At 71.3% G+C, this 57671-nt stretch carries 47 protein-coding genes (2 of these 47 running past the window's edge); 20 read left to right on the forward strand and 27 right to left on the reverse strand.

The genetic code is table 11. The features are described 5' to 3' along the window. Nucleotides 1–1133, reverse strand: partial view of an amidohydrolase gene (locus EVS81_RS13730; protein WP_130110863.1) — the 5' portion only. 505 nt of this gene lie to the left of the window's left edge; 1133 of the gene's 1638 nt are visible here — the first part of the coding sequence; its start codon is at nt 1131–1133; its stop codon lies beyond the left edge, outside the window. Between the two features lie 52 nt (nt 1134–1185). Beyond that, nucleotides 1186–3195 (reverse strand): primary-amine oxidase, encoded by a 2010-nt coding sequence (locus EVS81_RS13735; RefSeq protein ID WP_130110864.1) that lies wholly within the window; start codon nt 3193–3195, stop codon nt 1186–1188. Nucleotides 3196–3402: 207 nt separating this feature from the next. On the opposite strand from EVS81_RS13735, the gene EVS81_RS13740 reads away from it, so the two are divergent. Beyond that, nucleotides 3403–4233 (forward strand): SDR family NAD(P)-dependent oxidoreductase, encoded by an 831-nt coding sequence (locus tag EVS81_RS13740; RefSeq protein ID WP_130110865.1) that lies wholly within the window; start codon nt 3403–3405, stop codon nt 4231–4233. 115 nt (nt 4234–4348) lie between these two features. On the opposite strand, the gene EVS81_RS13745 is transcribed toward EVS81_RS13740, so the two are convergent. The 8 genes from EVS81_RS13745 to EVS81_RS13780 form a co-directional block, all read right to left on the reverse strand. Further along, complete coding sequence (locus EVS81_RS13745; protein WP_130110866.1) at nt 4349–5044, reverse strand: ABC transporter ATP-binding protein; 696 nt, start codon at nt 5042–5044, stop codon at nt 4349–4351. Beyond that, a complete protein-coding gene (locus tag EVS81_RS13750; protein ID WP_130110867.1) occupies nt 5041–6804 on the reverse strand; it encodes a branched-chain amino acid ABC transporter ATP-binding protein/permease in 1764 nt (587 codons plus the stop codon). The genes EVS81_RS13745 and EVS81_RS13750 overlap by 4 nt, the downstream gene beginning before the upstream one ends. Next, nucleotides 6791–7666: a branched-chain amino acid ABC transporter permease gene (locus tag EVS81_RS13755; RefSeq protein WP_130110868.1), complete on the reverse strand. Its 876-nt coding sequence runs from the start codon at nt 7664–7666 to the stop codon at nt 6791–6793. The genes EVS81_RS13750 and EVS81_RS13755 overlap by 14 nt, the downstream gene beginning before the upstream one ends. Nucleotides 7667–7841: 175 nt before the next feature. Next, entirely contained in the window at nt 7842–9020 is a 1179-nt protein-coding gene (locus EVS81_RS13760; RefSeq protein ID WP_130110869.1) for an ABC transporter substrate-binding protein, read from the reverse strand. 47 nt (nt 9021–9067) lie between these two features. After that, complete coding sequence (locus tag EVS81_RS13765; RefSeq protein ID WP_130110870.1) at nt 9068–9880, reverse strand: MoaF C-terminal domain-containing protein; 813 nt, start codon at nt 9878–9880, stop codon at nt 9068–9070. A 248-nt stretch (nt 9881–10128) separates the two neighbouring features. Then, nucleotides 10129–11100 carry an AraC-like ligand-binding domain-containing protein gene (locus EVS81_RS13770; protein WP_130110871.1) on the reverse strand — a complete coding sequence of 324 codons (972 nt, stop codon included), beginning with the start codon at nt 11098–11100 and terminating at the stop codon, nt 10129–10131. A 35-nt stretch (nt 11101–11135) separates the two neighbouring features. After that, nucleotides 11136–12404, reverse strand: a complete 1269-nt coding sequence (locus tag EVS81_RS13775; RefSeq protein WP_130110872.1) for an aspartate aminotransferase family protein — start codon at nt 12402–12404, stop codon at nt 11136–11138. A gap of 253 nt (nt 12405–12657) precedes the next feature. Then, on the reverse strand, nt 12658–13662 hold the full coding sequence (locus tag EVS81_RS13780) for a phosphotransferase enzyme family protein (RefSeq protein WP_130110873.1): 1005 nt from the start codon (nt 13660–13662) through the stop codon (nt 12658–12660). Between the two features lie 510 nt (nt 13663–14172). Here EVS81_RS13780 and EVS81_RS13785 point away from each other — a divergent pair. Then, a complete protein-coding gene (locus EVS81_RS13785; protein ID WP_130110874.1) occupies nt 14173–14784 on the forward strand; it encodes a TetR/AcrR family transcriptional regulator in 612 nt (203 codons plus the stop codon). A gap of 27 nt (nt 14785–14811) precedes the next feature. Here EVS81_RS13785 and EVS81_RS13790 read toward each other — a convergent pair whose 3' ends face one another. Then, on the reverse strand, nt 14812–15381 hold the full coding sequence (locus tag EVS81_RS13790; RefSeq protein ID WP_130110875.1) for a TetR/AcrR family transcriptional regulator: 570 nt from the start codon (nt 15379–15381) through the stop codon (nt 14812–14814). Between the two features lie 151 nt (nt 15382–15532). Here EVS81_RS13790 and EVS81_RS13795 point away from each other — a divergent pair, with 151 nt between their 5' ends. Both EVS81_RS13795 and EVS81_RS13800 read left to right on the forward strand, forming a co-directional pair. Next, nucleotides 15533–17260: a CocE/NonD family hydrolase gene (locus tag EVS81_RS13795; RefSeq protein WP_130110876.1), complete on the forward strand. Its 1728-nt coding sequence runs from the start codon at nt 15533–15535 to the stop codon at nt 17258–17260. Continuing rightward, nucleotides 17257–17739 carry a DUF3237 domain-containing protein gene (locus EVS81_RS13800; protein WP_240739864.1) on the forward strand — a complete coding sequence of 161 codons (483 nt, stop codon included), beginning with the start codon at nt 17257–17259 and terminating at the stop codon, nt 17737–17739. The genes EVS81_RS13795 and EVS81_RS13800 overlap by 4 nt, the downstream gene beginning before the upstream one ends. 50 nt (nt 17740–17789) lie before the next feature. Here EVS81_RS13800 and EVS81_RS13805 read toward each other — a convergent pair whose 3' ends face one another. After that, entirely contained in the window at nt 17790–18377 is a 588-nt protein-coding gene (locus EVS81_RS13805) for a TetR/AcrR family transcriptional regulator (protein WP_130110877.1), read from the reverse strand. Nucleotides 18378–18495: 118 nt separating this feature from the next. Here EVS81_RS13805 and EVS81_RS13810 point away from each other — a divergent pair, with 118 nt between their 5' ends. From EVS81_RS13810 to EVS81_RS13850, 9 genes are all read left to right on the forward strand, one after another. Continuing rightward, complete coding sequence (locus tag EVS81_RS13810; RefSeq protein WP_130110878.1) at nt 18496–20142, forward strand: ABC transporter substrate-binding protein; 1647 nt, start codon at nt 18496–18498, stop codon at nt 20140–20142. A 171-nt stretch (nt 20143–20313) separates the two neighbouring features. Beyond that, entirely contained in the window at nt 20314–21267 is a 954-nt protein-coding gene (locus EVS81_RS13815) for an ABC transporter permease (RefSeq protein WP_130110879.1), read from the forward strand. Continuing rightward, nucleotides 21264–22127: an ABC transporter permease gene (locus tag EVS81_RS13820; protein WP_130110880.1), complete on the forward strand. Its 864-nt coding sequence runs from the start codon at nt 21264–21266 to the stop codon at nt 22125–22127. Before EVS81_RS13815 ends, EVS81_RS13820 begins: the two co-directional genes overlap by 4 nt. Then, nucleotides 22124–23887, forward strand: a complete 1764-nt coding sequence (locus EVS81_RS13825; RefSeq protein WP_130110881.1) for an ABC transporter ATP-binding protein — start codon at nt 22124–22126, stop codon at nt 23885–23887. The genes EVS81_RS13820 and EVS81_RS13825 overlap by 4 nt, the downstream gene beginning before the upstream one ends. Beyond that, nucleotides 23884–24363, forward strand: a complete 480-nt coding sequence (locus EVS81_RS13830) for a DUF3237 domain-containing protein (protein ID WP_130110882.1) — start codon at nt 23884–23886, stop codon at nt 24361–24363. The genes EVS81_RS13825 and EVS81_RS13830 overlap by 4 nt, the downstream gene beginning before the upstream one ends. 122 nt (nt 24364–24485) lie before the next feature. Next, nucleotides 24486–26144 carry an amidohydrolase gene (locus EVS81_RS13835; protein WP_130110883.1) on the forward strand — a complete coding sequence of 553 codons (1659 nt, stop codon included), beginning with the start codon at nt 24486–24488 and terminating at the stop codon, nt 26142–26144. Nucleotides 26145–26190: 46 nt separating this feature from the next. Beyond that, nucleotides 26191–27858 (forward strand): amidohydrolase, encoded by a 1668-nt coding sequence (locus EVS81_RS13840; RefSeq protein ID WP_130110884.1) that lies wholly within the window; start codon nt 26191–26193, stop codon nt 27856–27858. A 117-nt stretch (nt 27859–27975) separates the two neighbouring features. Beyond that, the gene (locus EVS81_RS13845) at nt 27976–29226 is read left to right on the forward strand and encodes a flavin-dependent oxidoreductase (RefSeq protein WP_130110885.1); all 1251 of its coding nucleotides are present in this window, start codon (nt 27976–27978) and stop codon (nt 29224–29226) included. Continuing rightward, nucleotides 29223–29822, forward strand: coding sequence for a DUF3237 domain-containing protein (locus tag EVS81_RS13850; protein ID WP_130110886.1), 600 nt, complete (start codon nt 29223–29225; stop codon nt 29820–29822). Before EVS81_RS13845 ends, EVS81_RS13850 begins: the two co-directional genes overlap by 4 nt. A 359-nt stretch (nt 29823–30181) precedes the next feature. On the opposite strand, the gene EVS81_RS13855 is transcribed toward EVS81_RS13850, so the two are convergent. Together EVS81_RS13855 and EVS81_RS13860 are read right to left on the reverse strand one after the other, a co-directional pair. After that, nucleotides 30182–31963 carry a thiamine pyrophosphate-binding protein gene (locus tag EVS81_RS13855; RefSeq protein ID WP_130110887.1) on the reverse strand — a complete coding sequence of 594 codons (1782 nt, stop codon included), beginning with the start codon at nt 31961–31963 and terminating at the stop codon, nt 30182–30184. Between the two features lie 302 nt (nt 31964–32265). Continuing rightward, nucleotides 32266–33000 (reverse strand): IclR family transcriptional regulator, encoded by a 735-nt coding sequence (locus EVS81_RS13860; RefSeq protein ID WP_130110888.1) that lies wholly within the window; start codon nt 32998–33000, stop codon nt 32266–32268. A gap of 149 nt (nt 33001–33149) precedes the next feature. Here EVS81_RS13860 and EVS81_RS13865 point away from each other — a divergent pair, with 149 nt between their 5' ends. After that, nucleotides 33150–35057, forward strand: a complete 1908-nt coding sequence (locus EVS81_RS13865) for an FAD-dependent monooxygenase (RefSeq protein WP_130110889.1) — start codon at nt 33150–33152, stop codon at nt 35055–35057. A gap of 94 nt (nt 35058–35151) precedes the next feature. Here the strand turns inward: EVS81_RS13865 and EVS81_RS13870 are convergent, their stop codons facing one another. The 6 genes from EVS81_RS13870 to EVS81_RS13895 all read right to left on the reverse strand — a co-directional run bounded on the left by EVS81_RS13870 (nt 35152) and on the right by EVS81_RS13895 (nt 39667). Beyond that, on the reverse strand, nt 35152–36111 hold the full coding sequence (locus tag EVS81_RS13870; RefSeq protein WP_130110890.1) for an NAD(P)-dependent alcohol dehydrogenase: 960 nt from the start codon (nt 36109–36111) through the stop codon (nt 35152–35154). Further along, a complete protein-coding gene (locus EVS81_RS13875; protein ID WP_130110891.1) occupies nt 36108–36332 on the reverse strand; it encodes a helix-turn-helix transcriptional regulator in 225 nt (74 codons plus the stop codon). Before EVS81_RS13875 ends, EVS81_RS13870 begins: the two co-directional genes overlap by 4 nt. A gap of 1 nt (nt 36333) precedes the next feature. Next, nucleotides 36334–36918 (reverse strand): hypothetical protein, encoded by a 585-nt coding sequence (locus EVS81_RS13880; RefSeq protein WP_130110892.1) that lies wholly within the window; start codon nt 36916–36918, stop codon nt 36334–36336. Between the two features lie 231 nt (nt 36919–37149). After that, nucleotides 37150–38505, reverse strand: a complete 1356-nt coding sequence (locus EVS81_RS13885; RefSeq protein WP_130110893.1) for an NAD-dependent succinate-semialdehyde dehydrogenase — start codon at nt 38503–38505, stop codon at nt 37150–37152. Between the two features lie 156 nt (nt 38506–38661). Next, the gene (locus EVS81_RS13890) at nt 38662–39237 is read right to left on the reverse strand and encodes a DUF4395 domain-containing protein (protein ID WP_130110894.1); all 576 of its coding nucleotides are present in this window, start codon (nt 39235–39237) and stop codon (nt 38662–38664) included. Then, a complete protein-coding gene (locus tag EVS81_RS13895) occupies nt 39230–39667 on the reverse strand; it encodes a thioredoxin family protein (protein WP_165384275.1) in 438 nt (145 codons plus the stop codon). Before EVS81_RS13895 ends, EVS81_RS13890 begins: the two co-directional genes overlap by 8 nt. A 198-nt stretch (nt 39668–39865) precedes the next feature. Between EVS81_RS13895 and EVS81_RS13900 the strand changes: the two genes are divergently transcribed. The 3 genes from EVS81_RS13900 to EVS81_RS13910 all read left to right on the forward strand — a co-directional run bounded on the left by EVS81_RS13900 (nt 39866) and on the right by EVS81_RS13910 (nt 43682). Beyond that, nucleotides 39866–41386, forward strand: a complete 1521-nt coding sequence (locus EVS81_RS13900; protein WP_130110896.1) for an APC family permease — start codon at nt 39866–39868, stop codon at nt 41384–41386. A 119-nt stretch (nt 41387–41505) separates the two neighbouring features. Continuing rightward, the gene (locus EVS81_RS13905) at nt 41506–42156 is read left to right on the forward strand and encodes a putative antibiotic biosynthesis monooxygenase (protein ID WP_130110897.1); all 651 of its coding nucleotides are present in this window, start codon (nt 41506–41508) and stop codon (nt 42154–42156) included. 125 nt (nt 42157–42281) lie between these two features. Continuing rightward, nucleotides 42282–43682 carry a flavin monoamine oxidase family protein gene (locus tag EVS81_RS13910; protein ID WP_130110898.1) on the forward strand — a complete coding sequence of 467 codons (1401 nt, stop codon included), beginning with the start codon at nt 42282–42284 and terminating at the stop codon, nt 43680–43682. Here the strand turns inward: EVS81_RS13910 and EVS81_RS13915 are convergent. Both EVS81_RS13915 and EVS81_RS13920 read right to left on the reverse strand, forming a co-directional pair. Continuing rightward, complete coding sequence (locus tag EVS81_RS13915) at nt 43646–44695, reverse strand: DUF4349 domain-containing protein (RefSeq protein WP_130110899.1); 1050 nt, start codon at nt 44693–44695, stop codon at nt 43646–43648. The two genes, EVS81_RS13910 and EVS81_RS13915, sit on opposite strands and share 37 nt — an antisense overlap. 73 nt (nt 44696–44768) lie before the next feature. After that, the gene (locus tag EVS81_RS13920) at nt 44769–46010 is read right to left on the reverse strand and encodes an MFS transporter (RefSeq protein ID WP_130110900.1); all 1242 of its coding nucleotides are present in this window, start codon (nt 46008–46010) and stop codon (nt 44769–44771) included. Nucleotides 46011–46253: 243 nt separating this feature from the next. Between EVS81_RS13920 and EVS81_RS13925 the strand changes: the two genes are divergently transcribed. Beyond that, complete coding sequence (locus tag EVS81_RS13925; RefSeq protein ID WP_130110901.1) at nt 46254–46445, forward strand: hypothetical protein; 192 nt, start codon at nt 46254–46256, stop codon at nt 46443–46445. A 249-nt stretch (nt 46446–46694) separates the two neighbouring features. Here the strand turns inward: EVS81_RS13925 and EVS81_RS13930 are convergent, their stop codons facing one another. Continuing rightward, nucleotides 46695–48284, reverse strand: a complete 1590-nt coding sequence (locus EVS81_RS13930; RefSeq protein ID WP_130110902.1) for a DEAD/DEAH box helicase — start codon at nt 48282–48284, stop codon at nt 46695–46697. Between the two features lie 503 nt (nt 48285–48787). On the opposite strand from EVS81_RS13930, the gene EVS81_RS13935 reads away from it, so the two are divergent. After that, nucleotides 48788–50074, forward strand: coding sequence for an ATP-binding protein (locus EVS81_RS13935; protein ID WP_130110903.1), 1287 nt, complete (start codon nt 48788–48790; stop codon nt 50072–50074). Nucleotides 50075–50168: 94 nt separating this feature from the next. Here EVS81_RS13935 and EVS81_RS13940 read toward each other — a convergent pair whose 3' ends face one another. The 4 genes from EVS81_RS13940 to EVS81_RS13955 all read right to left on the reverse strand — a co-directional run bounded on the left by EVS81_RS13940 (nt 50169) and on the right by EVS81_RS13955 (nt 55705). Beyond that, nucleotides 50169–51533: a toxic anion resistance protein gene (locus EVS81_RS13940; protein WP_130110904.1), complete on the reverse strand. Its 1365-nt coding sequence runs from the start codon at nt 51531–51533 to the stop codon at nt 50169–50171. A gap of 103 nt (nt 51534–51636) precedes the next feature. Further along, complete coding sequence (locus EVS81_RS13945) at nt 51637–52788, reverse strand: hypothetical protein (RefSeq protein WP_130110905.1); 1152 nt, start codon at nt 52786–52788, stop codon at nt 51637–51639. Nucleotides 52789–52798: 10 nt separating this feature from the next. Further along, nucleotides 52799–53866: a hypothetical protein gene (locus tag EVS81_RS13950; RefSeq protein WP_130110906.1), complete on the reverse strand. Its 1068-nt coding sequence runs from the start codon at nt 53864–53866 to the stop codon at nt 52799–52801. Between the two features lie 9 nt (nt 53867–53875). Next, nucleotides 53876–55705, reverse strand: coding sequence for a substrate-binding and vWA domain-containing protein (locus tag EVS81_RS13955; RefSeq protein WP_240739865.1), 1830 nt, complete (start codon nt 55703–55705; stop codon nt 53876–53878). 160 nt (nt 55706–55865) lie between these two features. Between EVS81_RS13955 and EVS81_RS13960 the strand changes: the two genes are divergently transcribed. After that, on the forward strand, nt 55866–57671 hold the 5' portion of the coding sequence (locus EVS81_RS13960; RefSeq protein WP_420813232.1) for a TM0106 family RecB-like putative nuclease. It continues 2139 nt past the right edge of the window; only the first 1806 of its 3945 coding nucleotides appear in the window; it begins with the start codon at nt 55866–55868; its stop codon lies off the right edge, out of view.

Consider the following 57671-nt stretch of genomic DNA (forward strand, 5'->3'; position numbering starts at 1 on the left):
TGGCCGTGCGCCACCTGATAGCGCGTGTCCGTGTATCCCTCGTCGCGCAGCTTCTCCACGGCATTCAGCACCGCGTGCACCGAGGCGTCGCCGGTGCAGTGCACCTTCGCCGAGAGCCCGACGTCCGCCACGCGGCGGAGCCAGTCGGCGAGCTCCTCCGGGTCGAGCAGCGTCTCGCCGTGGAAGTGAGCGCCGTGCACCTCGTCGGGCAGGTACGGCTCGAGGAAGGCTCCGGTGCGGGTGGGCGGCACGCCGTCGAGGAAGATCTTCACGAAGTCGGGGCGGTGGTGCTCGGTGCGGTACGGCTCGCCGGCGAACACGAGGTCGTCGCCGATCTCGGCGTAGCCGAAGATGTCGTCGTTGATGAGCATCGACGAGACCACCCAGGCGTCCAGCTCGCCATCGGCGTCGAGCGCCCGCAGCGCCTCGAGGGTCGGCGTCGAGACGGCGGCGTCCTGGAACGCCGTGACGCCGTACGAGTTCAGGATCGCGACCCCGTGCTGCGACGACGCGCGCTGCTGCTCGGCGGTCAGCGCGCCGGCCTCGCGCTGCGCCCGTGCGACCGGGATCCCCGCCGCTTCGAGCAGCACGCCCGTCGCTCGGCCCTCGGTGTCGAGCACCACGCCCGGCTGCCCGGGCTCCACCCCCGCGATCTCCATGGCGCGACTGTTGACCCAGCGATTGTGGTGGGAGTCGTCCGAGAGCATCACCGGGCGCCCGCCCGCGGCTTCGTCGAGCTGCGCGAGCGCCTCCGCCGTGTTGACCTCGCCCAGGCGATCGCTCGCCCAGGGGCCGCCGACCACCCACGCGTCTGCCGGCAGCGCGGCGGCGTGCGCGCGCACGGCGTCGACGATACCGTCGAGGTGCGCGCCGAGCGGCACGCGCAGCTGGAAGAGCTCCTCCTCGCCCGCGATGGCGTGATGATTGTGGGCGTCGACGAGCCCGGGCATGAGGAAGGCCCCGGCGAGGTCGCGCACCCGGGTCTCGGGGCCGGCGAGCGCCCCGACCTCCGACGAGGAGCCGACGGCGACGATGCGGCCGTCCGAGACGGCGATCGCCTCGGCCCACGGCTGCGCAGGATCGACGGTGTAGACGCGGCCGCCGGTGAGGATGAGATCGGGAGAGGTGGTCAACAGTGACTCCGTTCGTAGGTGTGGGGTGTGTGCGGTGGCGGGATCCGCTCGATCAGCCGGGGGAGCAGCAGTCGGCGGATCCGGTGCCGGTCGCGCGGTCCGAGCTGCTCGCGCGGGCGTCCGCGGGCAGATCCATCGCCGGATTCTGATCGAGGAAGCCGTGCGGCTTGAACCAGAATCCCGAGTAGTCGACCGGCATGATCGGCCAGTCCTCGGTGCGCGGGATGTGCGTCGGGCCGAAGGTGTGCCAGAGCACGATGTCCTCGCCGTCGAGTGAGCGATCCTGCTGCGTCCACTCGGGCAGGCCGGCCCCCGGCGCGTGGGCGTTCGGGAAGAAGCCCGCGGGGTACAGCTCGTCGGGCGCGTACTGCGTGCCCCAGAGATGCTTGGTCGCGAAGGCCGCGCGGCCGTGCACCGTCGCCTCGGGCTGCGCGGCGAGCAGCATCTTCCCCTCCGGAATCAGCCGGTACGAGGTGGGCTTGCCCACGTAATTGGTGCGGTGGGCCGAGCGCACCTCCCAGACGCGGCTCGTGAGCCCGTCGGCGATCCGCTGCGCCTCGGCCTCGCTCGTCAGCTGGGTGTCGGACCAGGTGAACGCGTTGCCGTGGGGGTTGTCCGGGCCCGTGGGGATCCGCACCGCCTCGACCTCGTGGAGCGTGTTGTCCTCCCCGTCGATCGCCACGTCGAGGCGGGCGCAGAAGAGGTGCTGGTGGATCGGCGTGAAGATGCCCGGCGCGATCTCGGGGGCGTGCGGATTGTCGGATCCGGGGATCCCTGCGCCCGCGAACACGATTCCGGTGGCCTTCGCCTCGACCTGGATCGAGCCGTCCAGATAGAAGTACCAGAAGAAGCCGTAGTCGTAGTTGCCGATCGTCGAGAAGGTGCTCACGACCAGGCGCCGGCTGCGTCGGGTCTCGGCCCGGCCCTCGAGGTCGGTGTGCTTCCAGAGGATCCCGTAGTCCTCCTCGTGCATGCAGATGGCCTGCGGGATCTTCACCGGATTGCCGTGGTCGTCCGGCACGAAGGCGTCGAAGTAGTGGATCACGCCGAGGCAGTCGCAGCCGAGGGCGAGAGAGTTCGCGTTCTTGCCGAGCAGGTACTCGCCGGCGTCGAAGTAGCTGATCCAGTAGCGGCTCACCGAGGTGTCGCCGTAGGGCACCACCATCTCCGGGACGCTCGCGCGGGTCGCCACCGAGCGCTCCTCGTCTCCGTCGCGGAAGGCGATCTGGTTGAGCACCAGCCCCTCCTGCTGGGTGAAGCCGACGCGGAAGCTCCAGTTCTCCCAGCGCACGAGCGCGCCGTCGACGGAGAACGAGGGCCCCTCGGGCTGGGTGATCTCGATGGGCGTGAGGCTCGTGCGGGCGGGGCCCTGCGCGTCGAGCCCGTAGTTGCCGTGCTGCTCGGGCACGGGCACGTCGCCCTCGTCGTCGATGCGGATCACCCGGCGCTCGGTGAGATCCACGTGCACCACGAGCCCCTCGATCGGGTGCGCCCACGGACTGTCGTGCTCGTCGAAGCGAAGATAGGTGTGCGAGCGCACGATGCGCCTGCCCACCTCGTCCTCGCGGCCGAAGAACCCTGGTGCGAGCGGGGAGCAGAAGGCGAGCTCCATGTGCGTCTCAAGGCCCCGGCGGCGCATCGCGGCCCGCCACTCCGGCGAGGCCTTGACGATGTCGGCGGCGTCGGCGTACTCCTCGAAGAGGTACTGCGGCTGGCCGTAGGGCTCTTCCGCGTTGGGCAGCACGCGGAACGCGTCGATCTCCCCGCGGGTCACTGCGACGATCGCCTCGGAGGCGATACCCGTGCTGCGATCGAGCAGGGTCACGCGGATGCGGCGGTCCAGCGCATCGCCCGGCCGCCAGGCCGCGAGATCCGTCTTGGCGGGATCGACGGGCAGCATGCGCGGTACGCGCGTGTGCTCGGTGAGGCGTCCGGCATCGGCGAGAATGCGACGAGCCTCGGCGATCTCGTCCCCGGTGAGGGGATCGAGCGGGTGCACGGCGGCGGTGGGCGTGGTGACCCGCTTCCCGTGCGTGTGGGTGCTATCGGGCGTGTGCGACATTGGACGACCTCGAGTTCGGCTGCGCGGCAGACATCTTCCATCCTCAGTATCGCAAGTGTCGGCGCTGCGGTGTTGACTGTGGGCGAAAACCGATGCGCTGGGAGCGTAGAGGTGGTCGTGTCGCGCCCGGCTAGGGGAGAGGATGAGTGCCAGGAGGCCGGAGCGGCCGCGGCCCGGAGCATCGGGCATCGATCAGAGAGGATCCTCATGGCACCCCAGAACAGCGAGAACGAGGGACGCGTCGTCGTCATCACCGGCGGCGGCACCGGCATCGGCGCGGCGATCGCCGAGCGCTACGCGAGCGAGGGCGCGCACGTGGTCGTCGTCGGCCGCCGGCAGGGCCCGATCGCGGAGGTCGCGGCCCGCATCGGCGGCACCGCGGTCGTGGCCGACGCCTCCGACGGGGCTTCGTCGCGGGCCGCCGTGGCGCAGGTGGTCGAGAAGTTCGGGCGCCTCGATGTGCTGGTCGCGAACGCGGGCGGGCACGGGTTCTCGCCCGTCGGAGAGACGAGCGACGACGATTGGGCGTCGTCGATCACGGTCAACCTCTCGACGGCGTTCGTGATGGCGCGCGAGGCGCTCCCGGCGCTCCTCGAGACGGGGGAGCGCCACGGCGGCGCCCAGATCGTGATCGTCTCATCGCTCGCGGGGCTCTTCGCCGGGCCCTCAGTCGCCGGCTACACGGTGGGCAAGCACGCGCTCATCGGCCTCACGCGCAGCCTTGCACGCGACTACAGCCGGCGCGGGGTGCGGGTCAACGCCGTCTGCCCGGGATGGGTGCGCACGCCCATGGCCGATTCCGAGATGGACGAGTTCGCCGAGCACGCGCCCGAGATCGCCGATCGCGAGGCGGGGTACGCGGCGGTGACGCGCGATGTGCCCCTGGGGCGCCCGGCCGAGCCGGCCGAGATCGCATCGATCGTGCGGTTCCTCGGCTCGCCGCAGTCGTCGTACATGACGGGCGCCGTGCTCGTTGCCGACGGTGGTGCGCACGTCGTCGATCTGCCCACGGTCGCGTTCGAGCACGCCGGCATGTGAGGCGGCGCCCGGCCCCGCCGATCGAGCGGAGCGGAGCGGAGTCGAAATCTCCCGGCCCGGGTGGGCTGGGAGATTTCGACTTGCTCTGCTCGCTCAACCGGCGGAGCGGATCAGATCACCCGCCGAGGTAGGCCTGCCGCAGCATCGCCTCGTCGTCGCGGAGCGCGGCGGCCGGCGCCTGCGCGTGGCTGACGCGGCCGCTCGAGACGACCATCGCGTCGTTCGCGATGCCGAGGGCGAGGTGGGTGAACTGCTCCACGAGCAGCACGCCCACCCCCGACTCGGCGAACTGCTGGATCAGCGGCAGCAGCCGCATGAACACGACGGGGGCGAGCCCCAGCGACATCTCGTCGATGAGCAGGAAGCGCGGTCGCGACGCGAACGCTCGTGCCAGCACCACCATCTGCTGCTCGCCGCCCGAGAGCAGCACCGCCTGCGAGTCGATGCGCTTCTGCAGCTCGGGGAACGAGGCCAGCACCTCCTGCACCGCGGCGTCGGTCTTCGCCGTGAGCAGCAGGTTCTCGCGCACCGTCAGCGACGGGAAGATGGCCCGCCCCTGTTCGATGTGCGCGATCCCCGCGCGAGAGCGCTGCACCCGCTTCCACTTGGCGATCGATTCGCCGTCGATGGCGATATCGCCGCCCGAGTGCCCGATGACCCCGGAGATCGATTCGAGCAGGCTGGTCTTGCCCGCGCCGTTCGGCCCGACGAGCGCCAGGATCTCGCCCTGGCGCAGCGTGAGGTCGACGTCCGAGACCACGGGGCCGGCCCCGCGGCTCACGGTGACGCCGCTCAGGTGCAGTTCGCTCATTGCGTCATCTCCGCATCTCCCATGTAGGCCGCGATCACGGCCGGGTCGTCGAGAACCTCTGTGCTCGGTCCCTGGGCGAGCACTCTGCCGAAGTCGAGCACGGTGAGCTCGGTGCAGACGGAGCGTACGAGATCGAGATCGTGCTCGATCAGCACGATCGCGGTGTCGAAGCGCGACGGGATCCGGGTGAGCCGGTGCCCGAACTGCAGGTGCTCCTCGTGCGAGAGACCGGCCGCGGGCTCGTCGAGGATCAGCACGCGCGGACCCGACAGCACGGCCGCCGCGACCTCGATGAGGCGTCGCGTGCCGACATCGACGCTCGCCAGCTGAGCCTCGGGGGGCGGGCAGCCGAGGAACGCCAGCGCATCGGCGAGCTCGTCGTGGTCGAGCCGCTTGCGCGCCACGAAGCGCACGTAGGCCTCGACCGTCAGCTGCGGCGGCACCCGATCCTGCTGGAACGTGCGCCGCAGCCCCTTGCGCGCCCGGGCCACGGGGGAGAGGCGGGTGATGTCCTCACCGTCGAGCAGCACGGTTCCGGTGTGCTGCGGCAGGAAGCCGCTGACCGCGTCGACGAAGGTCGACTTGCCGGCGCCGTTCGGTCCGATGAGTCCCATGATGCTGCGCGGCTTGACCTCGAGAGACACGTCGTCGTTGGCCTTGAGCGCGCCGAACTGCACGCCGAGATCGCGCACCTCGAGCACGGGCGCCGCATCGGCGGGCACCGGCTCGGCGGCTTCCGGCACCGCGAAGACGTCGAGCACGCTCGTGCCCACGTCGTCGGGCTGAGCCTCCGCCGCTGCGGCGGCCCGCTTCCCGGCCCGTTTGCGGAACCCGCCGCGGATCGCCTCTCCGAGGTTCGACCCGCTCGTGAGCGCCTGGATGCCGAGCAGGCCGAAGATGACGAATCCCCAGTCCTGCGGCACGCCCCAGCGCTTGAGCAGCTCGGGCACGAGCACCCAGAGCACGCCGCCGAAGACGGCCATGTCGATGAGGTAGGCGCCGCTCATCACCGCGAGGATGTAGAGCGCGAGCGACATGATCGGCGTGAAGCTCGAGGCGTAGGGGATGCCCACCTGGCCGGCCAGCAGGCCGCCGGCGACGCCGCCGAGGGCGGCGCTGACCGCGAATGCGGACAGCTTCGCGGAGCGCACGCTCTGGCCGACGGCCGCCGTGCCGCGCTCGGAGAACGACACCGCCTTCCAGCTGCTCCCGACCCTGCTGCGCTGCAGCAGGAAGACCAGGTATGCGCACACGATGAGCACGATCATCGCGAAGAAGAAGTACTCCCGATCGCTCGAGAAGAGGCCGGGCCGCTCCACGGAGAGCCCCTCGGTCTGGCCGGGGAACTGGGTCTGCACCAGCAGCACGTCGAACGCTGCGGCGGCGCCCAGCGTGACCACCGCGAGGTTGACGCCTCGCAGGCGCAGCGCGGGGAGGCCGAGGAGCACGCCGGCGAGGGCCGCGACGGCGGCGCCGGCGATCAGCCACACGACGAAGCCTCCGGGGGCCTCGTTCTGGTTCAGGAAGGTGACCACCCAGGCGCCGATGGCGCCGAAGGTGAGCTGGCACAGTGCGATGATGCCCGCGGATCCCGTCACCACCCCGAGACCGAGGATCGAGATCGTGGCGGTCACCATGCTGATGGCGAGGTAGACGGTGTAGCCCGACAGGCCCACGCTCAGCGCCCAGGCCACCCCGAGGGAGACGACGGCGACGGCGACGGGCAGGACGGCGCGCATGCGTCGATTAGCGAGCAGCATCCCACACCTCCTTTCGCTGCGACCACAGCAGCAGGATCACGATGAACAGGAGCGGGACGAAGCTGCGCACGAGCGCCAGCTCGTTGATCTGCGCCACCATGCCGTTGATGAGGCCGAGCAGCAGGCCGCCCACGACCGCCAGGTCGAGGCGCTTGAAGCCGCCGAGCAGGGCGGCCGCGGCCGCCGGGATGATCAGCATCGAGAGGCTGACGGCGTCGTTCGACTGCGTCGGCGCGATGATGAGGATCGTGACGGCGCTGATCGCGCCCGTCACGGCCCACACCCCGATCGCGAGCGGCTTCGAGGAGATGCCGATGAGTTCGGCGGTGGTGGGGCGGTCGGAGAGCGCGCGCAGCTTCGTGCCGATCGTCGTCTTGCGCAGCACGAGCGCCGACGCCACCGCCACGATCACGGCGAGCGACACGGTGATGACGGTGACCCAGCTCACGACGACCCCCGCGACGGTGAATGCGGGGCCGTTGAAGATCGGGGCGAACGGCTGCGGCTTGTTGCCGAACATGATGTAGGAGAGCGACATCAGCAGCAGGAACGGGCCGACGGTCATCGCGGAACGCGTCGACAGATCGGCCTCCGAGAGCCAGGTCGCGGCGATCCAGCCGATGAGAGCGGCGAGCAGCGCACCGACGACGATGCCGGCGAGCGTGGCGAGCCAGACGGGCATCCCGAGCCGGCTGGCGAACCAGACCGCGATGAACGCGGCGAACATTCCGGTGGCGGCCTGGGCGAAGTTGACGATGCGCACGAGGCGGGACATGAGGGTCAGCGTGACGGCGAACACCGCGTACACGCCGCCCGCGGCGAGGCCCGAGAGTGCGCCCTGGAGCAGTGCGCCGCCGTTCACGGCCGCCTCCCCGGGGCCGGTCGCAGGTGTGAACTGTGAAGCATGGGATTCCTTTGTGGAGTCGGAATGAGGAGACCCCGGTGCGGTCGGAGCGCTGCGCTCCGACCGCACCGGGTGCGTCGGTTCCCCGGATCCCCGTGGCGCTCGCGCGCGCCGGGGATCCGGGGAACGGGACTCAGCTCGCCGGGATCATCAGCCAGTCGTCGGCCGCCTGCTCCCAGGCGTTGGTGCCCGACTGCAGGGTGACCGGCCAGCCGCCGGGCTGGTAGTCCTGCGCCGCGATCCGGTCGAACTGGTACTCGTAGGCGATCATCGGGTTCGCGATCGGGTCCATGTCGGAGAGCGCCTGGTTGACGCTGTCCCGGGTGATGTCGCCCTCGATGCTCTCGAGCACCTCCACCAGGAAGGTGGCGGCGAGGTAGCCGCCCTGGCTGAAGGAGGTGAGGGTGATGTCGTTCTCCTCCATCAGCGCCTTCCAATCGGCGTTCACGTCGCTGTCCTCGGTGAAGGGGTAGAACTCGGCGGGCACGTAGACGCCGGCAGCGCTGTTGTCGACGGCGGCCGCGAAGCTCTCGCTGTAGACGGAGGTCAGCAGCAGGAACGTGACGTCGTCCCAGCCCTGCTGGTTCGCGGCCTTGATCAGGCCGATGGCGTCGGGCTCCACCGAGTTGGCGACGATGCCGTCGCACCCGGCCTCGCGCGCCTTCACGATGTAGGGCGTGTAGTCGGCGCCGCCGTAGGGCACGGTGTCGTCGACGAACGTGGGCTCCTTGCCGGTGATCTCGGTCCAGCGATCCACGGCGGCCTGGTACGCCGGACCCGTGGATCCGATGACGCTGGTCAGCACGCAGAGGTTCTCGAGTCCGAGCTCCTCAGAGCCGTAGAGCATGGTGAGCGTGGTGTCGTTGAACGGGCCGATGTTGGCCGGGGCGATGTTGGGCGAGCTGAAGCAGCCGGGATCGACGCCGATGCCCTGGATCGACCGCACGCCCTCCTGCTCGTAGTACTTCGCGTTGATCTCGCAGTCGAGCAGCGAGGCGCTGCCCACGAGCGCGACGACCTCGTCGCTGCCCACCAGTTCGCGCGCGGAGGCGGTGGCGGTCGCGGGATCGGCCTTGTCGTCGGTGATCTTGTACTCGATCATGCGGCCGTTGATGCCGCCGTCGGCGTTGACCTGATCGAAGACCGCTTGCGCGGCCTCGGAGGCCTCGGGGAACGTGGCCGGCCCGCTGATCGTGTTGACCGAACCGAGCTTGATCGGGGCGCCCTCGCCGCTCTCACCGCCTGCGCAGCCGCTCAGCACGAGTGCGGCTGCCGCGGTCAGCGCGGCAGCGCCCAGGATGCGTGATTTCATGGTGTGTCCTCTCGGATGAATGGGATGGGATGAAGCTGTGGGTGGGGTCACACGGGCTGCACGTCGGGGTACCTGACGGTGCCGATCGGATAGATGTGGCCGCCCGCGCGGGAGTGCTCGGCCTCGCCCTCGCCGGTGATGCCGAGGAAGACGCCGGTGGTGCGCAGCTGGTAGCCGAGGTCGTGCAGCCAGACGCTCGCGACGGCGATGCGGAACTCGCGGAAGCAGAAGAGGTAGAGGCCGTCGGCGAACTTCCAGACGGTCGACATGTCCATGTCGCCGTGCCCGCGCTGCACGCCCTGCACGCACTGCCAGGCGTAGCGCTGGCTCGAGATGTAGACGTGCTCGTAGAGATGGTGCGGGCTGTAGCGGTAGAGGTTGCGCATGCCGATCAGATCGCGCGACGGTCCGGGAACCTCGCCGCTGGCCTCGCCGGCGTCGGTGACGGCCGACCAGAAGGTCTGGCCGACGCGGGGCTCGCCCTCGACGTCCTCCTCGCCGATCACGGAGCGGGCCACGAGCGCCCGGTGGGTGGTCTCCGAGAACACCACCGTGAGGGCCTCGCGCTCGCGCGACTCGATGGGCAGGTTGACGAAGACGACGTCGTCGCGCACGCGCACGGCGTCGTAGGGGTCCTCGAGCTCGCCGTCGGTGACGAACGCGCCCGTCGCGCTCCAGCGCACGGTCTCCGCTCCGAAGGTGAGCTCGAGGCCGGAGCCGTCGTCGAGGGTGAGTCGCAGCGCGCGACCGTCGAGATCCGAGTTGGGCAGTCGGAAGGTGTCGATGCCGGCGGCGAATTCGTCGTAGGTGCGCCACTCGTTCGGGTCGGCTGCTGCGGTGCTGGCGTCGGGGGTCGTCATTGGCCCGGCTTCCTTTCGGGGAATCGATGCGGCGGGATCCCGAGGACGATGCGCAGCGGGTGAGCCTCGTCGCTCGGATGTGCTCCTACTGTAGACACACCGGCGGTGCAGAGAATCCATCATCACCGCTACAGACAATGCTCGTGCACTGCTGGACAACGAGTATCACAACTCGGTTGCGGTGTGGACGCGGAAGCGCCCGCCGCCCGACCATCACGGCTGGGCGGCGGGCGCTCCGGAGTCGCGGATCAGAAGCGTCGCAGCTCGCTGGGCGAGATCCCGTAGCTCGCCTTGAAGACGCGGCTGAAGTGCGCGGCGTCGGTGAACCCCCAGCGCGCCGCGATCGCCGACACGGTGCGGTCGCTGAGCACCGGGTCGAGCAGATCGGTGCGGCAGCGCTCCAGTCGTCGCTCGCGGATCCAAGTCGAGACCGTGGTGTCGGCCTGACGGAAGAGCGAGTGGAGGTGGCGCGTCGAGATGTAGTGCGCGGCCGCGATGCTGCTGGGTGAGAGCTCGGGCGACGCGAGGTGGAGATCGATGTAGCTGTAGATCTTCTGCAGCAGCACCTGGTGCGGATCCCGCTGCCCGGGATCCGCATCGAGAATGCTCGAGAAGAGCGTTCCCATCAGATCGAGACTCGTGTGCGCGAGCTTCGCGCGGACGCGGTCGGAGAGCTGCGTCAGCTGGGCCGGGAACTGCGACAGGAACGTGGTGATCACCGGCGTGAGACCGCTGTGCTGCTGCGCGAACGATACTGCGGTGAGCTGCTCCGTGAACGGAATCGGAATGTCGATCCGGTCCTTCGGGAACATCATGATGAGGTTGCGGAACTCCTCGCCGAACAGCAGGGAGTACGGGCGGGACGTGTCGTACACCGTGAGGTCTCCGGGCCGCATGACGAGCTCGCGCCCGTCCTGCACCAGGATGCTGCTGCCGGAGAGCAGCAGGCTGACCTTGTAGTAGCCGCTGCCGCCGTCGGCGATGGTCTCGGGGGTGCGCTCGACGAGATGCGGTCGCGCCGCGACCTCCGTGAACACGATCTCGTCGGCGTCGGCTGAGGTCAGCCGGGCGGAGAAGCCGTCGTCGTGCTCGGCGCTGATGCGCAGGGGCACGAACGACGACGACACCAGATTGCGGAAGCCGCCGAGGCTGTCCACGTGAGCGGGGCGAGACTCGGGGCGCGAGGCGCCGCCTCGTTGCGGAGCGAGCTGCACGGCCATCACCTTCTTCGATCTACCTGCCGAGAGGATACACCTTACACATCGGACAGCGCATCGGAGAGCGCGTCCAGCAGGATCGGCAGCTCCTCCGGGCCGAAGGCGAGCGGGGGGCGCACCTTGAGCACGCTCTCGTCGCGGCCGATCCTCGAGATGAGCACCCTGCGCGCCTTCATCGCCTCGACCACTTGCTTGGCGAGCTCGGGCGCCGGCACGCCGTCGACGGCGAAGTCGAGGCCGAGGAACATGCCGACGCCCTTGGCCGAGCGCACGAAGTCGTAGCGATCCGCGAACTCCTGGAAGCGCGCGGCGGCCTCGGCGCCGAGGGCCGCGGCCCGGGGCATCAGCTGCTCCTCCTCCATCTCGAGCAGCACGGCCTCGCCGACCGCGGCGGACACGGGATTGCCTGCGAAGGTGTTGAAGAACTCGTTCCGGGATCCGAAGCGGTCGAGCACCTCCTCGCTCGTCACCACCGCCGACATGGGGTGGCCGTTGCCCATCGGCTTGCCCATCGTGACGAGGTCCGGGCGCATGCCCGCGTACTGGTGGCCCCACATGTGGCTGCCGGTGCGCCCGAAGCCGCTCTGCACCTCGTCGGCGATGACCATGCCGCCCGCCGCGCGCACCCGCTCGACGATGCCCGGCACGAGGCCCTCGGGCAGGCGGGGCATGCCCTCGGTGGAGAAAAGCGGGTCGAAGAGGCAGGCCGCGATGCCGAAGCCGGCTTCCTGCAGAGACGCGATGGATGCGTCGAGCGAGGCGAGCGTCTCGGCGAGCACCTCGGCCTCGGGGCGCGCATCGCGGTCGAGATCCGGAATGCGGAGCGTGCGCACGTTCGGATCCAGCGGGGTCGCGGTCGTGAGGCCGGTGGTGAGACCGGCGAGCGTGATCGTGGTGCCGTGGTAGCTGTAGTCGGACACGATCATGCCCGTGCTGCCGGTGAGCTGACGGGCGATCCGGATCGCGAGCTCGTTGGCCTCGGACCCCGAATTGCCGAAGAAGATGCGGTCGAGCCGGGGCTCGAAGGTGGCGAGCAGCCGCTCGGAGTAGTCGACGACGCGCTCGTTGAGATAGCGGGTGTGCACGTTCAGCGTGGCCGCCTGGGCGGCGAGGGCCGACACCACGCGGTCGTTGCAGTGGCCGACGTGCGGCACATTGTTGTACCCGTCGAGGTAGCGCTCGCCGTCGGCGGCGGTGAACCAGACGCCCTTGGCCGACACGAGGTGCAGCGGTTCGGCGTAGAAGAGCGGCGAGTAGGGGCCGATGGTGCGGTTCCTGCGTGCGATGAGGTCGGCGGTGGAGGTCATTCTGCGTTCTCCTCGGGGTTCTGCGGGGTCATCGAGCGCGGTCGGGTGGCCGCGTGCGTCGTTCTGGGCGGGCGGGGTGATCCGTGCGTCATCCTGGGCGGGCGGGGTGATCCGTTCGTCATCCTGGGCGGGCGGGGTGATCCGTTCGTCGTTCTGGGCGGGCGGGGTGATCCGTCCGTCATCCTGCGCGGGCGGAGCGAGTCGCAGGATCTCTCCGGTGAATTCGGGGCCGGCGGTCGTCCGAGGTCAGCGCTCATGCGGACGCGATGAGGTCGCGGGAGAGCCGGACGATGTGGGGCAGCACCGTCGTGGCGTGCCACTCGGCGGTCGGCTCGCCCCGGCGGTCGGCCGACCAGCCGAGGTAGGTGAGCCCGCGCGCGAGGAGGATGGCGGGGAAGACCGCGCGGTCCGCGTCGTCGAGCGGGCGCACCGACTCGTAGCCGCCGAACAGCGCATCCCGGTACTCGGCGTAGCGGGGATGCGGGGTGTAGAAGTAGAGCGCCGTCGCGAGATCGAAGAGGTGCCAACCGGCGGCGAAGTCGTCGAAGTCGATGAGCACCAGTCCGTCTGCGGTCCGCAGCACGTTCTCGGGCGTGAGGTCGGCGTGGATGGGGCCGAAGCGGTGCGCGGGGGAGCCGTAGGCGCCGAGCGCCTCCCGGATGCGCGCGATCGCGGCAACGACGGCCGCGCGGTCCTCTCCCACGAGCTCCGCGATGCGCAGGGGATCGCCCCAGGCGGGTTCGGGGCCGACGAGGCCGTCGAGGTCCCAGTCGTCGCGCGGCACCGCCATCGTGTAGCCCGAGCGCTCGGTGGCCGCGTGCACCTGCGCCGAGAGGCGCCCGAGCTCGGCGAAGTCGGCGGGGTCGATGGCCGCCGTGCCGTCGACCCCCGTGCGCTCGTCGCCGAAGTTGCCCCGGTTGGGGATGAGATGCTGCAGATCGACCTGGTGCGCCCCGGCCGGGTGCGTCGCGCCGACCACGCAGAAGCCCCGGCCGTCGGTCGTGCTCACGAAGTGGGGCACGGCGACGCCCTCGCCGTGCAGAGCGCGCACGAAGTCGAGCTCGCACCCGAGCTCTTCGTCGCTGTGGTAGCCCCGTCGGTGCACGCGCAGCACGTAGTCGGTATCGCCGTGGCTGAGCGAGAAGACGAAGTTCTCGCGCTGCTTCAGCAGGGTCAGGTCTGCATCCCGGGGGAGGCCGTAGGCGGTGAGGGCCTCGCGTGCGAGTTCGGTCGCGGCGGTGAGATCGACGGCGATCATGTGGTGTCCTTTCGCGGGACTGGCGGGATTGCTGGGATCCCGGCAGAAATCTATACTCAGAGTATAGAAAGTCGCGACCTGCAGCGCAAGTGCCCGATCGGCGAGTGCGGGCGGCCCTGCTTTCGCGCCCGGACCCCTGCTCCCGCACGGATCACCTCCTCGAGATCCCGATTTCTGTCGCTCCTAGGACGGCGCGGCGACGAGAATCGGGATCTCGTCGCATGAGGGGCGGGGCTGCGGTGCGGGACGGGGCGGGACGGGGGCTGCGGGACGGGGCTGCGGTGCGGGGTGGGACGGGACAGGGACAGTGCGGTGCGGGACGGGGACGGTGTGGGGCGGGGACGGTGTGGGGCGGGGCGGGGCGGGGCGGGGCTGCGGTGCGGGACGGTGCGGGACGGGGACGGTGCGGGACGGGGGGGGTGCGGGACGGAACGGAACGGGGCGGGAGGCGGCTCGACGGACCCGCGCCCCGGCTCGAGGCGGCGGAGGCGCGGACTCTAGAATGAACGTGTGAACCGGGACAGCGGAAGCCGGGCGACCAGCCTGCGCGAGCGGAGGCAGCAGCGCACCCGGCGCGAGCTCGTCGACGCGGTGCTCGCCGTGGTGGCGACGGGCGGCCTCGCGGAGACGACGATCGACCGCATCTCGGCCGAGTCCGGGATCTCGCGCGGCACCGTCTACGCGCACTTCCCGGGCGGTCGCGACGAGCTGCTGCGGGCGGCCTACGCGAGGCTCGGCGAGCAGCTGGTGGACCGCACCCGCGAGGCCGTGCTCGCCGCGGACGACTGGCGGGGGCGGATCGTCGCGCATGCACGCGCGATGTTCGACCTGGCGGGCGACGCGCGCATCGGCCACTTCTACAACGTCTCGGGTCCGACGCTCATCGTGGACGGCGCAGAGCGCGGCATCGGCTCGGGCGCGAGTATCCTGTCGATCCGGGAGGCGCTCCAGCGGGCGCAGGTTTCGGGCGACGTCGACGCCGGGGTCGACGCCGACGCGGCCGCGGTGCTGCTGGTCGGAGCGCTGCGCGAGGCGGCGATCGGGGTGGCGGCGCAGACCGTCGACCCGCGGCGCGCGGCTGCATCCTTCGAGCGGCTGGTCGACGGACTGGCTGCGCGCTGAGGCTCCCGATCGACTTCGGCGGGGCGCCTACAGTGCGGCGAGGAGCGCGTCGACCGCGGTGCGCGTCAGGGAGGTGCGCGCGGGGTCGCGGTCGAAGTCGCCGATGAAGACGTTGCCCAGCGCGGCGGTCAGCACCCCCTGCGCCGCGGCCTCCCGGGCGGCGGGGGAGGCGGCGGGCTTCGCCGCCGCGATGCAGGCGGCGAGCCGGCTCCGGGTCGAGCCGTAGGCGGCTGCAAGGGTCGCGGCGATGTCCTGATCGGTGCGCGCGAGCTCGACGAACGCGAGCACGATGGCGTTCTCGGCGCTCGAACTCGCGAACTCCTCTCCGAACAGGAAATCGAGCGCTCCCTCGAGGTCGTCGACCCCGCTGGGCAGGATCGCGGGGGAGCCGGTCTCATCTGCGTAGAAGGCGCGCGCGGCGTCGAGCAGGAGGCGATCCCGGTTGCCCGCGAAGTGGCGCACGTGCCCTCGGGACATGCCTGCGGTGTCGGCGATGCGATCGAGGGTCGTGCCGCTGATCCCGCGCTCCGAGATGGTGCGCAGCGTGGCATCGATGATCTGTTCGCGGCGTTCGTCGGCCACGGAGGGGCGTGCCATGCGTGCTCCTGTTCTCTGGGGTTCCAGCCTAGCCCGACCGGGCCGTGCTCGTTTTTTAGTCTAGTCGGACTTGACTAAATACCGTGGTTCGCCCTAACGTGTTCACGTCCGGTCGTCGTCGACGGCCGGTGTCCGCCCACGAAGGAGTGACATGCCCGACATCCTGCACCTGGCCCCGGCGCCGCCCAGCCCGCGTGCGATTCAGGAGCGCGTGCGCACCCGCGACGGCGTCCACCTCGCCACGGACGTCTATCTGCCGGGCGGGGAGCCGGGCGCTCCCGAAGAGCGACGAAGCGGAGTTGCGCGAGCGGCGTGCGACGTCGCCGGCGACCGCGATCGCGTGCCGGGCGACACCATCCTCATCCGTCTGCCGTATGACAAGAGCGGCGCCTATACCTTCATTCCGCTCGTCGCCGAGTACTTCACCGCCCGCGGCTACCGCGTCGTGGCCCAGGACGTGCGCGGCAAGTTCCGCTCCGAGGGCGAGGCGCTGCTCTTCGTGAACGAGGTGGACGACGGCTACGACACCATCGAGTGGATCACGACCCAGCCGTGGTCGAACGGGCGCGTGGCGATGTGGGGAGACAGCTACTACGGCTACACCCAGTGGGCCGCCGCCGCGAGCGGGCATCCGGCGCTCACAGCGATCGCGCCCCGCGTCACGGGCACGGGCCTGGGGGAGCCGGTGCGGCGCGACCCCGGCGATCGCACGCGCGGCGTCGAGATGGGCATCACCAACATGTACCCCCTCACGCACTTCTTCGGGCGGGACACCTACCTGTGGGAGCCCGACTGGTCGAGGCGCGACTTCTCGGCGCAGGCCGAGGCCTTCATGGAGCGGCAGGGCCGGCGATCGATCTCCTACGACCAGTGGGTGCCGCACCCGGTGCCGCTGCGGCGGTTCCCCCGCGGCAGCGCGTTCGCGGGTCCCTCCGTGCCGGTCCTGCACACCATCGGCTGGTGGGACAACTGCGCCCCCCTGTCGTGGGCCGACGTCGCGGAGATCGCGCGGCACCCGAACTGGGACGCGCACCACTTCCTGCGGATCGAGTCGATCGATCACGAGAACCACGCGCTGCTGGAGCCCGACGCCGATCGCGTGGAGGACCGCAGCGAGGCGCAGATCCGCGCCATGCTGCCGGGCTACCTCGATCCGGCGCTCGAGTTCTTCGAGGTGTTCGTGCGCGGAAACGGCCGCGCGGCCGACATCCCCCGGGTGACCTGGAGCCTGGGCGGCACCGAGGAGCTCCGCACCGAGGAGGTGTGGCCGCCGGAGGGCATCCGCGTGCAGAGGCGCTTCGCGACCCCCGACGGGTCGCTCGCGGCCGAGCGGCCGGACCGGGCCGAGGAGCTCGGCTGGCAGCACGATCCCGCGGATCCGGTGCCGTCGAGCGTGCCCGACGCGTTCTCGTACCTGCGGCACCTGCCCGACGAGGCGCCTCTCGGCGAGCGCGACGACGTGCTGACCTTCGTGTCGGGGCCGCAGCAGAACGATGTCGACCTCGCGGGCCCCGTCGTCGCCCGCGCGAGCGTGCGATCCACGGGGCCGGTCATGGACTGCTTCGTGCGGCTGCTGGATCTCGCGCCGGACGGCACCGCCCTGCGCATCGCACGCGGTCAGCTGCAACTGCGCGGAGCCACCGACCCCGAGACGCTCGAGATCGATCTCGGACAGCTCGGCTATCGCTTGCGTGCCGGCCATCGCCTGCGGGTGCACGTGTCGAGCAGCGACTATCCGGAATTCCTGCCCCAGCCGGGCACGGGAGGCGACCCCTGGACGGAAGGAGAGCACATGGAGACCAACACGCAGTTCCTGCGCGTCGGAGGCGTCGACGGGTTCGCGATCGAGCTGCCCGTGCTCGACGGGGAGCTCGCGTGAGCGCCGCCGCGCCCCCGGCGGGGATGCCGCGCCTCGAGTTCGCCTTCGAGATCCGCGTCGACTGCGCCCCCGACCTGCACATCGGTCGCGGCGCCGACGAGGTGCTCACACTCACCCCCATCACGGGCGGAACCGTGACGGGTCCGCTGCTGCGCGGCGACGTGCTCGCCGGCGGCGGGGACTGGGCGGTGGAGCGCTCCGGCACGGCGCAGCTCGAGGCGCGCTACGCGATCCGCGCAGCCGACGGGGCCGTGATCGAGGTGCTCAATCGCGGGTACTTCCGCGCGAGCGAGGATGCGCTCGCACGGATGGATCGCGGTGAGCGCGTGCCCGAGGACGACCCCGGGGTCTACTTCCGCACCGCCCCCGTGTTCCAGACCGATGCCCCGGCGCACCGCTGGCTCGCCGAGCACCAGTTCGTCGGGCTGGCGCGCGACGAAGACGGCCAGGTGTGCATCCGCGTGTTCGTGGTGCGCTGATGCGGGCGCGAGACGGAGACGTGCGCGGCGCCGCTTCGGCGACGGCGACGTCAGCGCGGGGCGCGCGGGGTGCGCGGCAGTGCGCGCAGTGCGGCCAGCGCCACCTCCCGGGTGCGCCGGGTGGCCCATCGGGTCGGGTCCTCGGCGTTGGCGAAGTATGCGCCGCGCAGCAGGAGGTAGCCGAGGTCGGCGGCGAGATCTGCATCGGCGAACCCGGCCTCCGCCGCGGTGCGACGCAGCGCTTCGCGGAACGCCTCGGATTCCCGGCGGAGTGCATCGCGCAGCGTCGCCTCGACGTCGGCGTTGGCGACGATCTCCAGGATCAAGGCGCGCAGCACGGCTTCGGTCTCGTCGGGATCGGGCTCGCCCGCGACGAGCGCTTCGAAGCGCTGGAGCGGGGAGAGTCCGGCGGCGATGTGCTCGTAGTCGGCGCGCCATCGGGCGCTCGCCCGATCGAGCACGTTGAGGATCAGCGCGGCGCGGGACGGCAGGTAGTTGGTGACCAGGGTCGTGGATCCGCCGAGCTCGCGGGCCACCGCGCGGATCGTGACCGCGTGGGCGCCCGACGCGCGCGCGACCCGCACGGTGGCGTCGGCGATGTCGCGCAGTCGGGCCTCGGGGTCGATGTCCTTGGGCATGCCGTGAGCCTATCGATCGGCACCGGGGGAAGGCAACAATGATGTACAACGCTGTTATATTTAGATCAGAGCCGGACGGATCGCAGAGGATCCGGCCGCATTCCGAAAGGACGAAGCCATGAAACGAAGTGGACTGCTGGTGGGCCTGGCCCTCGGAACCGCGACCCTGCTCGCCGCGACCGCGTGCGCGCCCCGCGACGGCGGCACTGCGGGAGGCGGCAGCGCCCCCGTGGATCAGGCGCAGCTCGTCGCCGCGCTGCCCGCCGGAACGCAGCCCGTCGAACGGGTGACCTGGTCGGTCGTCGAGGGGGAGCCGGCCACGCTCGACCCCGGAGCCTCGGCCAACCTGATCATCCCCAACCTGTGCGACAACCTGCTCTCGCTGCAGCCGGACTTCACGATCGAACCCGGAGTCGCGGAGCGCGCGGAGTTCGTCGATCCCGTCACCTTCGTCATCGACCTGCGCGACGATGTGCGCTTCTGGGACGGCTCTCCCGTCACCGCGGACGATGTGGTCTACAGCCTGCAGCGCGGCCAGAATCCCCAATCGCAGTGGTACGGCGCGTTCGCGCTGGTGCAGAGCATCGAGCAGACCGGCGAGCGTCAGGTCACCGTGCGGTTCAACGCCCCCGACCTCGACTTCCGCAACGCGATCGCCGGGCAGGGCGGAGCGGTGATGAGCCGGGCCTTCGGCGACGAGGTCGGCCCGGCGCTCGGCAGTTCCGACGCCGGGCTCATGTGCACCGGCCCGTTCGTGCTCGAGCCGGGCGGCTGGACGCCCGGTCGCGCGATCGAGGTGGTGGCCAACGACGACTACTGGGGCGATGCGCCGCTCGTGCAGGAGCTCGAGTTCGTCTTCGTGACCGACAGCTCGACGCTGGCCACCGCGCTCACCCAGGGGGAGATCGACGGCGCCTACAACGTCTCGCCGAGCTCCCGATCGGCGTTCGAGGGCGAGGGCGCCGGGTCGCTCGTGCTCGGTCCGTCTACCGCGTCCTACAGCTTCGGACCCGCGACCGCCGAGGGCCCCGCGGCCAATGCGACCTTCCGAGCCGCGCTCAGCGCGACGATCGACCGCGAGCAGTACATCGACACCGTGCTGGGCGGACTCGGCGAGGTGCAGAAGACCATGGTGCCGCCGTTCAGCTTCTCGTCTCTCGAAGCCGCAGACATCTATCGCGCGGGCTACGACGCCCTCGAGACGCCGGGCCGGGACCTCGAACGGGCGAGGGAGCTGCTCGAGGAGAGCGGCGAACCACTCGATCGACCCCTCGTCATCGCGATCCCCGCGGGTGCCAAGGAGTTCCAGCAGACCGCGACGATCCTGCAGAGCTCCGCGCAGGAGATCGGCGTCGACATCGAGATCGAGGAGCTGCAGCCCGCCGACTTCGGCGCGATGTTCTACGACCCTGCGGGGCGCGAGGGCATCGACTTCGTCTCGACCCAGGGCTACCTCGAAGTGCCGGGGGTCACCGGCTACCCCTCGCTGTTCATGCTGCCCGCCGAGACCGGCGGCGTCTTCAACTGGAGCGGCTACGACGACGAGCGGGTGACCGCGCACATGCAGGCGGCCCGCACGGCCCCGGATGTCGAGACCGCGGCCGAGGAGTTCGTGGCGGCGCAGGAGATCTTCACGCCCGACCAGCTGCAGGTGACTCTGGCCGGCGCGTATCAGACCACCTACCTGAACGACGAGCTGAGCGGCGCAGTGACCTCGATCGCCATCTACAGCAGCCCCTGGGCGCTCCACCTCGGCGGCAAGTGACGCCGGTGGGGTCTGCTCGCCGAGCTCGTCGAGCAGACCCCACCGACGTCATCCTGCGGCCGCGGAGCGGATCGCAGGATCCAGGCTGAGATTCTGCGACTGCGCGCAGAATGACGACTATCCGATCACAGGCTCGATGAAGGGCCGGATCAAGATGAAGGAACCCACACCATGAACTGGACACGTCTGCTGCTGGGAAGGATCGGCGGCCTGCTGCTGACGCTCTTCCTCTCGAGCGTCGTGATCTTCTCGGCACTGCTGCTCACCCCCGGCGACCCGATCGCGGCGCTCGCCGGGGGTGCGAAGCCCACCCCCGAGCTCGTCGCGCAGATTCGCGCGGAGTACCATCTCGACGACCCCATCTGGATGCGCTATCTCCAGTGGCTCAGCGGCGTCTTCACCGGCGACTTCGGCCGATCCTTCGTCTACAAGACCGACGTGATGACGCTCATCGCGCCGCGCTTCGGCATCACCCTGCAGCTCGTGCTGCTGACGGTGCTCATCATCCTCGTCGCGGGCGTGGGATCGGGGATCCTCGCCGCGACTCGCGGCCCCGGCGTGGATCGGGCGGTCGGCATCCTCACCGCGCTCGGCATGGCGCTGCCCGGGTTCGTCGTCGCGATCCTGCTCATCTGGATCTTCGCGAAGAGCCTCGGCTGGTTCCCGGTCTACGGAGAGGGCGCGCCCGGATGGGACCGGGTCTGGCATCTGATCCTGCCGGCCGTCTCGCTCGCGGTGATGTTCATCGCCTACGTCAGCCGGGTGACCCGCAGCGCGATCGTCGCCCAGATGCACGCCGAGCACGTGGACACCGCGCGGGTGCGCGGCATCCCTCGGGCGCGCATCTTCGGCGTGCACGTGTTCCGCAACGCCGCCCCGCAGATTCTCGCGATCTCGGGCACCACGATCGCCGGCCTCTTCGCCGCATCGGCCATCGTGGAGGTCGCGTTCGGCGTCGGCGGCATCGGCTCGCTGCTCACCGAGGCCGCGGCCCGGAAGGACCTGCCGGTGGTGCAGCTCGTGTCGCTGATCCTCGTCGCCGTCTTCGTCGTGCTCAACGCGATCGCCGATCTGATCGGCGCGCTCATCGACCCCGACACCGTCACCGCAGGGAGGCAGGCATGAGCGTCGCTCAACTCGCGCAGGGCCGTGTGCCCGCGACGGCGAAGCGGGTCGCCCGCAAGGACTGGCTCTTCTTCTCGGCGCTCGCGGTCTTCGGGGTCATCGCACTGGGCGCGATCCTCGGGCCGTGGATCGCGCCCTACGACCCGATGCAGCTCTACGTGGGCCCTGAGAACGGGGTGCCCACCCCCGCCAACGTGTTCGGCACGGACGACCTCGGGCGCGACATCATCTCGCGCATGCTCGCGGGCGCCGGGGCCAGCGTGTTCGCGCCGCTCGTGGTGGTCGCGCTCTCGACCGCGGGCGGTGCGCTGCTCGCCATCTGCGCCGCCTGGTTCGGGGGCGGGGTGCGCGCCACGATCTCGCGCATCGTCGACGTGATCTTCGCGATCCCGGGTCTCGTGCTCGCCGTGCTCGCGGTCGCCATGTTCGGCAAGGGCCTCGTCGCGCCGGTGATCGCGCTGTCGGTCGCCTATATCCCGGTCGTCGCGCGGCTCACGCAGACTGCGGCCTCGCGAGAGCTCGGCAGACCCTACATCGCCGCACTGCGCGTGCAGGGCGTCTCGAGCGCCGCCATCTGCTTCCGGCACCTCGTTCCGGCGCTGGTGCCCGTGGTCGCCGCGCAGATGGCCGTCGGGTTCGGCTACGCGATGCTCGATCTCGCCGCGATCTCGTTCCTCGGTCTCGGTCAGCAGCCGCCCGCGGCCGACTGGGGATCCATGATCTCGAGCGGACAGGCCGGCATCCTCGCCGGGGCGCCCGAGCAGTCGCTGTTCCCCGCCGTCTTCGTGGTGCTCACCGTGCTGTCGGTCAGCATCATCGGGGCGCGCGTCACCACCTGGGCCGAGGAGAAGGAAAGATGAACCGGATCAGCGCAGCGCACCCCGTGCTCGAACTCGAGCGCCTGTCGATCGCGATACCGGAGCGCACCCTCGTACACGACTGCACGGTGTCGGTGGGCGCCGGCGAAGCCGTCGGGCTCGTGGGCGAGTCGGGATCGGGCAAGACGCTCTCGGTGCGCGCGGTCGCTGGGCTGCTGCCCGACTCCTGCACCACCGGAGGCGCGATCCGGATCCTGGGTCGCGACATCGCCGAGATGCGCTCCGCCGAGCTGCGGGAGCTGCGAGCGACCCGCATCGGAATGGTGTTCCAGACCCCGCGGGCCCACCTCAATCCGCTGCGCACGATCGGCGACTTCATGACCGAGGCGCTCGTGCACGTGACCGGACGTAGGCGCGACGCGGCCGACCGGCGCGCGAAGGAGCTGCTCGACGAGGTGGGCATCCCCGACCCGGGACGCCGCCTCCGGCAGTACCCCGCCGAGCTCTCCGGCGGGCTGCTGCAGCGCGTCATGATCGCGGCGACGCTGGCGATGGATCCCGAGATCCTGCTCGCCGACGAGATCACCACCGCCCTCGACGTCACGACGCAGGAGGAGGTGATGGCCGTGATCGGCGAGCTGCGGAAGCACCGCGAGCTGTCGATGCTGTTCATCACCCACGACCTCGCGCTCGCGGGCGCCGTCACCGACCGGGTCGCGGTGATGCGCCAGGGGCGCACGATCGAGACGCTGCGCTCGGCGCACATGCGCGAGGAGGCCCGGGAGGCGTACACGCGCGTGCTCATGTCGGCGGCGCTCGACGAAGAGGCGCCAGACGCGCGCCGGCCCAGCGAGCGGAGCGAGTCGACACCCGCCGAGCCCACCAAGGGGAGCCCTGCCGCCCCCGCCCCGATCCTCGAGGTCAGCGGGCTGCGCAAGAGCTATCGGGTGCGCGGCGCGAGCGGTGGCAGGGAGACGCTCGTCGCGGTGAACGACGTCGCATTCGCGCTCGACCGCGGCGGCTCGCTCGGCATCGTCGGCGAGTCGGGATCGGGCAAGTCAACCTCTGCCCGCATCATCTGCGGTCTCGAGCGGAGCGATGCGGGGGCCGTCACGGTCGCGGGTGAGGACTGGAGCCTGCCGGCGCGCTCGGGGCGGGATCGCCGGGCCCGGGCGAAACGGGTGCAGATGGTGTTCCAGGATCCCTACCAGTCGCTCGACCGCAGGCAGACCGTACGGCAGTGCCTCACCGAGGCGATCCGGGTGCACCGTCGCAGCGACCCCCGCGACGCGGTCGAGGCCCGCATCCGAGAGCTCATGGCGCAGGCGAGGCTCGACGAGGGGCTGCTCGATCAGCGGCCCAAGTCGCTCTCCGGCGGTCAGCGCCAGCGCGTCGCGATCGCGCGGGCGCTGGCGGCCGACCCCGAGATCCTGGTGCTCGACGAGGCGGTCTCGGCGCTCGACGTGACGACCCGTGTGGAGATCCTCACCCTGCTCGACAGGATCCGACGAGAGACCGGCGTCGCGCTGCTCATGATCACCCACGACCTCACCGTGATCCGCCGCCTCTGCGACCGGGTCGTCGTGATGCGCTCGGGAGCGGTCGAGGAGTACGGCACCGCCGACGAGATCCTCGACGCCCCGCGCGCCGAGTACACCCGGCTGCTGCTGGATTCGATCCCGCGCGAGGGGTGGCAGCCGCGGCGCAGGCGCCCGGGGCGCACCGCCGCGATCCCGGTCGTGACCCGCGTGCAGACCGTTCCCGATATGCCCGAACTCGCCGATACGGAGGACCGCACATGACCGAGCTCATGCAGCCCGCGTTCGAGTACTGCTTCGAGCTGCGCGTGGAGGTGGCCGACGCGCTGCCGCTCGGCGGCGCCGTCGCAGGGGAGGGCCTGCACTTCGCGCCCATCACGGGCGGATCCTTCGCGGGGCATCGTCTCGACGGGCGCATCCTGCCCGGAGGCGGCGACTGGTGGCGCGGCCGCGGACTCGCCGTGCGCCTCGACGCGCGCTACGTCATCGAAGCCGAGCTGCCGGGAGGAGGGTCGGCCGCGATCGACGTCGTCAACCGGGGCTACTGGCGCACCGATCCCTCCGTCTTCGCGCGCCTGGAGGCCGGCGAGCGCGTGGGCGAGGAGGAGCTGTACTACCGCACCGCGTTCACCTTCCAGACCGAGCACCCCGAGCTGCAGTGGCTCGCCGAGTCGCAGTTCGTCGGCTACGCGCGGCCGGAGCCCGGCCGCGTCGTGATCCGGGTCTTCCGCCTCGTCTGAGCCCGCCGGTCGAGCGGGCGGGGGACTCCTCGATTTCGACTCGGCTCCGTCTCGCTCAATCGGCGGATCCCGAACCCGAACCCGATCCCGAACCCGATCCCGAACCCAGAAAGTAGAACCTCATGCACATCGCCGCAGACCTCTGCATCGTGTCGGGCCGCGTGTTCGACGGACGTGCGCGCACCCGGAGCACCGCGGTCGCCGTTGCGCACGGGCGCATCGTCGCCGTCGGCACCGATGACGCCGTGCTCGCACTGCGCGGCACTGCGACGCGGGTCGTCGACGCGCGCGGCGGGGCGATCCTGCCCGGCTTCGTCGACGCGCACGCGCACGCCGTCTTCGCGGGCGTCGAGCGGCTGAGTCTCGACCTGACCCCTGCACGCTCGGTCGAGGACACCCTCGCCCGCATCCGCCGCGCAGCGGCCGCGCTCGACGCGGCAGGCGATCCGGAGGCCTGGCTCACGGGCGGCGGCTGGTCGCACGACCTCCTGGAACACCCCACCCGGCAGATGCTCGACACGATCGCTCCGCACCGCCCGGTCGCGTTGAGCGACGCCGGGCACCACACGCTCTGGGTGAACTCCCGCGCGCTCGAGCTCGCGGGGATCGATCGCGACACCCCGCAGCCGGCCAACGGCCACGTCCACCTCGACGCGGACGGGGAGCCCACCGGGTACCTCAACGAGGGCGGCGTCGAGCTGATCGCCCCGGTCATTCCGGCCGCATCGCTCGCCGAGATGACGGCCGGCCTGCTCGAGGCCCAGCGCACGCTCTGGGAGCTCGGCGTCACCGGCTGGCACGAGGCGATCCTCGGAGACTTCAACGGCAAGGCCGACTGCACGCCGGCCTACCTCGCCGCGATCGCCGACGATTCGTTGCGCAGCCGCGTCTCCGGCGCGTTGTGGATCCCGCCGGGCACCACCCTCGCCGACGTGCCCGCGCTGGTCGAGGAGTTCGAGCGTCGACGCGCGAGGAACGAGGCGGCCGGATTCGCGTCCTCCACGTGCAAGGCCATGGTCGACGGGGTGCCGCAGGGCGAGACCGCCGCGCTGCTCGACCCCTACTGCTCGCACCCGCACTCGGGGGAGCTGCACATCGATGCCGAGACGATGCGGGAGCTCGCCGTGCAGCTCGACGCGCGAGGCTTCGCACTGCATCTGCACATCATGGGGGATCGCGGCACGCGCGTCGCGCTCGACGCCGTCGAGGCGGCGCGGCGCGCGAACGGACCCGGCCCGCGCCACCACTTCGCCCACCTGTCGATGGTCGACGTCGCCGATGCCGCCCGATTCGGGCCGCTCGGCGTCACCGCGAACATCCAGGGACTGTGGGCGACCCGCGACCCGTCGATGATCGCCGTCGTGGGTGAGGAGCGGGCGGAGCGGGCCTACCCGTTCCGCGACATCGCCGCGAGCGGGGCCGATCTCGCGATGGGATCCGACTGGCCCGTGTCGCTCGCCGATCCGTGGCAGGCGATCCACGTCGCCGTCAACCGGGCGCACCCCTTCGGCCCCGCGGCCGGGGCACCGCCGCTCTCGCCCGCGCAGGCGCTCACGCTCCCAGAGGCGCTCGCCGCGTACACCAGCGGATCCGCCACGCTCGTTCTGGGTGCCGCGGGGCGCGTGCGGGTGGGGGAGCGCGCAGACCTGGTCGTCTCGACCGAGGACCCGTTCGGGCTCCCGAGCGACGAACTGTTCCGAGTGGGCACCGCGGCCACGATCGTGGCCGGCGAGGTGGTGTTCGAGCGCGTCGAGGCGCATACGCCCGCGTCCGTGCGCTAACCTGACCCGATCACGCCGAACCCGCCGAAGACGAGGGGAATCCGAGATGTCCGTCGACCTGCTGTTCACCGGGGGAGCCGTGTTCACCGGCTTCGGGGAGCCGCTCACGGGGTATGCCGTGGCGGTGTCGGGAGGGCGCATCAGCGCAGTGGTGCCCGAGCCCGAGGCCGAAGCCCTGGTGGGCCCCGCCACCCGGCGGATCGAGCTCGCGGGGGCGCTGCTCTCGCCAGGGTTCCAGGACGCGCACGTGCACCCCGTGGGCGCGGGGGTCGAGCTGCTGCAGTGCAACCTCACCGAGGCCGGGAGCGCCGACGAGGCGGTCGCGACGGTCGGCGCCTATGCTGCCGCGCACCCGGAGGAGGAGTGGATCCTCGGCGGCGGTTGGTCCATGGACCACTTCCCCGGGGGCTCGCCGAGTCGCGCGCTGCTCGACGCGGTCGTCCCCGACCGCCCCGTGTTCCTCATGAGTCGCGATCACCACAGCGCCTGGGCCAACAGCGAGGCCATCCGGCGGGCGGGGATCGACGCCGCGACCCCCGATCCGGCGGACGGGCGCATCGAGCGCGAGGACGACGGATTCCCCTCGGGCACGTTCCACGAGGGCGCGGGAGGGCTCTTCGCCGCCGTCAAGCCGGCGGTCGACGCCGAGCTCTCCCTCCGCGGACTGCTGCGGGCGCAGGACGAGCTGCTCGCGCTCGGGATCACGGGCTGGCAGGACGCCTGGGTCGGCGACGACGGCGCGGAGATGGGCGGTCGGGACGTCTACCTCCGGGCGGTCGAGAGCGACGCGCTCCGTGTGCACGTCGTCGGCGCCCAGTGGTGGGATCGAACCGCGGGGCTCGAGCAGATCGACGACATGATCGCCCGTCGCGACGAGCGCCGCGCGAGCGGGTCGGCCGAGCGCTTCGAACTCGGTACCGTCAAGATGATGGTCGACGGGGTCGCCGAGAACTTCACGGCCTCGATGATCGAGCCCTACCGGGACGCGCGCGGCCGGGACACCTGCAATCACGGCATCTCCTTCATCGACGCGGAGACGTTGCGGGAGGCCGTCGTGCGGCTGGACGCCGCGGGCATGCAGGTGCACTTCCACGCGCTCGGGGACCGGGCGGTGCGCGACGCGCTCGACGCCGTAGCCGCGGCGCGCGCCGCGAACGGCCCGAGCGACGGTCGGCACCACCTCGCGCACCTGCAGGTGGTCGCGGAGGCCGATACCCCGCGCTTCGCAGAGGTCGACGCGATCGCGAATCTGCAAGCGCTCTGGGCGACGCACGAGCAGCAGCTCGACACGCTCACGCTGCCGTTCCTGCAGCAGGGGGCCGAGGCCCGTCAGTATCCCTTCGGCGAACTCCACGCGCACGGCGCGCGTCTCGCGGCGGGCAGCGACTGGCCGGTGTCGAGCGCGGATCCTCTCGCGGCGATCCAGGTGGCGGTGACGCGCGTCGCTCCCGGCATCGACGCCGAACCCCTCGGCGGTGCGCATCAGCGTCTCGACCTCGTGACGGCCTTCGCCGCATACACCTCGGGCAGCGCGTATGCGAACCACCGCGACCACGACACCGGGAGCGTGCGCGAGGGCTATCTCGCGAACCTCGCGGTCATCGAGCCCAACCCGTTCGCGCTCCCGAGCGATGAGCTGCACCGGGCCAGGGTCGTGTCGACCTGGATCGAGGGGACGCCCGTCTTCACCCGCTCGGCTCGCGCGTCGTCCTGACCGCACCCGACCCGCGAGCGGGGGTGCGGTCCCCACACGCATCGTTTATAGTCTTTATTGACTAATTACTCGTGAGCCGTGTCCGCGGCCTCGCGACCCGAACCGAAGGAGTTTCCCGTGCGAATCGTCATCGCGGGCGCCGGCATCGGCGGCCTCATCACCGCCCTCAGCCTCGAGCGCGCCGGCTTCACCGACATCGTCGTCCTCGAGCGCACGGAGCGGATCCGCGGCCTCGGCGTGGGCATCAACCTGCTGCCGCACGCGGTTCGCGAACTCACCGAGCTCGGTGTGGCCGACCGCATCGCCGCGCTCGGGGTGGAGCCCGCGTCGCTGAGCTACTACACCCGGCAGGGACAGCTCATCTGGACCGAGCCCCGCGGGCGGTCCGCGGGCTACGAGTGGCCGCAGCTCTCGGTGCACCGAGGCCGGCTGCAACTCGAGCTGCGCGACCTCGTCGAGGAGCGCCTGGGCGGGATCATCTGGCTCGGGCGCAAGCTCGTCGACGTCCAGGAGCTCGACGATTCCGCCGTCGCCGTCTGCGAACTCCCGGACGGTTCGCGCGAGCGCGTCGCCGCCGACCTCATCGTCGCGGCAGACGGCATCCACTCCGCCGCGCGCAAGCTCCACTATCCCGGCGAGGGCGCACCCCGCTGGAGCGGCCTCACCCTCTGGCGCGGCACCGCGCTCGTCGACCCGGTGCTCGACGGCCGCACCATGATCATGCTCGGCGACGCCGAGCAGAAGTTCGTGGCCTACCCGCTGAGCGGGCCGCTCGAAGACGGCCGGCAGCGCATCAACTTCATCGCCGAGCGCCGCGGCGGCGGATCGCCCCACGTCGACTGGAATCGCTCGGTCGATCGCGCCCCCATCGCCGACGCCTTCGCCGGCTGGCGCTCCGACTGGCTCGACATCCCCGCGATCATCCGGGACTCGGAGGAGCTGCTCGAGTACCCGATGGTCGATCGCGACGCGATCCCGAGCTGGGTGTTCGGCCGGCTGGTGCTGCTCGGCGATGCGGCGCACGCCATGTACCCGAACGGCTCGAACGGCGGCTCGCAGGCCACCCTCGACGCGCGCACGCTGGCCTACCACCTCGCCACCGCGGCGTCCGTCGATGACGCCCTCGCGGCCTACGAACAGGCGCGCCGGCCCGCGTGCACCCGGCTGCTCGAGTTGACGCGGCAGACCGGTCCCGAGCGCGTCATGCAGATCGCTCGCGAGCGCGCGCCCGAGGGCTTCTCCGATATCCACGACGTGATCCCGCGCAGCGAACTCGAGGCGATCGCCGCCGAGTACAAGCTCGCGGCCGGGTTCCACCCGGAGCAGCTGAACGCGCGCTCGTCCCTCTCTGCTCGGGTGGGGGCGTGACCGTGCGGATTCCGCCCGCGCCGGCGCCGGCTCCGGGGTCGGCGCGGGGGCCCGTTCCATCGCTCGCAGCCGTCGCGACCGTGACGGTCGACCTCGGCGAACCGCTCGACTTCGGGCGCACCCGGGACGGGCTGCGGCGCATCACCCCGATCCTCGGCGGCGAACTGCGCGGGATCCCGGGCTCCGATGCGGGCGAGGCTCTGCGAGACCTGCGGGCCGCGATCCTGCCGGGCGGCGGCGATCGCCAGCTGGTGCGCCCCGACGGAGCCGTCGAGATCGATGCCCGCTACGACGCCCGTGCCGCGGGGGGCTCTCTCATCGGGCTGCACGCGACGGGCCTGCGGCGCGCGCCGCGCCCGGATGAGGTCGGCGGCTTCGGAGCGACTGGGGCGTCCGGGGCCCCTGGAGCGCCCGGAGCACCCGGAGCGACCGGGGCGTCCGGAGACTCGCCCGGGGCCCGCGGCCGATACTTCCGTGTCGCCCTCCGCTTCGAGACCTCCGACCCCGCTCTCGCCGAGCTGCAGGAGGCCCTGTTCATCGCCGACGGCGCGCGCGAGGCCGATCGCGTGGTGCACACGGTCTACCGCGTCTCCTGATCCTGATTCGCTCTGGCGCTCCGGTGGCTCCGGCGCCCCGGTCGCTCTCGCCGGTCCGCACTCGACCCTCGATCCGAGTCGCCCCCCCCGATCCCGAGTCGCCCCCCAATCCCGAGTCGCCCCCCCGGTCCCGAGTCGCCCCCCCGATCCCGAGTCGCCCCGATCCTGATTCCTTCGCGCGTCAGGAGTTGCTGCCTCGCGTCCCGTGAGGCGACACCTACTGACGCGCGTAGCGGGGAGGCGGCACCGGCTGGGACGCAGGCTGGGATGCAGGCAGGGACGCCGGCAGTGACCCCGGCAGGGACGCAGGCAGCGGAACGGGAGGGGAGCGACGGGCGGGCCGGCGCGGGGCCGGCCCGTCAGACGTCGAGGCCGTTCACCCGCTGGATCTCGCGCTGGTACTCGGCGATCACCCCGCGCGAGATGCGGCAATCGAGCAGGATCGTGCCCTGCGCCCCGGCCGCGGTCCACGCGCGCAGGGCCTCGAGATCCTCGAGCCGGTGCACCCGCACGCCCTGCGCGCCGAGGGCGGTCGCGAGGCCGGCGAAGTCGACGTCGGGGATCAGCATCGGCTCTTCGTCCAACCCCATCGCCCCGTAGAGGTGCACCTCGGCTCCGTATGCCCCGTCGTTCCAGACCACGATCACATTGCTGGGCGAGGTGCGGATCGCCGTCTCCAGGTCGGCGAGCGCCATGAGGCCGCCGCCGTCGCCCGTGCTCAGCACCGTCGTGGTGCCCGGGGCGGCTGCCGCGACGCCGGCGACGGTGGGGAATCCGAGGCCGATCGTCTGATAGGCGGTGCCCACCATGACCAGCCGCTCGGGCGATGCGACCGGCCAGTACATGCTGGCCCAGCCGATGAAGTGGCCGCCGTCGGTGGTGATGTGGCGCTCGGGCGGCAGCAGCTCGGCGATTCGGGCGGCGACGCCGCGAGGATCGAGGCGCCCGTCGGCGCACACGCCGTCGGGGTGCTCGGCGAAGCCTGCGTCGCGCACGCGCAGCGCGCCCCCGGGCTCGAGGCCGGGTACGCGCTCGCGCCAGCCGCCGGGCGCCCGTCCCGCTGCGACGAGCGCGCCCAGCAGCGTGCCGAGGGTGGCCCGAGCGTCTCCCTGCAGCAGCAGGTGGGTGATGGGGCGGTTGGTCTTCGGGGGTGCCACCTGCTCGTCGTCGATGCGGATCACGGTGGTGCCGGCGCCGAAGAGATCGCCGAAGCGCATCGTGAACTGATTGAGGCCCGCGCCCACCACCAGCACCACGTCGGCCGTCTCGATCGTCGACATGGCGGCCGACTGCCCGAACCCGCCGGTGACGCCGAGGTCGAAGCGCGGGTCGGGGAAGATGCCCCGCGCGAGCGCCGTGCTGGCGGTGAGCGCGCCGAGGGCGTCGGCGATGGCGCCGAGTTCGGCGGAGGCGCCCGAGAGGTGGGCGCCGCGCCCGGCGAGCACGACGGGTCGCTCGGCTTCGAGCAGCGCGCGCACGGCCGCCTCGATCTGGTGGCCGGCCGGGCCTCCGAGTCCCTGCGGCACGACGGGCTCGACCGGGCGGGCAGGCGGTGCGACCTCGGCGACCGAGGCGCTCAGCGCTGCGAGCACCGCCGGGTCGTCGAGGTCGATCCCGCGCGGTTCGACGGCGGGGGCGGGCTCCACGGCCGGCGCGGTGACGAGGTCGTAGGGGATCGCGAGCACGACGGGTCGGCGTACGCGCAGCGCGTATGCGGCGGCGCGGTCCACGGTGCGCTCGATGCCCGTGACCGAGAGCATGTGCGTGCGCACGCCGAGGGCGGCGGCGAGCATCTCCTGGTCGACGTCCCACGGGCGCGGTCCGTCGCTCGGCGCGTCGCCGACGACGACGAGCATCGGGGTGCGCGCCTGCGCGGCCTCGGCCAACGCGGTGAGCGTGTTAGTGAATCCCGCGCCGTACGTGGTCGTGGCGATCGCCAACCGGCCGCCGACGCGCGTATAGGCGTCGGCCGCGGCCACGGTGCCGGCCTCGTGCCGCACGGCCGTGTAGGGGATGCCGAGCTCGGAGAGGCACTGGATGAGGTGGGCGTTGCCGTTGCCCATGAGGCCGAAGCTGCGATCGGCGTGGCGGGCGAGCGCGGTCGCGAGGGTATGGACGAGCGTGGGTGCAGAAGCGGACATCACAGATCCTTTGATGAGAACTCGAAACGAGGGGGAACCGTGTATGTCTCGTCGGGCGGCGCAGCCCTGACAGCAGCGCCCCTTTTTCGAGCGCCTTAGCCGGCCGGGTCGGAGACGAGCCGACCGAGCTGGACGCTCCCTATAGTACCCACAGGATCGGCCCGCCCGGTCATCCTGCGCGAGGAACGAGTCGCAGGATCCACCTCGTCGGATCCTGCGATTCCGTTCGCACGCTCACTGCGCGCAGGATGACACGGCGTGCGGGGCGACGGGCGCCGCGTGGCACGGCGGGAGCGGCGGGCTCAGCGGTAGCTCTGCGCGATGCGCTCTGCCGTCGCGTGCAGCGCGTCGACGACGGAGTCGAGCGGCTCGGGGAGCTTGAAGTGGACGACGGCGACGGCGGCCGGCGGTTCGCCGTCGATGCGCAGGGGCACGGCGATGCTGGTGACCCCGTCGATGACCTCGTCGTGACTGAGGGCGTAGCGGTTGCGGCGGGCCTCGAGCGCTGCGGTGCTGAGCTCGTCGTCGCCGAGGAAGGCCCGGTGCTCCGACGCGGTGAGGGACGACTCGATTGCGCGCGCCGGGGCTCCGCGGTCGACGGGGTGTCGCACTCCCGGGTTGCGGGCGACGCTGGCGGCGACGTTTGCGGGCTCGACGGTGGCGAGGGTCACCACATCGTCGATGTCGAGCACCGTGACGAACGCGGTCATGCCGAGCTCGTACGCGAGCTCGGTGAGGGCCGGCATCGCCGCGGTGTGCAGCGCCGGCGCCACGCCGCGCGCGAGCACGGTGAGCTTGGGGCCGAGTCGGATGCGGCCGGCCTGATCCCGCGTGACGAAGCGGTGCTGCTCCAGGGTGCGCAGGACGCGATAGGCGTTGGATCGGTGCACCCCGAGCTGCTGCGCGAGATCTGCGATCGAGAGCGGCTGCTCGGCCTCCGCGAGCAACTCGAGCGCGCGCAGGCCGCGGGCCAGGGTCTGCGACCCGGCGGTCTGGGGGCCGATGCTCGCGGCTGCGGTGTCGCTCGTGGAAGTCATGTGAACCATTCTGGCGGATGCGGTCGGGGCGGATGTTGTGCGATCGCGCGAGGCGGTCTATTCTGACTGTGCGATATTCAAACTTCGTGTTCAATTATAGAACATTGCGATGGCGGAGTCATCCCGCGACGGCGCAGTGAGGAGAAACAGTGCAGTTCCATCACCACGGATACGTCTCCACCGATCCGCGAGTCCAGCCCGCCGCGGGTGTCGGGTTGAACCGCCCGGAGCAGCTCCCCGAGCACCTCGACGTGCTGATCGTGGGCTCGGGCCCGGCGGGCATCGTCGCCGCCGCGCAGCTTGCGCAGTTCCCGAACGTGGTGACGCGCGTCGTCGAGCGCCGCGACGGGCGTCTCGTGCTCGGGCAGGCCGATGGGATCCAGGCCCGCAGCGTCGAGACCTTCCAGGCGTTCGGCTTCGCGCAGCAGATCATTCAGGAGGCCTACCAGATCACCGAGACCGACTTCTGGACTCCGGATCCGGAGAATCCGCGCGACATCGTGCGCAGCTCGATCACGCCCGACGACCCCAAAGGCATCAGCGAGTTCCCGCACCTCATCGTCAACCAGGCCCGGGTGATCGACTACTTCGCCGAGTACGCGCGCCGCGCGCCCGCGCGGGGCGACGTCGACTACGGCTACGAGTTCCTCGACCTGGAGGTCACGGGGGAGGGGGAGTACCCCATCGCGGTGACGCTGCGCCGGGTCTCGGGCTACAGCGGAGCCGGGATCAACGCCGCGAAGTCCGAGGCGGCGGACGACGGCGAGACGGTCGTGGTGCACGCGAAGTACGTGATCGGGGCCGACGGGGCCCGCTCGGCCGTGCGGCGCTCGATCGGCGGCTCGCTCGCCGGCTCGACCTCGCTGCACGCCTGGGGGGTCATGGATGTGCTCGCCGTCACCGACTTCCCCGACTTCCGCAAGAAGTGCATCATCCACTCCGAGGCGGGCAGCATCCTGCACATCCCGCGCGAGGGCAATCACCTCGCGCGCATCTACGTCGACCTCGGCGAGACCGACGAGCACGACGGCGGCAAGGTGCGCGACACCCCGCTCGAGGAGGTCATCGCCCGGGCCAACGCGATCCTGCATCCCTACACGCTCGACGTGCGCGACGTGCCCTGGCACAGCGTCTACGAGGTGGCGCACCGGCTCACCGACCGCTTCGACGACGCGGCCACGTCGCCCGACGGCAAGGGACGCGTGTTCCTGATGGGCGACGCCTGCCACACGCACAGCGCGAAGGCGGGGCAGGGCATGAACGTGTCGATGCAGGACGGCTGGAACCTCGGCTGGAAGCTCGGCTACGTGCTCGAGGGGCGCAGCCCCGAGTCGCTGTTGAAGACCTACTCGGACGAGCGCTGGGTGACCTCCAAGAACCTCATCGACTTCGATCACGAGTGGTCGACGCTCATGGCCAAGAAGCCCGAGGAGTTCGACTCGCCGGGCGAGGTCGAGGAGTTCTACGTGCGAACCGCCGAGTTCCCCGCCGGGTTCATGACGCAGTACACCGAGTCCATGCTCACGAGCGACGGGGCGAACCAGGATCTCGCGAGCGGGTTCACCATCGGCAAGCGCTTCAAGTCGGTCAAGACGACTCGCGTCTCGGACGCGGTCGAGGTGCACCTCGGCCATCATCATCGCGCCGACGGTCGTTTCCGGGTGTACGCCTTCGCGGACGCCTCGGGCGAGCGCCTCGACCGCTGGGCGGCGTGGCTGCTCGACGACGGCGCGTCGCCGCTGCACCGCTTCACGCCCGAGGGGGCGGATCTCGACGCGATCTTCGACGTCAAGGCCGTGTACCAGCAGCACCACCACGGCGTCGACCTGTCGCGGGTGTCGAAGCTGTTCCTGCCCGCCTCGGGTCCGTTCGGCCTCACCGACTACGAGAAGGTTTACGCGGCGCAGCCCGACGAGGACATCTTCGACCTGCGCGGCGTCTCGCGCGACGGCGCCGTGGTCGTGGTGCGTCCCGATCACTACGTGTCGGCGATCCTGCCGCTCGACCGCCCCGAGCAGCTCGGCGCATTCTTCGAGGGACTGCTGCTCGAGCGCTGACGGCCGGGGGCGGCGCGAGCGTCCGCGTCGTCCAGCGCGAGGGAGTCGCTGCGGGCCCGGGCCCGGGCGCGCGCCTGCGGCAGGCTCCCTCGCCTCAGCCCAGCGTGAGCACGACGTGCCCGCGCTTGCCCCGTGCCACGTGGCGATGGGCGTCGGCCACCCGGTCGAGCGGATAGCTCGCCGCCACCGGGGCGTCGAGCGCACCGTTCGCCGCGAGCGCCGCAGTCTCCCGCAGATCTGCCGCGACCCGCTCGGCCGAGCGGAGGCCCGTGAACGCGACCAGTGCCCGTCGCCGGCCGAACCACCGCGTCCACAGCATCTGCGCGAGAATCGCGAACGACGGCACGGTCGTCATGTAGAGGCCGTCTGGGGCGAGCAGGCGCCGCGCCCGTCGATACCCCATCCGGCCCCAGGCGTCGAACACCACGTCGTACGAAGCCGTGTGCCCGTGCAGCTCGGTGTAGTCCAGTGCGGCGTCGGCCCCGAGCGCGCGCACGACGTCGAGGTTGCGCGCACTGCTCGTTCCCGTGACGTTCGCGCCCACGTGCTTCGCGATCTGCACGGCCGCGCTGCCGACGGCGCCCGAGGCGCCGTTGACGAGCAGCCGCTGTCCAAGCCGCAGCGCAGCCGAGTCCCGCAGGAACGACATCGCTGTCGCGTCGACCAGGGCCGCGGCGCGCACGGGATCGATGCCGTCGGGCACCCGCTCGATCGGCGATCCCTCGCTCACGGCGAGATACTCGGCGTGAGCGCCCATCGCGGCGTTGGTCGCCCCGAAGACGGGATCGCCGATGTCGAACCGGCGCGCATCCGGGCCGAGTGCGACGACCCGCCCGGCGAAGTCGCTGCCGAGTACCGGCAGCCGCGGACGGAACAGGCCGAAGGCGAGCCGGGTGAACCAGGGCGATCCGGATCGGGCCGCGGCGTCCGCCGTGCTGACGGTTGCGGCGCGGACGCGCACGAGCACCTGGTCTCCGGTCGGCTCGGGTGCGTCGAGCTCCTGCGGAACGACGACGTCCGGCCCGCCGTAGCGGCGGGCGACTGCGGCTCTCATGAGACCTCCTCCGGGTACTGGAACACCTCTTCGATCCCCGTGCCGAAGACGCGGGCGATCTGGAATGCGACCTCGAGCGACGGGGAGTAGCGGCCCTGTTCGATCGCGATCACCGTCTGGCGGGTAACCCCGAGCGCGTCGGCGAGCTGCGCCTGGGTGAGCTCCCCGTGCGCGAAGCGCAGGGCGCGGATGCGATTCGTGACGCGCGTCGGCTTGCCCATCTCAGAACCCCCGGCGATAGACGACGAGCTTGACCGCCGCGCTCGAGACGGCCTGCAACACGAACGCGAGGTAGATGACGTTCGCGATCCAGAAGTGGGGCCACTCGGCGAGCGCCATCCCCAGCGCCGCGAGCGCGCCGGCCACGAGCACGAGGAAGGTGCGGACCGTGGCGATCCGATCGATCTCTCGGTCGCGATCGTCGACGCGGTAGGGCTCGGCGGCGGCGCGCCGGGTAGGGCCGCCGGAGGCCGCCTCCGCGAGCTGCGGGTCGCCGAGCCCGGGTTCGGCACCGGATCCCGCCCCGGCTCCGGCTCCGGCCCCGGCCTCGCTCCCCGCGACTCGCGGCGAGCGCTCGGGCCGTTCGGCCTCGTGCACGCTGCGCGCGACCCCGGTGCCGAACTCGACGATGATCCGCAGCAGGATCGAAGCGGCGATCGAGATGCCGATCGACCACAGCAACGGCGCCTGGTAGGCCGTGGCGGTGATCGGGTCGGTCGCGCGCGACAGCACGACGACGACGTAGGCCGCGTACGCGACCACGGGCACGATCAGGTACACCCACGTGCCCCGTTCTTCGTAGGACATGGCGCCCTCCTTCAGGATGTCAAAGATTCTGTACATGCAAATGTAAATCGAGCTTTACTCCATGTCAAGAATCTCTTACATTTGGGTGCGGGCGGGTGGCCGCGGGCGCGGGCGGAGTGGGCGCGGGCGCGGGCGGGCGGAGTGGGCGCGGGCGCGGGCGGAGTGGGCGCGGGCGGGAACGCAGAGGCCCCGGGATCCTGAGCGGATCCCGGGGCCTCAGCGCTGGCGGAACTACTTCGCCGCGAAGCGGAAGAGCTTCTTGTTGGCGAACTCGAGCATGCCCACCTTGCCGAGCTCGCGGCCGTAGCCCGACTTCTTCACGCCGCCGAAGGGCACGTCGGCGCCCTCGAGGCCGGCGCCGCCGATGAACACCATGCCCACGTCGAGCTGATTGCCGACCTGCTCGGCGCGCTCGAGATCGTCGCAGATCACGACCGAGCCGAGGCCGTAGGGGGAGGAGTTGGCCAGCTCGATGGCCTCCTCGTCGCTCGGCACCTTGTAGAGCTGCGCGACGGGGCCGAAGAGCTCCTGGCTGTAGACGTCCATCGCCGGCGTGATGTTCGAGATCACGGTCGGGGTGAAGACGTTGCCCTCGGGCTCGTTGTTGCCGACGAGCACCTCAGCGCCCTGATCCAGCGCACCCTGCACCTGGGAGGCCAGCGTCTTGGTGGCCTGCGCCGACGAGAGCGGACCGAAGTCGTCGCCGTAGCTCTGCCCGCCGATCGCGGCCACGAACTTCTCCCGGAACTCGTCGAAGTACTTGTCGAGCACCACGATGCGCTTGGAGCCGTTGCAGGCCTGGCCGGTGTTCTCCATGCGTCCGCCCACGGCGTGCTCGACCGCGTGGTCGAGATCATCGGTGTCGAGCACCAGGAAGACGTCGGATCCACCGAGCTCGAGCACGCACTTCTTGAGCGCGCGGCCTGCCTGCTCGGCCACGATCGCGCCCGCGCGCTCCGAGCCGGTCAGCGAGACGCCCTGGACGCGATCGTCTGCGATGATGTCGGCGACCTGCTCGTGGGTCGCGAACACGTTGACGTAGGCGCCCTCGGGGAAGCCGGCGTCACGGAAGATCTTCTCGAGCGCCAGCGCCGACTCGGGGCACTGGGCCGCGTGCTTGAGCACGATCGTGTTGCCGAGGATGAGGTTCGGCACCGCGAAGCGGGCGACCTGGTAGTAGGGGTAGTTCCAGGGCATGATGCCGAGGATCACGCCGGTCCCCTGGAAGCGGAAGAACGAGCGCAGGCCGTCCTCCACCTCGAGCTCCTCATCGGCGAGCCACTTCTCGGCGTTCGCGGCGAACGCCGCGGTGATGGCGCCGGAGAACTCCGCCTCCCCGATCGACTGGTCGAGCGGCTTGCCCATCTCGCGGTTGATGATGGCGCCCAGCTCGTCCTTGCGCTCCTCGAAGAGCTCTGCGGCGCGCTGCGCGAGGGCCGCGCGCTCGGCGACGGTCGTCGTACGGGCCCACTCCTTGTAGGCCTTCTGCGCCGAAGCCAGGCTGGCCTCGATCTCCTCGGCGGTCGCGTCGGGGTACTCGGCGACGGTCTCGCCCGTAGCCGGATTGATGACGGCGAAGGTGCCCATAGATGACTCACTCCTTAGTGACTTCGTCGGTGATTGAGTACAGCAAGTCTCCCACACCTCGCGGTGCAGCACTAGCCGGTTCTCCGGAGAGTTCCCCGCGTTTTGGCGGGGTATTCTTGACGAAATCGAAAGTGAACGCCCGGTTGGGCTGCGGAATCAGTACCCTTGGCGGATGTGTCCGGCCGCGCCGCGGTCTCGGTGGCCGAGGCGGCCCGCGCGGGCGAGCAGCAGGTACACCTCACACCCCAGGCAGAAGCCGATCGCCGCGTTGAGCGCCGCCGCGACGAAGGCTGCAGCGCCCGCGACGGGAAGCGCCCACGGCACGCCGAGCAGGTGCAGCACGAGCCCGGCTCCGACCACGACGAGGCCGACCGCCTGTGCGAAGCGCGGCGGGCGCGGATCCTCCCACTCCGTCGGAGGGGACAGGCGGGGCTGGATCGCAGTGCGGAAGAGCGCGGAGAGCGGCTGGGTGCCCGCGGACACGAGCGACCACGCGAAGAGCGCGGCCACGACGGCGAGCGCGATGAATCCGGGGTCGGCCGCGCGGGCCGCGACGGGGAGCTCCCGGAGCGCGCCGCTCGTCGAGGTCCCCACGAGCGCGAGCGCGATCCCGATGCAGAGGAGCAGCGCTGTGATCGCGGCGCTCACGCGGGGGCCGCGCGGATCGATCGCCCCCGCGGGTCGCGCGTCGGCCGCGGGTCGCGCGTCGGCCTGGGACTCGGGGTCACTCATGGGCGGATCCTCCTGCGATGCGGTTCAGTTCGGTGGCGATGGACTCGCGCCCGATCGTGCCGGCGAGTCGCGAGCGCGGCGCGCCTCCGCCGTCCAGGATCAGCACGGTGGGGGTCTGCAGCAGGCGGTGCCGCGCCGCGAGCTGCGGCTGATCGGTCACGTCGACGTGCACGAAGTCGACGCCCGCGTACCGGGTCACGAGTTCGGAGATCAGGCGGCGGGTGCCCGGGCAGCGCGAGCAGTACGCGGTGCTGAACTGCACCACCGTGCCGCCGGGGCCGAGCCGGGGGGCGCCCACGTCGTGCGCGGTCAGGCGGTCCGTCTGGTCGAAGCGCTGCGTGCGGGCGGATCGCCGATGCGCCACGAGGCCCAGGAGTGCGGTGAGCACCAGCAGTCCGAGCAGGGTGATCAGTGCGGCGAGCGGAGTCATGGTGATCGAGCGTAGAGGCGCGCCGCACGAATGGCCATCGCCTGCGTTGCATTTCGTAATGTGAGACATAACTCGAGGTGATGTACTGTGGGGTGACGGCGCCAGCGCGGCATCCGGTGCGGCGCGCGGTGCGGCCCGGAGCGCCCCGCGGCGCACCCCCGGTCCTCGGGAGCGGCTCCGATGGCCCAGAATAGGCGCATGACCAAACACACGCTGGGCAACGCCACAGAGACCGGGCACATCCACGTCGGCAAGGGGCTGAACGCCGGGGCGCTCGGCGTGGTCGGCTCCACCGTCATCGGCCTGGCGTCGACGGCCCCGCTCTACTCGCTCGCGGCGACGCTCGGCTACGTCATCCTCGCGGTCGGTGCGCAGGCGCCCCTGGTCTTCGTCGTCGCCTGCGTGCCGATGATCTTCGCCGCGCTCGCCTACCAGGAGCTCAACCGCGAGATGCCGGACTGCGGTACCACCTTCGTCTGGGGGACGAAAGCGTTCGGGCCGGTCACGGGGTGGATCGGGGGCTGGGCGGTGGCCGTCTCCGCGATCATGGTGCTCGCCAACGTCGGCGAGATCACGGGCAAGTACTTCTGGCTGCTGCTCGGCAATCAGGAGTTCGCCGACAATCGGGTGATCGTCGTCGCCACGTCCGTGGTGTTCATGGCGCTCATGACCTTCATCAGCACCATCGGGGTGCAGATGGGCGAGCGCCTGCAGATGGTGCTCATGACCGTCCAGATCGTCGCCATGGTGCTCTTCGGCGCACTCGCGCTCTGGCACGCCCTCGACGGCAGCAACCCGGGCTCGATCGCATTCGACTGGCAGTGGTTCAACCCCGCCCAGCTCACCTCGTGGTCGGGGTTCATCGAGGCCGTGCTGCTCGCGCTCTTCATCTACTGGGGCTGGGACACCTGCCTCGCACTCAACGAGGAGACGAAGAACCCGAGGAAGACCCCGGGGCGCGCGGCCCTGTCGAGCATCGCGATCCTCATCGTGCTGTACGTCGGCATCTCGGTCGTCGTCATGATGTTCGCCGGCTTCGGTGACACCGGGTTCGGGCTGACGAATCCGGAGAGCATCGACGACGTGTTCTCGGTGCTCGGGGGCGCGCTGTTCGGCCCCTGGGGGTGGTTCCTGATCCTCGGCGTGATGCTGTCGGCGGCGTCGTCGACGCAGACGACGATTCTGCCCACCGCCCGAGGCACCCTCTCCATGGCGGTCTACCGCGCGCTTCCGGCGAAGTTCGCCGAGCTGCACCCGAGGTTCAAGACCCCCTGGTTCTCGACGACGCTCATGGGCGTCACCGCGATCGTCTACTACGTCGTCATGTCGATCATCTCCGAGGACGTGCTCGCCGACTCGCTCACATCGATGGGCCTGGCGGTGGCGCTCTACTACGCCATCACCTCGTTCGCCTGCGTCTGGTACTTCCGCGGCACGCTCCGCGACAGCGCGCGCAACCTGTGGATGCGCGGCATCCTGCCCGCACTCGGCGGGCTCATGCTGGGCTACGCCTTCGTGCAGTCTGCGATCGACATGTGGAGCGTCGACTACAGCTACACCGTGCTGCTCGGCATCGGAGGCGCGTTCGTGATCGGCGTCGGCGCGATCCTGCTCGGCTTCGTGCTCATGGGCATCTGGTGGCTGCGGCCGAACTCGCGCGTCTTCTTCCGGGGGGACAGCCTCAACCGCGACACCCCGGTGCTCGTCCCCGACGAGTGAGCCGGGGATCCGCACCGCGAGGCTCCGTCGGCGACCGCGAGTCGAACCGTCACCGGGCTGTCACGCGCCGGTGACCGTGCGTAACGCGCTCGACACGGTCGTGCGTTGGAATGGGGCGCATGAGCACCCCGGTGACCGTCGAGATCAGGCGGCAGACGCATCCCACCCGAACGGGCGACGCGGTCGCCTGGGTCGAGGAGGGGCTGCGCCTCGCCCGCGAGTTCGAGGGGTGCCTCGGGGGCGGCGTGATCCGCGACAGCAGCGACCGGAGCGTGCTGCACGCGATCTACCGCTTCTCCGATGAGCGCTCGCTCATCGGCTGGGAGCAGTCGGAACAGCGACGGCGCTGGCTCGACGCGGGCTCCGCACTCGTCCTCGATGCGCGCGTGCAGCGCCGCACCGGCATCGAGGGCTGGTTCGACGGGCCTCAGCTGCGTCGCAGCGTCGACGCGCGCACGGGCGATACCCGCACGGTCGTCGTGCGCGCGGCTCCGCTGCGGTGGAAGCAAGCGCTGGCGATCTGGATCGGCATGTACCCCGTGAACGTGCTGTCGTCCTGGGCGATCTCGCTGCTGCCCTGGTGGGGCGACGTCGCCCTCCCGCTGCGCTCGGCGATGGTGGTCACCGTGCTCGCCCCGCTGATGACCTTCGTCATGATGCCCGCGGTGACGAGGATCCTGAGACGGTGGTTGCGTCGCAACCCCGGTGCGATCGAGAAGGAGCGCTCGCTGCTGGAGGCGCTCGATCTGCGGGCGGCCGGACGCCGCTGACGGTGGCGGCCGCGGCGCGGATGCCGATGCCCCGCCGCGCGCGCCGGGTATCCTGGTGCCGACGCGCGGCGTCGCGCGAACGGTGCGGCGAGCCGATGCGCGCAGCGGAGAAGGTGCAGGAGCCGATGACGGAACGATGCGACACGATCGTCGTGGGCGCGGGGATCGCGGGACTCGTGGCGGCGCGGCTGCTGACCGGCGCCGGGCGGCGCGTGGTGGTGCTCGAGGCGCGGGACCGCGTCGGCGGGCGCGTGCACACCGAACGGGAGAGCGGTCGGATCACCGACCTCGGCGCCTCGTGGATCCACGGCATCTCGAACAGTCCGCTCCACGAGGTCACGACGGGCTTCGGCATGCCCGAGGTGGAGTTCACCGTCGGCAGCTACCAGGCGGGCGGTCGCCCCATCACCTACTTCGGCCCCGATGGCGCGCGCCTGAGCGAGTCCGAAGCCGACCGCTTCATCGCCGATGTCGCCGAGGTCGACGCTCGCCTCGCTCGCGTGATCGCGGCGGCGGCGCGCGGCAGCTCCTACGCCGATGCAGCCGACTCCGCGGTGCGCGCCGTGGTCGCTGAGCGGGGGTGGAGCAGACCCCGCGGCGAACGCGTGCTCGAGTACCTGCACCACCGCTCGGAGGAGCAGTACGGAGCCGACGCCGCGCTGCTCGATGCGCACGGCCTCGACGACGACGCGATCGAGGGCGACGAGGTCGTGTTCCCGGACGGCTACGGCCGACTCGCGGAGCATCTCGCCGCGGGACTCGACGTGCGGCTCGAGCACGAGGTCGGGGCAGTGAGCTGGGGCGACGGAGGCGTCGCGGTCGCCGTGCGCACGCCCGGCGGGTCCGGGCGTGCGGAGACGCTCACCGCGGAGCGCGCGGTGGTGACCGTGCCGATCGGCGTGCTGCGCTCGGGGGCCGTGCGCTTCGATCCGCCCCTGCCGGAGCCCATTGCCGGCGCCGTCGACGCGCTCGCGATGAACGCCTTCGAGAAGATCTTCCTGCGCTTCCCCGAGCGCTTCTGGGACGAGGGGATCTCTGCGATCCGGCGCCAGGGAGACGCGGCGAAGTGGTGGCACTCCTGGTACGACCTCTCGGGAGCGCACGGCGAACCGACGCTGCTCACCTTCGCCGCGGGGGAGTGCGCCGAGCAGATCCGGGACTGGCCCGAGGAGCGGGTGGTCGCGTCGGTGATGGCGGGGCTGCGCGAGATCTACGGGGCGTCGATCCCGGATCCCGCACACGTGAGAATCACGCACTGGCAGGACGACCCCTACGCGCGCGGCTCCTACGCCTACATGACACTGGGATCGCGCCCCGAGGATCACGGCGTCATCGCGACCCCGATCGTCGCGGCTGCGGGCGGTCGCCCCGCCGATGCGGTGCTGCACCTGGCGGGTGAGGCGACCTGGACCGAGGATCCCGCGACCGTCACCGCGGCGCTGTGCTCGGGCCATCGGGCCGCCGAACGGATCCTGGGCCGCTCGCTGCCCTACAGCGGGTTGCTCGGCGGCGCCGCCGGGTACTGAGGCACGGAGTCGCCCGTGTGCAGCGGGGCCGCGGGATCCGCAGAGGCTCCGGCGGTCTGAGGTGCGGCGGCGGCCTGCGCCGCGCGCTCCTGGGTCTCGCGCTCCTGCGCGGCGCGCTCCTGCGCGGCCTGGGCAGCGCGCGCCCGCCGGCCGGAGCGCACGCCCCGCACGATGAGCACGACCGCGAGAGCGAGCAGCGCCGCGAGCGCGAGCCAGGGCAGCAGAATGCCCAGCACCACCAGGGCGCCCGCACCGGCGGCCGCAAGCGAGTCGAGGCCGGCGAGCAGTCCCTCCCAGAAATTCGCCGGGCCGCCGCCGGGCAGCGCCGACGTCGTGCTCAGCGAGACCCAGATGGTGGCTTCGTCGACCTGCCCCTCCAACGACCGCAGTTGCGCGCGCAGGCCGTCCAACTCCTGCTGGCGCTGCGCCAGTGCCGACTCGGCCTCGATCAACTCGGTGGTGGTGTCGGCACCGGCCATCAGCTCGGTGAGGCGCTCCACCGACTCCTCGAGCGCGGCGACGCGCGCCCGCAGGTCCACGTGCTCGGCCGTCACGTCGACGGCGGAGCGGCTCTGGCTCACGACGTCGCCCACGCCGGTGAGGGCCGTGAACGTCTCGTCGAGGCGATCCGCCGGCACGCGCAGCGCGAGATCGGCCCCCGCAGTGGTCTTTGCGCTCGCGCGGTGCACGGTCATCGACTCCACCGACCCGCCTGCGCGCTGGGCGATCTCGGCGACCTCCTCGGCAGCCGCGTCGGGATCGGAGACCTCGATCGAGACCTGACCCGTGCGGATCACCGAGCGCGTGGACTGGTCTTCGAGGGCCTGCGGGGCGCCCTCGAAGGCACCGCCGGCCCCGTCCGTGCCGCCGGTGTCGCGGGCCATCTCCGGACCGACCAGGATCTCGGAGCTGGAAGCGCCTCCGCCGGTTCCCGGCAGGGCGGCGCACGCCGAGAGCGGCGCGAGGAGCAGGGCGGCTGCGAGCAGCACGGGAACGGAGGATCGACGCGTCATGCTCACACCCTACGGTCCGATGCGCGCGGGCGTCCGAGGCGAAGCTGCGGCTTGCCTGGGCGTGTCCGGATCGTTATGGCAGGGGCAGCGCGAGGGTGCCGGTCTCGGGAGGAGGTTCGACCGTGCGTCCCTTGAGGTCCGGGATCCAGCGGACCGTGCCCGCCGCGACCGCGGCCGCGACCACGAGCAGCGCGGTGGAGACGAGGATCGCGCCGTGCGCGCCACCCGCATCGATCGCGACCCCTCCGAGCGCCGACCCCGTGGCGACGCCCACGAGCTGGCCCGTGCCGATCCAGCCGTAGGCCTCGGCCGTCTCCGAGAACTTCACGGTCGAGCTCACGATGTTCGAGATCGCCGCGAAGACGGGGGCGGTGCCGAGACCGCCGATGAAGAGCACCGCGCTGAGCCACCACATGTTCAGGCTCACGAGGCAGGCCGCCGTGCCGACGAGCACGACGCCGATCCTCAGCAGCGGCGACCACGGACGCATGGCGCGGTGACCGATGAGCAGGCCGCCGACGAGCGATCCGCCCGCGAAGATCGCGAGGACGATGCCCGATTCGATGCTGCCGTGCCCGCCGCCCGAATCGCCGTGCTCGCTCGACCCTGCGAAGGCCGCGACGATTCCGGCCTCGATCGCGGCGAACGAGGCGACGAAGAAGAAGCCCATGACCGTGGAGATCACCACGGTCGGGTAGCGCAGCACCGCGCCGAGACCGCGCTTCGACCGCAGCAGCTGCACCTCGCCGACGGCGCGGCTCAGGATGAACCAGGCGCCGCCGCCGAGCAGGAAGGCGGCGGCGACGCACAGGCCGGCCGCGGTGCCGAACTGCGACGACACGAACACCGCGACGACGGGACCGAGCACCCAGATGATCTCCTGGGCCGAGGCGTCGAGGGAGAAGAGCGCCGAGAGCTGGTTGCCGGGAACGAGCTTGGGGTAGAGCGTGCGCACGGCGGGGGTGACCGGAGGGGTCGAGAGGCCGACGAGGAACGCGATCGCGGCGACGAGGGGGAGCGGGAGGTGCACGAGCGCGATCGTCACCAGCAGAGCCGAGCAGAGCACCGACGTGATCGAGAGCACGCGACGCATGCCCCAACGGCCCATCAGCCTGCTGCTCAGCGGACCGGAGATGGCCTGACCGATGCTCTGCGTGGCGAGCACGATGCCGGCCGAGGTGAAGTCGCCGTAGGCGAGTTGGATGTGCAGCAGCAGGATGATCGAGAGCATCCCGAAAGGGAATCGGGCGGTGAGCTGGGAGAATAGGATGCGGAAGACGCCGGGGTTCCGCCCCAGATCACGATACATGCCCATCAGAGCAGTATACGGGCGAAACCGTCGTCGAAGTCAGTGACGGACTTCGGATTTAGCGGCCGAATGCGCGGAATCGTGCATATTCGAGTGCCCCGGCGCGCCCGAGCCTCCGCGTCCCCCTGCCCGGAGCCCGCGGGCGCTCCCGGCTCCTGCGCCGGCGGTGCCTCGCAGTTCGCGGCGGGTGCGGTCCCCGCTTTCCGGCCGCCCCTGTGCTCCGACCCCGGTCGGGGGTACCGTGGAGGTATGAGGCACCAGGAGCAGGACGGGAGCCCGTCGAACGGGTCGGAGCCGAGGCGCGACGCGGAGTTGAACGCCGAGCTCGAGGAGGTCTGGCAGCAGGAGTCGCCCGACACCGCCAGACGCACCGAGTTCGCCGACGAGGTCGACGGAGAGCTCGGCACGCGTGCGCCAGGTCGCACGGGCGACGCGGCGTAGCGCGCCGGCCGTGCGACCTGGCGCACCCGCGTCGAGATCCCGATTCCGGTCGCTCTTCAGGAGGAGATGCGGTGAGAATCGGGATCTCGAGACGGGTTCGGCCCCGGGCTGGTGCGTTCCGGGTCGGGCACGAGCGCGACGCCTCCGCAGCCACCGGCTCACCGCCGTTCGAGATGACGCGAGCGGGGTCCGGACTGCGAGAGTCCGGACCCCGCTCGCGTCGCTCGTGCGCCCTTCAGACGCTGGGCGCTACGCGCCCGGAGTGCTCGTCGAGTAGACGGTGCCGCCCGAACTCTGCGCGCGACGCCCCGAGCGGCGGCGTCCGCCCTGAGATTCGCCGCCGGAGCGCTGCTGGCGCTCGGCCTGCGGGCGCTGCGATTGCGCACCGCCCTGCGCGCGGTCCGAGCGGCGTGCGCCGCCGCCCTGGGCGCCGCGATCCTGACGCCCCTGCTGAGCGTGCTGCTGGCCCGAACCGCCGGCGGGCGCTCCCGCACCGCGCCCGCGGCCGCCGCGCGAGCGCTTGCGCTTCGCGTTGGCGCCGGTCGACTGGCCCGCGCCGGCAGGGTTGTGGCCCGCGGCGCGCTGCTGCGCCGCCTGGGCCTCGGCGCGCCGCCGCTCGGTCTCGCGCGGGTCGACGCGCGGCGCGACCTCGCCGATGAGCGAGAGCACCTCGGGGTCGACGTTCGCGGCGTTCGGATCCACCTGACGCGGGGTCACGCGGATCTTCGCCGCGCGCATGATCTGCCGCATCTCGCCGCGCTGCTCGGGCAGCACGAGAGTCACCACGTCGCCCTCGTTGCCGGCGCGCGCGGTGCGGCCCGAGCGGTGCAGGTAGGCCTTGTGCTCCACCGGCGGGTCGATGTGCACGACGAGCTCGACGCCGTCGACGTGCACGCCGCGCGCCGCGACGTCGGTGGCCACCAGGACCTTCGCGTCGCCGCTCACGAACTCGGCGAGATTGCGGTCGCGGGCGTTCTGCGACAGGTTGCCCTGCAGCTCCACCGCGGGGATGCCGCGCGCCGTGAGCTGCTTGGCGAGCTTCTTGGCCTGGTGCTTCATACGGGTGAAGAAGATGCGGCGGGAGGTGCCGCTCGCGAGTGCTTCGATCAGCGCATCCTTCTGCTCCTTGCCCGACACCTCGAACACGTGGTGGGTGAGCTGCGGTACGGGGCTCTCGGCGCTGTCGACCGAGTGGAGCACCGGGTCGTGCAGGTACTTCTTGACGATGTTGTCGACCCCGTTGTCGAGGGTCGCGCTGAAGAGCAGTCGCTGGCCCTGCTTCGGCGTCTTGTTGAGGATCCGGGTGACGACGGGCAGGAAGCCCATGTCGGCCATGTGGTCGGCCTCGTCGAGCACGGTGATCTCGACGCCGTCGAGGCTCACGAGGCCCTGGCGCATGAGGTCGTCGAGGCGCCCGGGGGCGGCCACGACGATGTCGACGCCGGCCTCGAGCGCGGCCTCCTGGCGGCGCTGGGGGATGCCGCCGAATATCGTCGTGACCTTGACGCCGACGGGATCGGCGAGCATCTTGACGGTCTCGGCGATCTGGGTGACGAGCTCGCGGGTGGGGGCGAGCACGATCGCGCGCGGGCGGCTCGCCCGACGCTTGGCCTGCGCGCCGTCGGCGAGGTTCGCGACGAGCGGGATGCCGAACGCGATGGTCTTGCCGGAGCCGGTGCGGCCGCGGCCGAGCACGTCGCGGCCGGCGAGCGTGTCGGGCAGCGTGTCGCGCTGGATGGGGAACGGAGACGACTTGCCGTTCTTGTCGAGCGCGTGCGCGATGGGCTCGGGCACGCCGAGCTCGACGAAGGAGGGCGTGGTGGGGGTCTGCTCGGTCACGTGGACCTTTCGTGTTCGTGCTGCGGCGCGGCGATGGCCCGGCGCACTGGCACCCGGGGGTGCGTCTGCGGGCCGGCCGTCGCGCGTCGCTGCGGAATCGGCGAGTGCGCGGGATCGCGCATTCGTTCGCCGCGGAGAGTCTGTGGGCCCGTGGGCGCCCGCGCCGAACCGGGATGAGGGTTCCGGCGCATGAATATCAGCGACGATGGGGCCGGCGTGCACCGGCCCGTGCCTCCAGCCTAGCGGATCCCTCCGGGGAATGGGCCCCCGATCCTGTGCCCTGTGCCCGCTCCCGCCGTTCAGGCAGGCGATCGAGACTCAGGAGGACGTCTACACCGGCGGAAACGTCCTCCTGAGTCTCGGTCGACCTCGTGAGCTTCGGGATCCGGGGTGGACGGCGCGATCCGGAGCGCCCCGTGAAATCTGCTGATCCGCGGAAGAACCCCGAATCTGCACGGACGCCGCCGCCCGGTGGGCGCGGGGGCATCTGGCATGATCGCTGCATGGGACGCATTCACATTCGCGAATTTCACGACGACGACCTCGACGCGGTGGTCCGCCTGTGGTGGGAGGCCCGCTCGTCGTCCGAGCAGCCCGTCTACTCGCTCGCCGAGGTCACCGCTTCGTGCCGCGAGGACCACGCCGTGGTGGCGGTGCGCGACGAGGTCATCGTGGCGGCCGCCGTCGGGCGCGCGGCGCACGCCCAGGGGTGGGTCGTGTTCTTCGGGATCGCGGAGGACGCCCGATCGGAGAACGTGTCGGGCGCCCTGCTCGACGCTCTCGAGCGCAAGATGGCTCCGATCGGCCTGTCGACGCTCTCGGTGCTGATGCCGGAGGGCAGCCGCCTCGACCTGCTCACCTCGAACGGCTTCCAGCTGCGGCACAGTCTGCGCTACCTCGAACGGCAGATGCCCGTGCAGCGGCGCGAGCTCGATCTGCTCAAGGATCTCGGCGGTCGGATCCTGCCCCGCCACCTCTGGGAGAACGTCGCGGGGATGCGCCGCGAGAAGCGCTTGCTCGAGGAACGCCTGGTCGCCCCGCTCGCGCAGCCCGATCTCGCCGATCGCTACGGCGTGGTGCCGCCGCGCGCGGTGATGCTGTTCGGCCCGCCGGGCACGGGCAAGACCACGTTCGCGAAGGCGGTGGCGTCGCGGCTCGACTGGCCCTTCGTCGAGGTGTTCCCCTCCCGGCTCGGCGACGGGAAGAACAGCATGGCGTCGTCGCTGCGGAGCGTGTTCGAGCGCATCGACGAGCTCGAGCACGGCGTGGTCTTCATCGACGAGGTCGAGGAGATCGCCTCCCGCCGCAGCGATCCGCCGACTCCCACGCAGGGCGTGACCAACGAGCTGCTGAAGATCGTCGCCGACTTCCGCGCCCGCGAGGGCATGCTGCTCATCTGCGCCACCAATTTCGTGCGCGGGCTCGATGCCGCGTTCCTGCGGCACGGTCGCTTCGACTACGTGCTGCCGATCGGCCTGCCGGATGCGGAAGCGCGCGAGGCGATCTGGCGCCGCTACGTGCCGGCGGAGCTTGCCGCCGAGGTCGCGTTCGACCGTCTCGTGCTCGAGAGCGACGGGCTCACCCCCGCCGATATCGAGTACGCCGCACGACGCGCCTCGCAGGAGGCGCTCGCGCGAGCACTCGCGACCGGGGTCGGCCGCCGCCCGGAGGAACGGGCCGAGTTGACGACGAGTGACTACCTCTCGGCGCTCTCGGCGACACGCGCGACGGTGTCGGAGGAGCAGCAGGCCGCGTTCCTCGAGGACATCGACGACATCGCGCGGCTGTAGGAGGCCGCGCCCCGATCGATACCTCCGGCTCGCCCCCCGGTTCGCCCGGCCCGCCCGGCCCGTCCGGCCCGCCAGATCCTGCTGCGGCGCCCGATCAGCGCGTCAGCTTGCCGAGCAGATCGTCGCCCGGGTCGGAGTCGCCTGTCCGGGGCGCGCTCGCCGCGTCCCCGCCGACCGCGCCCCGGCGACTCGCATCGGCGATCGCGCGCTGCGACTGCAGCACCGCATCCTCGATCACAGCCTCGCCGCGCTCGAGCGCCTGCAGATTGCGAGCGCGCAGCGCCCGACCCGATCGGTCTGCCTCGACGATCGCGCTGCACTGGGCCTTCACCGAGTCGATGACCGTCCAGATCGTCTCCTCGGTGATCACCGGTGCCTGCGACGCGTTCGCCACCATCTCGACCGATTTCGCGGTCTCCGAGAAGGCGCCCTGGATGAGCTTGTTGGTTCCCTCCTGCACCGAGGCCCCCAGCTCCGCGCCCTCCTTCGCGAACGCGGCCTGCTGCCAGAGGGCGAGCGACTGCCGCGCCGACGGCAGGCCCATCGTGCGGAACGTCGCCAGTCGGCGACGGAGGGCGAACGTGGTGACGATGAGGTTGCGCGTCGCGGGCGCGTGCGCGAAGCCCAGGAAGAACTGCGAGCGCCAGTCCGACCAGCTCTTCTCGGTCTCGGAGAGCACGAACGACAGCTTGCTGTGGACCTCGCGCAGTTCGCTCGTGGTGATGGTCTCGCCCCGGTAGACCGCCGATTCCGAGGCGGAGCCCTCCGCGGCGCGTAGGGCGGCATCGGCCTCGTCGAAGTCGCCGCGCAGCTCGTCGATCACCTGTTCGAGCGCCGCGAGCACGGCCACCACGTCGTCCATGTGGGCAAGGGTCTGCTCGTGGAGCAGCTGACCGCGGGTGATGTTGTCGGCGAGCGCCGATTCCATCTCCTGGAGCTTGACCTCGGCCAGGTCGATCTTGTCGGCGATGGGCTTCGACTCGCGGATCATCGTCGTCAGGGTGTACCGGCCCTTCTTGAACCAGCCCACGACGGTGTCGACCGCGTTCTCGAGCTTCTCGGATCGCCACTTCTTCTCGAAGCCGTCCATCGTGCGCAGCATGTCGTTGACGACGGCATCGGCCTCGGGCACCCTGATGCTGCGCTGCGCCTCCAGCAACTGGACCGAAGCGCTGTTCATCTTCTCCATGACGGGACCGCCGAAGGTGACGATCTGGTTGACGTCATCGACGAATTTGCGGGCAAGCGCCGGCGCTCCTCGCCGCAGGTCGTCGAGCTGCTTCGCGGTGAGCAGACTGCGGAAGCGGAACGCCGCATCCTGCGGGGCGGCGGACTCGACCTCTTCGGCGGGGACCTCGGCGATCGCGAGTTCCAGGGGTGTGGCACGCGCCTCCTCGCTCTGCGTGTCCCCGGGCTCCAAGAGCGCGGCGAAATCTACTGCAACGGTCTGCTCTGACATCGGTCTCCTTCAGTGGCGGTGTGCGGTGTGCGGTGTGCGCGTGTGGTGTGCCGTGCGCGGGCGGTACTTCGGGCGGACGTGCGGGGGCGGGCCGTCGGCGATGTCACGGCTCTCCATCGCCGTAGACGTCCGACAGCTTCGCACCGTTTCGCGGTCGTGTGAGCGATTCGAGCGCGACTCTGAACTCGATGTCACGCGATTCGCTCAGCTGGCGCACGTTCTCGACCACCTCCTGGTCGACCGCGTCGATGGCGCCGAGCACCTGCGCGATGCGCAGCTCGGGATCGCTCCAGTACCCCGGATTGCGCAGGAGATCGCCGTAGTAATCCTCCGAGAGCAGCGAGACGAGCTTCGTGAGAGTCGCGGCGTACCGGGATACGAGCAGGCGCTGCTGCTGCTCGGGTCCCTGCTGCGCGCGCGCGAACAGATCTGAGAGGTGCCCGAGGAGCGGGCGGAGCCGACCGCTGCGATCCGGGCCCGTCTCCCGCCCCATCAGGCGGGGGAGATACTCCGCGACGGCGCCGACGACGGGATTTCCGGGGTCGCTGCGCCGATCGGCCCCGCTGCCGCCGTAGAGCCCCGCGAAGAACTGCAGCTCGTCGAGCGCGCGGGCGAGCGTCGCACCGTTGGCCTCGTCGATGCTGCGGAGCTGCTCGGCTGCGGCGCCGGGGTGCGGCTGGGGCACCGCCGCGGTGCGCGCGCCCCGGCGGGGTCGCCAGGACACCTCGAGGGTGGCGGGCAGCGGGTGCCTGGTCTCCCGCCCGGCGAGGCCGAGCGGGCCGCGGGAACGCACAGCGATGAAGCCGCTGCGGAGCGTGCCGCGGCGCCTAGGCGCGAGCGAGACGGGAATGCTCAGCGCCTCGCCGGGCGGGGCCACGAGCGGGATCCACGGCGACGACGAGGCTCCGGATCCGCCGCTTCGATCCGCTCCCTGCGCACTCGCGCGCGTCAGCGCGTGCTTGGGCCAGGTGTCCTGCACCGCGCCCCTGATCGCGCGGTCGCCCGTATTCCGCACCCCGATCCGCATCTGGACCGGTTCGTCGCGCAGCGCGGACGAGGGGCCCCGGCGGGAGACCTCGACGCGGCGCGGACTGGGGGTCAGGGCGATGTCGGCCGCCGCGGCCAAGCCGCACAGGGCGGCCCAGCCGCCGAGCGCGGCGAGCACCGGCACGCCGACCAGGCCGAGCAGCGCGACGGGGCCGGCACCCAGAAGCGCGATGGCCGCGAATCGCGGAGTGAGAAACGCCGTGCTCATCGTGCCTCCGCTAGTCTTCCCGGCGGTCGGGGTAGACGTCCGAGAGCTTTGCCTCGGCGACGGTGCGGGTGAGCGCGTCGAGGGCCACCTGGAACTCGATGTCGCGCGACTCGTTGACCTGCCGGATGTTCTCGACCGCCTGGACGTCGACCGAGCGGACGGCCTCGCGCACCTCCTCGATGCGGCGATCGGCGTCGTTCCAGAACCGCGGATTGCGGAGGATGTCGCCGTAGTAGTCGTCGCCGAGCGCTTTGAGCAGCTTGGCGAGCGTGTCCTTGTACTGCGCCTGCAGCAGCCGGGTCTGCTGCTCGCTCCCGCGCCGACGCGCGCGCACCATGAGCTCGGCGACGTGGTCGGCGAGTGCGACGATCCGCGGCCCGAGATCGGGATCGACCGCCGCGCGCTCGCGCAGGGCGTCGATGGACTCGCGCACCTGCTCGCCGTTCTCGCCGAGCAGCGCGGCGCGCAGCTCCCGCTCCATCCGACGGGATCCCGCGACCCCGCGGCTCCGGCGCCGCGCACGCACCAGCACGAGCAGGCCACCGACGATCACCACCACGACGGCGACGGCCACGACGCCGATCACGAGGCCTGCCCCGCCCGGGGCGGCAGACGGCGGCTGCGCGCCGCCGCCCGGGGCCAGCGAGTCCGCGATCGCGGCGACGGCGATGCCCCCGTCGGCTTCGGATTGCGCGTAGAGCGACTCGGTGATCCCGGTCTCGTCGCCGCCCGCCGCCACCGCGAAGCGGTCCTGCCCCGGGTGATCCTCGATCACGATGAGGGTGTCGGAGCCCGTGGCGGTCCTCAGCTGCGCCGCCAGGGTGCCCGACGGCACGCTCTGCGCCTGGTCGGGCCGGGGGATCACGACGACGCGCACGCCCTCGGGCAGCACGCCCTCGAGCTGCGACGCATTCGATATCGCCGCCCCGTCGACCTCGCAGACGACCCGGTCGCCGCACGCGTCGGCGACCTCGGTCGCATCGGTGACGGCGAGCGCGGGTGCGGCGGCGAGGGTCGCCGCACCGACGGTCGCGAGGCCGGCGAGGCTCGCGATGAGTGTCGCTCTGAAGGGTCGCACGTTCGCTCGCTAGAAGTTGTTCATGACCGACTGGAAGGTCTCGGTGATCTTGCTCGGGTCGGAGGCGTTGAAAACCTGCCCGCCCGAGGCGCGGGCGAGCTTCTCCAGCGACTCGAGGTCGGCGCCCTCGGAGTAGGCGATCGCGAAGATGCGCACCGGCTTGTTGTTGCCGCCCTCCTGCTGATCCGCGTTGATCCGCTGGATCAGCGATTCGAGGCGCATCACGGAGTCCGTGTCCTCGCCGTCCGAGAGCACGACGATGGCGTTGATGCGGCCGGTCTCCGCGTGGCCCTTCATGGAGTCGTAGCCCGCCGCGATCGCGTCGTAGAGGGGAGTGCCGGCGCGCTGGCTGTGGGCGAGATCCCGGATGTCGTCCTGCAGGCCCTCCTTGTCGCCGCCGAGGGGCCCGAAGGGGCGCACCACGCCGATCCCGTCGATCCGTTCGCCGTCGATCTCCGAACTCAGCCCGGTGGTGAACGCCCAGACGCCGATCTCGTCGGTGGGGCGGACCTGTCCGAGCGTCGTGGTCGCTCCCTCGATGGCGCCGTCGAGGCGGGTTCGAGAACCCCCGATGCTCTCGTCCATCGACCCCGAGATGTCGATGATCTGGAGGATCGCCGAGGGCTTGCGGATCAGGGCCCACTGGTCGAGTGCCGCGGAGACGACCTCGGGCGCCGGCTGCGGCAGTGAGCGCACCGGCTGCTCGGGATCGATGCCCACGTCGGCGTTGAGCGTGGCGGAGACGTCGACGGCGTCGTCGAGCGGCCGGAATCCGTACTCGGGGAGCAGCTGCTGCGCCTCGGGCGTGTGGAGGAAGCGGACGAAGGCCTCGGCCGCGAGCCTCTGCTCGGGCGTGACCCAGTCAGCCTCGAGCACCACCGCGGGGTTGTCGCTCCACATCGAGCCCTCGCTGGGGTAGATCGCCACCAGCTTCTCTTCGGGCGGGGTGAGTTCTTCGCCGGGCTGCACCGTGTGCGAGTCGGGGTTGCCGATGTTGTAGTTGTAGAGCGAGGTCTCCTCCAGCGCGATCGCGCTGACGTAGGAGGATCCGCTGCCGGTGGACCTGTCGACCAGGTTCTGCAGCACCTTGCCGGTGGTGTCCCCGTAGTGGATCGCCCCCGACTCGAAGACGCGGGAGAACTCCTCCGAGGCGTCGACATCGGCCGCCGTGAGATCCTCGGTCTTGCCGGAGGCCGCGTAGGACTGCATCAGCAGCGTCGACATGCCGGTGGTGGAGCTGTTCGGGTTCGTCTTGGCGATCTTGAACGAGCCCCACATGGGCTTGTCGACCGCGCCCCACCCGTCCGGATCCGCGATCAGGTCGTGGAGGTCGGAGATGCCGATCTCGGCGTTCGGGTATCCGAGCGCCCGGGCCATCGACTCCGGCACCCCGAACACCACCGGGGTCTTCGCGAAGCTCTCGGCGCCGGCGACCACGCGCTCCCCGGCGATCGAGGCGACGCGGTCGGTCCAGACCGTCGACGCCGGCGACCAGACGGACGGCGCGGTGTCGTCGCCGAGCGCCCAGGTCTCGGTGGAGTCGGAGAGATACTGCGCGGCCTTGCCCGAGGCGACGTTCACGGGGCGCACGGTCGCGCACCCGTCCAGACCGTCGTGCTCCGCGGAATCCGCGAAGCTCTGGCCGAGCTCTTCCATGAGGTTGACCTTTTCGGACGAGGTGGCGACGACCACCGACGTGCAGCCGTCGTCGGCGAGGCCGCCCGCCTGCCCGCTCCCGACCTGACCGCCCTCGGGAGTGCAGCCGGTGAGCACCAGGGCGAGCGAGCAGGTGAGCGCGATCGCCCCGCCGAGTGTGCGATGGAGTGCGCGATGGGACACGGTCTTCGGGATCCTCTCAGCGATGCGAGTGTGCCTTCTCAGCCTATGCCACCTCGACGGGAGGGAGCGCGGCTGTCAGCCGCTGGTTCGCTGAGAGCGCGTGCGCTCGGGCCGCCTCCGCAGCGGATGTCGGAGGCTCCCGGTAGGTTCGGAGCGCGGGGTGATCCACCCCGGAGAGGAGGCCGACGTGTTCCTGCAGCGTCGATCCGTGCCGGGCGGCAGCGGGGAGGACCCGCATCGCATCGTCACGAGCGCGAGCGATCTCACGGCCGCGAGCGCGTGCGAGTTCGCGTTCCTGCGTCGGGTGGACGCGAAGCTCGGCCGCGACGTCGAGGTGCCGCCCGACGACGATCCGATGCTGGCCCGCGCCGCGCGGCTCGGCGACGCCCACGAGGAGCGCACGCTCGAGGCGTACCGGGCGCGGTGGGGCGCCGGATCGGCGGGGGAGGCCGGCGGGGTCGTCGAGATCCCGCGTCCCGACTCGATGAGCGAGGCCGATCTGGCGCGTGTCGCCGAGCAGACCGAAGCGGCGCTGGGCGCCCGCGCCGACGTGGTCTTCCAGGCCACCTTCTTCGATCCCGCGCAGCGCCCCGCGGGGTCCACCCGTCATCCTGCGGCCGGGCCCGCACCCCGTCATCCGGCGGCCGGGCCCGCACCCCGTCATCCTGCGGCCGGGCCCGCACTCGGTCATCCTGCGGCCGGGCCCGCACTCGGTCATCCTGCGGCCGCGGAGCGGATCGCAGGATCCACCGCCGATCCCGCACTCCGTCATCCTGCGGCCGCGGAGCGGATCGCAGGATCCACCGCCGGGCCCGAGATCGGCTTCATCGGTTTCGCCGATTTCCTGCGTCTTTGCGCAGACGGCTCATACGAGGTGCAGGACACGAAGCTCGCCCGCCGCGCCAAGGTCACCGCGCTCATGCAGCTCGCGGCCTACGCCGAGCAGCTCGAACGCATCGGCGTGCGCGTCGCGCCCGAGGCCGTGCTCATCCTCGGCGACGGCGCCCGCTCACGTCATCGCATCGCCGACATCGCCCCGGTGTTCCGCGCCCGTCGCGAACGGCTCCACGACATCCTGCTCGCGCGATACGGCGCGGTCGGCGCCGATGGGGCGCGGAAGAGCGCCGCGCCCGTGGCCTGGGGCGCCGCAGGCATCTCGGCGTGCGGTCGCTGCGAGGTGTGCGAACCCGAGATCGAGCGCACGCGGGACCCGCTGCTGATCGCCGGGATCCGGCGTGCGCAGCGGGATGCTCTCGTCGCCGCCGGATTCGACACGATCGACGCCGTCGCGACGCTGGCCACGGGATCCCGCGAAGGCGGCGCGCCCGCGGAGCGCACCGGCGGCCGATCCCGCGCCGTGGACGGCCTCGCCGATGCCGCGCTCGAGCGGCTCGCGGTGCAGGCGGCGGTGCAGCTCGCGGCGGTGCCGGGCGAGGCTCCGCCCGTGCGCGTGGTCGACGCGGCGGCGCTCGCCGCGATCCCGCTGCCCGATGCGGGGGATCTCTTCTTCGATTTCGAGGGAGATCCCATGTATCGCGAACCGGGCGACGACGGGTCGGCGAGGTGGGGGATCGACTACCTCTTCGGCATGATCGACGCGCGCGAGCGCTTCACCCCGCTATGGGCCCACGACCTCGAAGCGGAGAAGCGGGCGCTGCTCGACTTCCTCGATCTGGTCGCTGCGCGCCGCGAGCGCTATCCGGGCATGCGCATCTACCATTACGCGGCCTACGAGCGCACCCACCTGCTCAGCATCGCTGCCCGGCACGGCGTCGGCGAGGCAGAGGTCGACCGGCTGCTGCGCGAGCATGTGCTGGTCGACCTCTACCCGATCGTGCGCCGCGCGCTCCGCGTCGGCTCGCGCTCGTACTCGATCAAGCGGCTCGAACCCCTGTACATGGGGGAGCAGCTGCGCGATGCGGGCGGGGTGACGAGCGGCGCCCAATCGGTGACCGAGTACGCCGAC

It is taken from the genome of Leucobacter triazinivorans, from assembly GCF_004208635.1.
Taxonomy (GTDB): domain Bacteria; phylum Actinomycetota; class Actinomycetes; order Actinomycetales; family Microbacteriaceae; genus Leucobacter; species Leucobacter triazinivorans.

What these genes read in the sequence shown, in the direction of transcription:
- EVS81_RS13735 (WP_130110864.1), bottom strand. Translation starts at nt 3,195, where the DNA reads ATGTCGCACACGCCCGATAGCACCCACACGCACGGGAAGCGGGTCACC.
- EVS81_RS13740 (WP_130110865.1), top strand. Translation starts at nt 3,403, where the DNA reads ATGGCACCCCAGAACAGCGAGAACGAGGGACGCGTCGTCGTCATCACC.
- EVS81_RS13745 (WP_130110866.1), bottom strand. Translation starts at nt 5,044, where the DNA reads ATGAGCGAACTGCACCTGAGCGGCGTCACCGTGAGCCGCGGGGCCGGC.
- EVS81_RS13750 (WP_130110867.1), bottom strand. Translation starts at nt 6,804, where the DNA reads ATGCTGCTCGCTAATCGACGCATGCGCGCCGTCCTGCCCGTCGCCGTC.
- EVS81_RS13760 (WP_130110869.1), bottom strand. Translation starts at nt 9,020, where the DNA reads ATGAAATCACGCATCCTGGGCGCTGCCGCGCTGACCGCGGCAGCCGCA.
- EVS81_RS13765 (WP_130110870.1), bottom strand. Translation starts at nt 9,880, where the DNA reads ATGACGACCCCCGACGCCAGCACCGCAGCAGCCGACCCGAACGAGTGG.
- EVS81_RS13770 (WP_130110871.1), bottom strand. Translation starts at nt 11,100, where the DNA reads ATGGCCGTGCAGCTCGCTCCGCAACGAGGCGGCGCCTCGCGCCCCGAG.
- EVS81_RS13775 (WP_130110872.1), bottom strand. Translation starts at nt 12,404, where the DNA reads ATGACCTCCACCGCCGACCTCATCGCACGCAGGAACCGCACCATCGGC.
- EVS81_RS13780 (WP_130110873.1), bottom strand. Translation starts at nt 13,662, where the DNA reads ATGATCGCCGTCGATCTCACCGCCGCGACCGAACTCGCACGCGAGGCC.
- EVS81_RS13790 (WP_130110875.1), bottom strand. Translation starts at nt 15,381, where the DNA reads ATGGCACGCCCCTCCGTGGCCGACGAACGCCGCGAACAGATCATCGAT.
- EVS81_RS13795 (WP_130110876.1), top strand. Translation starts at nt 15,533, where the DNA reads ATGCCCGACATCCTGCACCTGGCCCCGGCGCCGCCCAGCCCGCGTGCG.
- EVS81_RS13805 (WP_130110877.1), bottom strand. Translation starts at nt 18,377, where the DNA reads ATGCCCAAGGACATCGACCCCGAGGCCCGACTGCGCGACATCGCCGAC.
- EVS81_RS13810 (WP_130110878.1), top strand. Translation starts at nt 18,496, where the DNA reads ATGAAACGAAGTGGACTGCTGGTGGGCCTGGCCCTCGGAACCGCGACC.
- EVS81_RS13815 (WP_130110879.1), top strand. Translation starts at nt 20,314, where the DNA reads ATGAACTGGACACGTCTGCTGCTGGGAAGGATCGGCGGCCTGCTGCTG.
- EVS81_RS13820 (WP_130110880.1), top strand. Translation starts at nt 21,264, where the DNA reads ATGAGCGTCGCTCAACTCGCGCAGGGCCGTGTGCCCGCGACGGCGAAG.
- EVS81_RS13825 (WP_130110881.1), top strand. Translation starts at nt 22,124, where the DNA reads ATGAACCGGATCAGCGCAGCGCACCCCGTGCTCGAACTCGAGCGCCTG.
- EVS81_RS13830 (WP_130110882.1), top strand. Translation starts at nt 23,884, where the DNA reads ATGACCGAGCTCATGCAGCCCGCGTTCGAGTACTGCTTCGAGCTGCGC.
- EVS81_RS13835 (WP_130110883.1), top strand. Translation starts at nt 24,486, where the DNA reads ATGCACATCGCCGCAGACCTCTGCATCGTGTCGGGCCGCGTGTTCGAC.
- EVS81_RS13840 (WP_130110884.1), top strand. Translation starts at nt 26,191, where the DNA reads ATGTCCGTCGACCTGCTGTTCACCGGGGGAGCCGTGTTCACCGGCTTC.
- EVS81_RS13855 (WP_130110887.1), bottom strand. Translation starts at nt 31,963, where the DNA reads ATGTCCGCTTCTGCACCCACGCTCGTCCATACCCTCGCGACCGCGCTC.
- EVS81_RS13860 (WP_130110888.1), bottom strand. Translation starts at nt 33,000, where the DNA reads ATGACTTCCACGAGCGACACCGCAGCCGCGAGCATCGGCCCCCAGACC.
- EVS81_RS13870 (WP_130110890.1), bottom strand. Translation starts at nt 36,111, where the DNA reads ATGAGAGCCGCAGTCGCCCGCCGCTACGGCGGGCCGGACGTCGTCGTT.
- EVS81_RS13875 (WP_130110891.1), bottom strand. Translation starts at nt 36,332, where the DNA reads ATGGGCAAGCCGACGCGCGTCACGAATCGCATCCGCGCCCTGCGCTTC.
- EVS81_RS13880 (WP_130110892.1), bottom strand. Translation starts at nt 36,918, where the DNA reads ATGTCCTACGAAGAACGGGGCACGTGGGTGTACCTGATCGTGCCCGTG.
- EVS81_RS13885 (WP_130110893.1), bottom strand. Translation starts at nt 38,505, where the DNA reads ATGGGCACCTTCGCCGTCATCAATCCGGCTACGGGCGAGACCGTCGCC.
- EVS81_RS13890 (WP_130110894.1), bottom strand. Translation starts at nt 39,237, where the DNA reads ATGAGTGACCCCGAGTCCCAGGCCGACGCGCGACCCGCGGCCGACGCG.
- EVS81_RS13895 (WP_165384275.1), bottom strand. Translation starts at nt 39,667, where the DNA reads ATGACTCCGCTCGCCGCACTGATCACCCTGCTCGGACTGCTGGTGCTC.
- EVS81_RS13900 (WP_130110896.1), top strand. Translation starts at nt 39,866, where the DNA reads ATGACCAAACACACGCTGGGCAACGCCACAGAGACCGGGCACATCCAC.
- EVS81_RS13905 (WP_130110897.1), top strand. Translation starts at nt 41,506, where the DNA reads ATGAGCACCCCGGTGACCGTCGAGATCAGGCGGCAGACGCATCCCACC.
- EVS81_RS13910 (WP_130110898.1), top strand. Translation starts at nt 42,282, where the DNA reads ATGACGGAACGATGCGACACGATCGTCGTGGGCGCGGGGATCGCGGGA.
- EVS81_RS13915 (WP_130110899.1), bottom strand. Translation starts at nt 44,695, where the DNA reads ATGACGCGTCGATCCTCCGTTCCCGTGCTGCTCGCAGCCGCCCTGCTC.
- EVS81_RS13920 (WP_130110900.1), bottom strand. Translation starts at nt 46,010, where the DNA reads ATGGGCATGTATCGTGATCTGGGGCGGAACCCCGGCGTCTTCCGCATC.
- EVS81_RS13925 (WP_130110901.1), top strand. Translation starts at nt 46,254, where the DNA reads ATGAGGCACCAGGAGCAGGACGGGAGCCCGTCGAACGGGTCGGAGCCG.
- EVS81_RS13935 (WP_130110903.1), top strand. Translation starts at nt 48,788, where the DNA reads ATGGGACGCATTCACATTCGCGAATTTCACGACGACGACCTCGACGCG.
- EVS81_RS13940 (WP_130110904.1), bottom strand. Translation starts at nt 51,533, where the DNA reads ATGTCAGAGCAGACCGTTGCAGTAGATTTCGCCGCGCTCTTGGAGCCC.
- EVS81_RS13945 (WP_130110905.1), bottom strand. Translation starts at nt 52,788, where the DNA reads ATGAGCACGGCGTTTCTCACTCCGCGATTCGCGGCCATCGCGCTTCTG.